Origin of the sequence: Embleya scabrispora DSM 41855, assembly GCF_000372745.1 — a bacterium.
Classification (GTDB): Bacteria; Actinomycetota; Actinomycetes; order Streptomycetales; family Streptomycetaceae; genus Embleya; species Embleya scabrispora.
This window is the reverse complement of record NZ_KB889675.1, coordinates 345,786-403,456: the sequence shown is the minus strand read 5'-3', so window position 1 is coordinate 403,456 and position 57,671 is coordinate 345,786. Positions and strand designations below refer to the sequence as shown.

The following is a 57,671-nucleotide window of genomic DNA, read 5'->3' as shown; positions in this document are numbered from 1 at the left end:
TGGGTATCGGAGCCGTTCGGCGGCGTTAGTGTGAGGGGACACCTTCCGGCCCCGACCAGGCAGGAGACGCCTCGTGGCCCTCGCCGACGTTCCCGCGACCACCGACTCGTTGGCCGATGGCGCCGAGACCTTCGGCGTCGTGCTGGGCGCCGGTGCGCTCGCGTGTCTTGTGCTCGTGGGCGTCGTGGTGGGCCTGATCACGATGATGCGGAGGGCGGTGCGCCGCCGGATCGACCGGCACGCCCCTCGGGTCCGCGGCCTCGTGGAGGACGCCACGTCGAGGGCCCGGGCGTACACCCTGACCGGTGGCGCGGCCGAGGCGGCGCGCATGCGCGGGTCGGTGCGGCGCTCGCTGGACCAGACCCGGCGGGTGCTGGAGGCGGGCTACGCGCACGACGCGCAGCTCTCCGACGCGGTCGCGCTGTTGCGCCGGTTGGACGAGTTCGCCAAGGCGCTGGACACCGACCTCAAGCTGGTCGAGCGCGAGCCCGATCGGGACCGGGTCACCCGCGAGTTGCCCGGCCTCAAGGAGCGCGCGGACCGCATCGAGCACGCTGCGGCCTCGCTGCGGTGGGCCGTCCAGGACCGCGAACGTCACTTGGGCGAAGACGAGTTGGACCGGCTCGGCACGGACGTCGAGCGCGAGGCCGCGGCCCTGCGCGCACACGCTGACGAGAGCCGATCCGAGAGCAAGCGGCTGACCTAGTGCCGCGCCCGGCCATGTTCGCCCCGACGGGGTGAACGTCACCGGGCGGGGCACGCGGCAGCCGCCGGCGGCGGGCCCCGACGACGGGACGCGCCGGCCGCACCACGACGCGCGTCACCCGCGCGTCGGGGCGTGGCATGGTGACCGAATACTGATTGTGGTGCCTCGACTCAGCGACCCGACACGGGGTAGTCGAGACACCGACCCCGCCCCCCTGTCGTCTCACATCCGGGTGGTTGCCCGCTCATGCCGACGATGCCGACCGATCTCGCCGTGGTCACGGACTCCACGGCCTACCTGCCCGAGGAGCTCGTGGAGCGGCACCGCCTCGTGGTGGTCCCGCTCAAGGTCGTCCTGCGCGGACGGCCGCTGGACGACGGCATCGAGGCCACGCCGGCCCAACTCACCGACGCGCTGCGCGGGCGTCGGGTCGTGACCACGTCGCGCCCGGCGCCGGAGACGTTCGCGGAGGTCTATCGCGAACTCGCCGAGAAGGGCGCGACAAGCATCGTCTCGATCCACCTCTCGGGCGAGCTCTCCGGCACGTACGAGGCCGCGCTGCTCGCGGCACGGGACGCCGACGTGCCGGTGCGTGTGGTGGACTCGCGCACGCTGGGCATGGGGATGGGCTTCTCCGTGCTGGCCGCGGCGGAGGCGGCGGCCGACGGCGCGTCCCTGGAGGAGGCGGCGATCGCGGCGGAGAAGCGCGCGCAGACCACGTCGGCGCTGTTCTACGTGGACACGCTGGAATACCTGCGCCGGGGCGGGCGGATCGGGGCGGCGACGGCATTCATGGGTACGGCGCTGGCGGTCAAGCCGCTGTTGCATGTGAGCGACGGGTTGATCGGGCCGCTGGAGAAGGTCCGCACGGCGACGCGCGCGATCAGCCGACTGGAGGAGTTGGCGGTGGAGCGGGCGGGGGCCGGGCCGGTCGACGTCGCGGTGCATCACCTGGCCAGTCCGGAGCGCGCGGAGGCGCTGGCCGGGCGGTTGCGGGAGCGGTTGACCGGGCTGGGGGAACTGTACGTGAGCGAGGTGGGCGCGGTGATCGGGGCGCATGCGGGGCCGGGGCTGTTGGCGGTGGTGGTTTCGCCTCGGTGAGGGGTGCCTGGACCGGGGCGGGCGGGCGGGCCGGGCCGGGCCGGCCCCAGCTGCAGCGGCTCGACCTGAACCCCGCACGAGCGCCGGCCGCAGCGGCCCAACCGCAACCCGACGGAGCCCCGGTTCGAGCCGCGGCCCAACCTCAGCCGCGGCCCAACCGCGACCGGGCCCGGCCTCGACCCAGTCGCTGCCGCCCAACCTCACCCCAGTCCGAGCCGGAGTCCCACGCTCACCCCACCCTGTGGAGTTGGCGAGGCCGGCGTCGGGGTCGGGGCGCTGGGTCACCCACGTGGGTGGGTTCGGTTTCCACAGCCTGCGGGTTGTGCACAGGCGGATCCGGTGAGCGGGGACGGGTGAGCGGGGCGACCTAACTTCGACGCATGTCCGGATCGCCGCCCTGGTCCCCGTCGCCATCATCGTTCCCGCCGTCGCCGTCGCCGTCGCCGTCGCCGTCGCCGTCGCCGTCGCCGCCGCCGCCGTCCTCGTCCTCCGCCGATCTGCCTCCCGGCTATTTGCCTCCCGCCTCCGCGTCTCCCGGCTTTTCGCCCCTCGGCTTTTCGTCTCCGTCCCCTGCCTATTCGTCCTCCGGTCGTGAGTCCCCTGGTCGTGGGTCGCACGGTCGTCGGTCGCCCGGTCAGGAGACCTCGGCGCTGCCGCGGTCGGGCGCCGAGCGGGTTGCCGCGCTGCTCGGGTCGGACGAGTCGGACCCTCGTCGGGGGCCGGACCCCGCGCGGCGGATGGCCGAGGCGGTCGCGGATCGGCTGCCGACCCGCTTTCGGGTGGGTGTGGATCGGCGCGCGGTGGCCGCGGTCGCGGTGCTCGCGCTGGTGGCGGTTGCCCTCGCCGTGGGCGGATGGTGGCGGGCACGTCCGCAGAGCGTGGCGGCGCCGGCGGGGCAGGTGACGGGCGTTCCGGCGTCGGGCTTCGCGATGTCGGCCGGCGCGCCGGCTCCGTCGTCGTCGGCTGCCGGGCCGGCGCCCGCGGGCGGGCCGATCACGGTGCACGTGGCCGGGAAGGTGGCGCGTCCCGGGGTGGTGGTGCTGCCGCCGGGGGCGCGGGTGGCGGACGCGGTGCAGGCCGCCGGAGGTGCGCTGCCGGCGGCGGATCTGGCCACGCTGAACCTGGCCCGCCCACTGGCCGACGGCGAACAGATCCCGGTCGGCGTCCCGGGCGCCCCCGTACAGGCCGCTCCGACCCCGACGGGCGGCCCGACGGCTCCGGGCGCGCTCGTCGACATCAATACGGCCACGGCCGAACAACTGGAGCAACTCCCCGGCGTAGGGCCGGTCCTGGCCCGTCAGATCATCGAAAAGCGCACCCAACTCGGTCGCTTCGCCACGATCGACCAACTCCGCCAGATCCGCGGCATCGGTGACCGCAAGTACAGCGACCTGAAACCAAAGGTCCGAGTATGAGCGTTCCGCTCGCAGGCACGGGCGGCCCGCCCGTCCACCCGACAGCGCACCGCGACGGCTGCGAAGCGCGGTTGCTCCCGGGTGACGCCCACGTCGTGGCCAGGGATTGCCACCGACGACAGGTCGTCTGTGTCCGGCAGCGCGTCGGCGAGCGGCCGGTGGACCACCGCGCTGCCGCCGCCGTAGGGCACGCGGACCAGGGACACGCCGTCGGTGCGTTGCGATGTCCGACTGGGCCCGATGGTGGGATGTGGGTCCGGCCGGGCCCCGTCCGCGTCGGTGAAGCCCTGCCCGCCGTGTCGAAACGCAACGGGGGGTGTGGGGGCGAACGCTCCCGGCCCGGCCAGGACGCGGCTGCGCCTCATGGTCCATAGTCGTCCGACTCCCACCGGCCGGCGCGAGCGTCCGGCGGATGCCCGCCTGATTCCCGGCGCGAGCGCGACCTGGGCGGCGGCATGGGCCGCGCCCCTGGTTCCCCTCTGGGTCACCGCGATCACGAGCGCATGCGCAGTCTTCGGCGCCGCCGCACTCACACGTGTGCCCACCATCCGTCGCCGGGCGACCCTTGCCGTCGTCCTCGTCTGCCTCGCGGCCGGCGGCCTGGTAGCCGGCCTACGCACCGCCGCAGACCACGCCGGCCCCGTCGCCGCCGCGGCCCGCCATCGCACCGAGGCCACCGTCGACCTGACCGTACGCACCGACCCGGAACGCCCGGGCACCCGCGTCCGAGGCAGCGAACTCGGCCAACCACCCACGATTTTCACCGCGCGCATCAACCACCTGAGCACCGCCCCCAACCCATCAACCAAGGCCACCCCGCCCCACTCCACCCGCCCCAACCCCCGCAGCCCAGGCGGCACGAGCGACATCGGCGGTTCGAGCGGCCCGGGCGGTCCTGGTGGTCCGAGCGGCTTCGACGGCCGAAGCAGCCCGAGCGGTACGCGAGTTCGTACCCCCGTCACCGTTCTGGTCAGCGGTCCCGAGGCCGGCTCCTGGCTTGGTCTGTTGCCGAGTACGCATGTCCGCGCCCATGGCCGTCTTGTTCCGGGCCGAGATGGGCAGGCCCTGTTCCTGGTGCGATCCGCTCCGCAGCGAATCGGCGCTCCCGCGGCCCACCAGCGCTTTGCGGGCCGGCTCCGGGCCCGCCTCCGCGCAGCGTGCGCGGACCTGCCGCCCGCCGCCCGCGGCCTGCTTCCGGGGCTGGTCGTCGGCGATACCAGCATGCTTCCCGCCGACCTGGAAGCCGACTTCCGGACCACCGAACTCACCCACCTGACGGCGGTAAGCGGCACCAACGTCACGATCCTGCTGGGCTTCGTCCTCCTGGTACTTCGCCGCGGTGGTCTGCGGGGCCGCGCGCTACCGATCACGGGCGCGGTGGCCGTGGCGTGCTTCGTGGTCGTGGCCCGGCCCGAACCGAGCGTGCTGCGCGCCGCGGCGATGGGCCTGGTCACCGTGGTCGCGCTGTACACCGGCCGGACCCGGCGCGGCCTTCCCGCGCTGGCCGTCGCGGTGCTGGGCCTGGTGCTGTTCGACCCGACCCTGGCCCGCTCGTACGGATTCGCGTTGTCCGTCCTGGCCACGGGTGCGCTGCTGTTGCTCGCGCCGCACTGGGCGGCGCGGCTGTGCGCCCGAGGTTGGCCGAAGTGGGCCGCGGTCGTGGTCGCCGTGCCACTGGCCGCGCAGGCCGTGTGCGGACCGCTCGTGGTGACCTTCGCGGGCCGGGTCGCTCTGATGGCCGTACCGTGCAACCTGCTCGCCGAGTTCGCGGTTGCGCCGGCCACGATCCTCGGCTTCGTCGCCCTCGTGCTCGCGCCCGTATGCCTGCCACTCGCGCAGCTTGCGGCGTGGCTGGGCTCCTGGCCGATTCGGTGGATCGTGGCCGTGGCTCACACCGGCGCCGCGCTGCCCGGCGCGGCCGTCACCTGGCCGACCGGCCTCTTCGGCGGCGTGGCGCTCGCGGCGATCACCGTCGCGGCCGTGCCGACCCTGCGCGTACTCCGCCGTCCGCGGTCCACCCGACCCGGATGGCCGCGCGCCCTGACCGCCGCGTTGCTCGCGACCCTCGCGGTGGTGCTCCTGCTGCGCCCGCCGGTCGTGATCCGCCCGCTGACCGGCTGGCCGCCCCCGGACTGGCACCTGGTGATGTGCGACGTCGGCCAGGGCGATGCCATCGTGCTCAACGCGGGTGCCGGCACCGGTGTCCTGGTCGACGCCGGTCCCGACCCGCACGCGGTCGACCGTTGCCTGCGCGACCTCGGGATCCGTCGCCTGCCGCTGATTCTGCTCAGCCACTTCCACGCCGATCATGTCGAGGGCCTCCCGGGCGCGTTGCGCGGTCGCGCGGTCGGCCTGATCCAGGGCACCTCGGTCCTCGAACCGATGGCCGAGGTCACCCGGGTCCGCCGCTGGGCCGCTGCCGCCGGCATCCCGTTGTCCACTCCCACCGACGGCGAACTCCGCACCCGGGCCGCCCTGACCTGGCAAACCCTCACCCCACTCCCCAACACCACCCGCCCCCGCCCCGCACCCCCACCCGAACTCCCCACCCCGACTCGACCCAACGCCCCACACCCCGCAGGCACCCCGACCGCCACCACCTCGCCACGGGATGTCCCGACCACCCGGGTGGGTGACATCGATACCGGCAGTGCCCGGGGCGGGGGCGATGCACGGGAGTGGGCGGCGACGGGGAGTCTCCCGGTGGGGAGTGCGGTGGGTGGGTCGGTGGCCAACAACGCGAGTCTCGTGATGCTCGCGGAGCGGCACGGCGTTCGGATGTTGCTCACGGGGGATGCCGAGACCGAGGCGCAGGAGGCGTTGCGGGCGCGGCTGGCCGGGCTCCGGGTGGATGTGCTCAAGGTCGCTCATCACGGCTCGGCTCGCCAGGACCCCGGCCTCGTGCTCGGGTTGCGCCCGCGCCTCGCGCTCGTATCGGTGGGCAAGGGCAACCCGTACGGCCATCCGTCCCCCTCCGCCCGCGCCCTGGTCGCGGCCACCGGCGCCCGCCTCCTGCGTACCGACACCGACGGTCCGATCGCGGTGACCGGCACCGCGACCCACCTGAACGCGGTGGCCCGTGGCCCCGACAACCCCACCCGCGCCGACCGCCCACCCGCGTACACCCCCGCAGCCGCGCAGGCCCTCGCCCCTGCCCCGGCACGACCACGCCCACCCGCCGGTACCCGCACCGCGCCCGGCCATCGCTCCCGCAGATCTCGCCCCGATCGACGACGCCCACTCGCCATCGCCCACCCGCGCGCAGCGCACGGCTTGCGCCGCATCCGCGTTGCGCGGGTCCCATCCACATCGCCGGTGGCCGCCCCGCGTCGACCGGCCGCGTATAGCGCACCGCCTGCGTCGCACGCCGCCCCATGCGGGTGCTGCCCCGATGGACGGCGACCGGCCCGGCACCCGCCCGGCGCACGGCCCGCGTCACACCCACTGCCCGATCGACGGTGACCGGCCGCGCACGGCCTGCGGTTGCACACTCCCGATCGCGTAGGTCCCACCCGGATCGTGCCGCCGCCGCCCCGGCCGCTGCCCCCGGCCATCCCGGTCGCCGCCAAGCCACCGCCGCCGCCCCGGCCGCCACTCCGCCCCCGCCGCCGAGCGGCGTCGTGTGGATCGACGCGGCAGCGCCCGCGTCCGTCGTCCCTCGTGGGATGTGTGTCTGTTGGGCGTGGGATGCTTGCTCGGGTGGCCAGGAGAACGCAGGATGACCCGCTCGCGCCTGTGACGCTTGTCGTCGGGCCCGAGGAATTGCTGGTGGATCGGGCGATCGGCGAGGTGGTGCGCGCCGTGCGGGCGCAGGACCCCGATGCCGATGTGCGCGACCTCGCACCGGGCGCGCTGCAGGCGGGGATGTTGTCCGAGTTGGCCAGTCCGTCGTTGTTCGGCGAGCGCAAGGTCATCGTGATCCGGTCCGCGCAGGACCTCGGGGCGGACCTGGCCGGCGAGGTCAAGAAGCTGATCGCCGATCCCGCCGACGAAATCGTGCTCGTGCTCGCCCATCTGGGCGGGCCCAAGGGCAAGAACCTGCTGGACGCGGTCCGCAAGGTCGGTGTGCGAGAGGTCACGTGTCCCAAGGTGACCAAGGTCGGCGACCGGGTCGCGTTCGCCCGGTCCGAGTTCCGGGTCGCGGGCCGCTCGCTCACCGAGGACGCCTGCCGCGCGCTGGTCGAGGCGATCGGCAACGACCTGCGCGAATTGGCGTCCGCGTGCAGCCAGTTGATGGCGGACACCGACGGCGTGGTCGACGAGGAAGTGGTCGCGCGCTACTACAGCGGGGTCGCCGAGGCATCCAGCTTCACCGTCGCCGACAAGACCGTCGAGGGTCGTACCGCAGAGGCGCTGGAGCAGTTGCGCTGGGCGCTGTCGGTCGGCGTCGCGCCGGTCATGGTCACCAGCGCGCTCGCGCAGAGCGTGCGGCAGATCGCCCGGGTCGGGGCGGCGTCGCGCAATGCCCGGCCCAACGACCTGGCCCGCGACCTGGGCATGCCGCCGTGGAAGGTGGACCGGGTGCGGCAACAACTGCGCGGCTGGACCCCGGACGGCATCGTGCGGGCCTTGTGCGCCGTCGCCGACGCCGACGCGGCGGTCAAGGGCGGCGGTACGGACCCGGCCTACGCACTGGAGAAGGCCGTCGTGACGGTCTCCACGGTCCGCAACATCTGACCCGGAGCCCCCGGACGGCCCAATCCCCCCCACACGCGCGCCGCCCACCACAAAGGCGCCGCCCCCGGAATCCCGGGGACGGCGCCTTCGAAGTCACTACGAGCGCAAGCGCTCGGGTGTCACACGGTGCGGATGCGCGAATCAGGCCTTGGCCGTCGCGACACGCTTCTCCAGCGCCGACTTCTTGTTGGCGGCCTGGTTCTTGTGGATGACACCCTTGCTGACGGCCTTGTCGAGCTTGCGGGCCGCGAGGCGGGTGAGCGCCTCGGCCTGCTCGACGTTGCCGGCCTCGGCCGCCTCGCGCGCCTTGCGCACGAAGGTCTTGAGCTCCGACTTGACGGCCTTGTTGCGCTGACGCGCAATCTCGTTCGTCTTGTTGCGCTTGATCTGGGACTTGATGTTCGCCACGAAAGAGCCTTCTGAGTACTAGGTCGGGATCCGATCCAGGGAGAGGGCCCGTCCGGACGTTGACTTGCGTGGCAGAGACACGTACGCCACACGCGATCCATCAGATTACCAGTGATCAACGGGTCCACAAACACCCGGACGGCCCACCACCCCCCGAACCCCCTCGGGACGCGACTCGAACCGCCCTCGCCCGCTCCACCAACGCGGCTCACCCGTGCCGCATGGGACGATGTAGGGAACACCGGCGGTCCCACCCGGATCCCACGTGCCACCTGCGGGATCTTCGCGAGACCGCAGGGCCCCGCGAGACCGCAGGGTCTCCGCGAGACCGCAGGAGCCTCACGAGACCGCAGGACCGCAAAACCGCAAGCCCTTCGCAAGCCCTCGCCAGTCCACCCGATCGAGAATCTGGAAGCCCGCGTGCCCGCGACCCCGCCAGTGAACGTGCCGGAGCCCAGCCGTACCGACCCGGCGCTGATCCGGAACTTCTGCATCATCGCCCACATCGACCACGGCAAGTCGACGCTCGCCGACCGGATGCTTCAGATCACCGGTGTGGTCGATGCGCGACAGATGCGCGCGCAGTACCTCGACCGCATGGACATCGAGCGTGAGCGCGGAATCACCATCAAGTCGCAGGCGGTGCGGCTGCCGTGGACGGCCCCCGATGGCCAAATCCACATCCTCAACATGATCGACACCCCCGGACACGTGGACTTCACGTACGAGGTGTCCCGATCGCTGGCGGCCTGTGAGGGCGCGATCCTCCTGGTCGACGCGGCACAGGGGATCGAGGCGCAGACGCTTGCCAACCTCTATCTGGCCCTGGAGAACGACCTCCAGATCATCCCGGTGCTGAACAAGATCGACCTGCCGGCCGCCCAGCCCGAGAAGTACGCGGCCGAACTCGCGCACATCATCGGCTGCGACCCGGAGGATGTGCTCAGGGTCTCCGGCAAGACCGGCGTGGGTGTGCCGGAGCTGCTGGACGAGTGCGTACGCCTGGTCCCGCCGCCGATCGGCGTCAAGGACGCGCCCGCCCGCGCGATGATCTTCGACTCGGTCTACGACTCGTACCGGGGTGTGGTCACCTACGTCCGCGTGATCGACGGCGACCTGAAGAAGCGCGAGCGGATCCAGATGATGTCCACGGGGGTGACCCACGAGCTCCTGGAGATCGGGGTCATCTCGCCCGAGCCCAAGCCGTCCGACGGTCTGAGCGTCGGCGAGGTCGGCTACATCATCACCGGCGTGAAGGACGTTCGGCAGTCCCGGGTCGGTGACACGATCACCTCCCTGCACCACGGCGCGACCGAGGCGCTCGGGGGTTACAAGGACCCCAAGCCGATGGTGTTCTCCGGCCTGTATCCGCTGGACGGGTCGGACTACCCCGAGCTGCGCGACGCGCTCGACAAGCTCCAGCTCAACGACGCCGCGCTGGTGTACGAGCCGGAGACCTCGGTCGCGCTCGGATTCGGTTTCCGCTGCGGGTTCCTGGGCCTGCTGCACCTGGAGATCGTCCGGGAGCGGCTGGAGCGCGAGTTCAACCTGGAGCTGATCTCCACCGCGCCCAGCGTGGTGTACCGCGTCGTCATGGAGGACGGCACCGAGCACACCGTGACCAACCCGAGCGAATTCCCCGGCGGCAAGGTGGCCGAGGTGCACGAGCCGGTGGTGCGGGCCACGATCCTGGCGCCGAGCGAGTACATCGGCACGATCATGGATCTGTGCCAGACCCGGCGCGGGGTGCAGATCGGGATGGACTACCTCTCCGAGGACCGGGTCGAGCTGCGCTACACGCTGCCGCTCGCGGAGATCGTGTTCGACTTCTTCGACGCGCTCAAGTCCAAGACGCGCGGCTACGCGTCGCTCGACTACGAGACCACCGGCGAGCAGGAATCCGCGCTGGTAAAGGTCGACATCCTGCTCCAGGGCGAGGCCGTCGACGCGTTCAGCGCGATCGTGCACAAGGACAAGGCGTACAACTACGGCGTCGAGATGACCAAGAAGCTGCGCGAGTTGATTCCGCGTCAGCAGTTCGAGGTGCCGATCCAGGCCGCGGTCGGTGCGCGGGTGATCGCCCGCGAGAACATCCGCGCCATCCGTAAGGACGTGCTCGCCAAGTGCTACGGCGGTGACATCAGCCGCAAGCGCAAGCTGCTGGAAAAGCAGAAGGAAGGCAAGAAGCGGATGAAGATGGTCGGCCGCGTGGAGGTGCCGCAGGAGGCGTTCATCGCGGCGCTGTCCACCGACGACAGCGGCGGCAAGAAGTAGCCGGCGAACATGTAGGCGGCAGCGGCAGGCAGCAGCGAAGCAGGAAACAGCACGGCGGGATGTAGGACACGGCCGGCCGGGGCGCGGGTGGGCGCCGGGCCGGCGGCTGGGCACAGCGGGTGTGGCGACGCGATTCGCAGGCGGATCCGGGCGAAGCTACTACCGCGTAGCCCTGCGGCGGCGTACGTTGCGGGTGCATCGGGCACAACCGATGCACCCGCTTTGCTTTTACTCCCGCTATACCGAACGTTCCGCGCTCCGTCCGTCGGCGATATCCGGCCCTCGTCACCGTGGATACGGGTATCGACACGGGTACTCGGCATCGCCGCCACTTCCCGCATCCGCCCGAGCTGTCATTCCCCAGGCGGTGTCATTCCCCAGGCTGTGTCATCCCTCAGGACATGGAGGCCGCAGTGAGTCCAGAGCCCGTCGGCACCGACAATCGCCCGCCGTCCATCGCCGTGGACTTCCTGGAGCGTATTCGCGCGACGCCCGAGCGCGAGGCATACCGGCACCCGGTGCCGGTGGGTGACGGTGACCGTGAGGAATGGCGTTCGCTCACCTGGGGGCAGGCCGGCGACCGGGCGAAGGCGATTGCCGCCGGTCTGGTGATGCTGGGTGTCGAGCCCGAGGACCGGGTCGCGATCGTTGCCGAGACCAGGCTCGAATGGGTGCTCGCGGACCTGGGCATCATGTGCGCCGGCGCGGCCACGACCACCGTCTATCCGACCACCAACGCCGACGAGGCGGCCTTCATCCTGGCCGACTCCGGCAGTGTGGTGGCCTTCGTTGCCGACGACGCCCAACTCGCCAAGCTGCGCGGTGAGCGGGCCGCCCTGGGCGCGGTGCGCAAGGTGATCGTCTTCGACGACGGGTCCGACCGGGACGCCGACGACTGGGTGATCACCCTCGCCGCATTGGAGGAACTCGGCCGAGCCCGGCTGGACACGGAGCCCGACCTGATCGAGACCAGGGTCGCCGCGATCACCCGGGACCAGCTCGCGACGCTGATCTACACCTCCGGTACCACCGGTCGGCCCAAGGGTGTCCGGCTGGCGCACGACACGTGGGCCTATCAGGCCGCCGCGCAGGCGGCGATGAGGCTGACCGACACCGACGAATTGCAGTATCTGTGGCTGCCGCTCGCGCACTGCTACGGCAAGGTGATGATGTCCGGCCAGATCCGGATCGGCTACCCGACCGCGATCGACGGTCGGATACCAAAGTTGATCACCAACCTCCCGATCGTGCGGCCGACCTTCATGGCCGCCGCGCCGCGGGTGTTCGAGAAGGTGTACAACTCCGTGCACGTGCGGATGCGTGCCGAGGGCGGCCTCAAGTACAAGATCTTCCGGTGGGCGATCGGCGTCGGTCGGGAGATGTCGCAGACCCGCCAGGCGGGGCGTACTCCTTCCGCGCTGCTGAACGCCAAGTACCGGCTGGCCGACCGGCTCGTCTTCGCCAAGCTGCGCGACCTGTTCGGCGGCCGGCTCAAGGGTTGTATCTCCGGCAGTGTGGCGCTCTCGCCCGATGTCGCGGAGTTCTTCGACGCGATCGGCATTCCCATCCTGGAGGGCTACGGCCTGACCGAGGCCAGCGCGGGCAGCTCGGTCAACCGCTACGACGCGCACCGCATCGGCACCGTCGGCGTGGTGCTGCCCGGCTCGGAGCTGCGCATCGCCGAGGACGGCGAACTGCTCGTGCGCGGCCCGGCGGTGATGCAGGGCTATCACAACAATCCCGAGGCCACGGCCGAGGTGCTCACCGAGGACGGCTGGCTGCACACCGGCGACATCGCGGTGATCGAGGACGGCTTCCTGCGCATCACCGACCGCAAGAAGGACCTGATCAAGACGTCCGGCGGGAAGTACGTGGCGCCCAGCGAGATCGAGGGCCGGTTCAAGGGCATGTGCCCGTACGTCAGCAACATCCTCGTGCACGGCGAAGGCCGCAACTTCTGCTCCGCGCTGATCACCCTGGACCCGGACGCGATCCGAGGCTGGGCCGCCGAGCGACCGGCGCTGCGGGACAAGTCGTACGAGGAACTGGCCGCCGGCGCCGAGGCCCGTGCGCTCATCGCCGACTGTCTCGACGAGCTCAACGCCGGTCTCCAGCGCTGGCAGACGGTGAAGAAGTTCGCCATCCTGCCGCGCGATCTGAGCGTCGAGCACGGTGAGCTGACGCCCAGTCTGAAGGTCAAGCGGCGGGCGGTGGAGCAGCAGTACGCGGAGCTGCTGGAGGACATGTACAAGGGCACGCTGGTCACCTGAGCCCGGGGCCGGTCCGCGGGCATCGGGCAACCGCCGGGCCGGTCGCCGGCTCGTGGACAATGGGAGGATGCCCTCCGCACCCCCCGACGGTCTGCCCGTGCCCGAAGACGGTTCGCTGCCCGCGTCCGCACTGGCCGAGTTCGCGGGCGCGAGTCGCCCGTTCGGCTTCTACGTGCATGTGCCCTACTGCGCGTCGCGGTGCGGTTACTGCGACTTCAACACCTACACCGCGACCGAGCTGGGCGGATCGGCCTCGCAGGGGTCCTACGCGGACGACGCGATCGCCGAGATCCGGCTGGCCCGGCGGTTGCTGGGCGAGGTGGACCGGCCGGTGGAGACGGTGTTCTTCGGCGGCGGCACGCCCACCCTGCTGCCGGCCGCGGACCTGGCCCGGATCCTGGGTGCGATCCGGGACGAGTTCGGCCTGGCCGCCGGGGCCGAGGTGACCACCGAGGCCAACCCCGAGTCGGTGGATCCGGCCTATCTGGACACGCTGCTCGCGGGTGGCTTCAACCGGCTGTCGTTCGGCATGCAGAGCGCGCGCAGGCACGTGTTGCAGATCCTGGACCGCAGGCACACCCCGGGGCGGCCGGAGCAGTGCGTGGCCGACGCGCGGGCGGCCGGGTTCGAGCACGTCAACCTGGATCTGATCTACGGCACGCCGGGGGAGTCCGACGAGGACTGGCGGGCCTCGCTGGACGCGGTGCTCGGCGCTCGTCCCGACCACGTCTCGGCGTATGCGCTGATCGTCGAGGACGGTACGCGGCTGGCCGGCCGGGTGCGGCGCGGTGAACTGCCGATGCCGGACGACGACGTGCTCGCGGACCGATACCTGATGGCGGACGAGGCGTTCACCGCCGCGGGGCTCGGCTGGTACGAGGTGTCCAACTGGGCGACCGACGTCGCGGCACGCTGCCGGCACAACGAGCTGTACTGGACCGGCGCCGACTGGTGGGGCGCGGGGCCGGGCGCGCACAGCCACGTGGGCGGCGTGCGGTGGTGGAACGTCCGGCATCCGGCCGCGTACGCGCAGCGGCTGGCCGGGGACACCTCTCCCGCCCAGGCGCGTGAGGTGCTCACCGCGGAGGACCGGCGGGTCGAGCGGATCCTGCTCGAACTGCGGCTGTCCGATGGCGTCCCGCGCTCGCTCCTGACGGAGGTGGGGAGGAAGGCGGCGGACCGGGCCGTGGTCGACGGGCTGCTTTTGCCCCTTGCGGGGGATCGGGTTGTGCTTACGCTGCGCGGGCGGTTGTTGGCTGATGCGGTTGTGCGGGATTTGGTCGACTAGCGGGCTTGGCCTCAAGCGCCGGCCGGGCTGCTTCGCCTGCCGGGCCGAGTGGCCTTCGACGCCGGCCGGGCCGGTGTTTGCTCAGCCGGCGTCGGAGGGTGCGGACTGTTCCGGGGTGGAAGCCGGTTACATTGCCACGTCCATGATCAGGTCGGCCAGGGACTCGTCGACTCGGTTGAGTTCTTGGGCGTAGCGGCGCATTTCGGTGCTTTCGCGTTTCGCGTCGGACTCGCCCTGTTCCTTCGTGCGTAGGGCTGCGCCCACCTCGTCGCGGATCGACTTGATTTCCGCGTCCAGGCCCTGGGCGATCGCGTCGCGCATCTTGCGGAGTTGCTTGACCACCTCTTCGCCCAGGTTGGTCACGTCGGTGTCGGCCTGGTTGCGCAGTTCCACCTGGACCTGCTCGGCGACCTGTTCCTTGAGCCGGCGGTTGGCCTTGTTCAACTGCAGCGCGCCCTTGAACACGGTCGAGCCGAGCACCGCGCCGAGGATCACGAACGGGCCCAGGCCGACCAGGAAGGCCGCCGTGCCGACCGCGATCTGCGGCAGCAGGGCGGTGAGCATCGACCTGAGGTTGAACTTGCCGCCGGAGACCGCGGTCGCCGGGTCGAGCACGAAGCTGACCGCGTCCGCGAGCAGCCGCTCGATCGGCGTCGAGGGTTTGCCGTCCTCGTCGGTGCCGACCGGGCCGGCGGTGAGCGATGCGCGGATCTCGTCGATGCGGGTGACGAACTGCTTCACGTCGTCGTCGATCATCCGCTCCATGTCCTCGACGCGACGTGCGACGAGCGGCTTGAGCTCGTTCTCCTGCCACTGCGCGAACTCGACCTGGACCCGTCCGGAGAGGTGGTCGGTGATCTCCTTGACCGCCGCCTCCATCTTCTCCCGGGCGTTGAACGGATTGGCGCCGATGGTGTTGCTCGGGTCGTACTCCTGCGCCCAGTTCGGGATGTTCGCGGCGACCCGCTCCATGAACCGCCGGGTCGCGGCCTCCACCTCGCCGCGGGTCTCGCGCAGGTGCTCCTCCATCTGCGCGACGATCACCCGCCGATTCTGCTCCAGCCGGGTCAGCGGACCCTGGACCCGTTCGTAGGTGGCCCGCAGCTCCTCGACGTCCTGGGTCAGGAGCGCCTCCTTGCGGTCGATCTGCTCGCGCGCCTCGATCAGCAGGTACTTGAGTTCCCGCGCGGGCGACAGGATCTTGGCCCGACCGCGCTCGCGGGTCAGGAAGTCCTCCAGACCACGCTCGAGTTCGGGCATTCCGGAGCCCGCCAGCAGGTCCGGGTCGCCCTTCTGCCGGCCGGTCAGCGCGGCCCGGGCGTTGACGAAGAAGACCCGGTCCGGGCGGGAGAGGTAGGGCGAGAGGCGCTTGCGGATCTCCCGCTGCACGTCCTCGCGCTCCTCCTCCTCGACCAGGTTGATCTTGTTGCCGACGTAGAACACGTCCTCGTGCCCGCGCGCCTTGACGTGCACGTCCAGGAAGAGCTGTTCGCTGCGCGACATCGCGGCCTGGCAGTCCACCACGAACACCAGCACGTCGGCCTGTTCGAGGTAGTTCAGGGTGACCTTCTCACGCTCGGGAGCCTCGTTGAGGCCCGGCGAGTCGACCACCACGACGCCGTTGCGGCACAGTTCGAGCGGCCAGCGCACCACCGCCCGCTCGTACGGGTTCGGGGTGTTGTCGTCGTCCGCGCCGATCGTGACGTAGTCGGCGATCTCGTCCACGCCGACGGTCAGCGGATCGCCCGGCGTGCCGTCCGCTTCCAGCGGATAGATCAGCGCCGAGCGGGTGTCACCCCACGTCACCTCGTTGATGATCGCCGTACACGGACGCGCGAAGGAGGGCAGCACCTTCTCGCCGAGCATCGAGTTGATCACCGTGCTCTTGCCGCGCTTGAACTCGCCGACGATCATCACCTTGAACGCCTCGGACGCGGCCCGCTGCTTCAACGAGTCCAACTTCTTGACGCCCGCACCGATCCGCAGTCCGGCCACGATCGGCGTGAGCCGGTCGATCAGGCCGACCAGGGTCTCCTGCCGTGCGCGCCACGCGCCGTAACCCGCGTAGGCCCCATCGGCCGCCCCGTGACCCCTGTCCACCCTGAACGCTCCCCTCCTCGACGGCTGCTCAGCCTCTGGCGCCCAGCATGGTGTTGAGCTGGACCCCGAGCTGCTCGCTGCGCGAGATGAGATCCTGCCATGCGGGTCCATCGGTGCCGACCTTGGCCAGCGCGGTCTGCCGATCGGTCCGCCACGCCTTCTGGCCGCGCACCGCCTCGTCCATCACCCCGGCGTACAGCGTGTGCAGGCGCTTGGAGACCTCCTCGGAGAAGCCGCCGAGCACCTCCTCGACCATCGGCTCCAAAACCTTCATCGCCTGCGCGCGCTGACCCTCGGTCAGCGATGTCGACTTGACCTCGCCGAGCACCATGCCGCCCGCCGACGCGGCCATGCTCGCGCCCATCGGCAGCGCGGAGACGCCGCCGGTGAGCGGGATCAGCAGCGCGCCGAGCACGGCGAGGCCGGTCGGGCCGATCCGCCAGGCGAGCTTGCGGCTCTTGAGGTCCTTCAGGCCCAGCGACTCCGCCTCGCCGAGTTCGAACTCGGTGGACAACTGCTCGACCTTCTCCAGCCGGTATCCGCTGCCGCGTCCGAAGTGCAGCTTCATCTTCGCGTCCAGCCACTGCACGTCGGCCTGCACGCTGGAGTGCAGCTGGGCCTCGAACTTCTTGGCCAGCGCGGTGAGTTCGCGGCGCAGCCGGAACGGCAGATCGCGCTCCCACCAGGTCCGCGGGTCCGGCGCGCGCTCCATCTCGTAGCGCAGCGTGTCCAACAGGTCGCCGCGCGAGAGCTGGAGGTGCTCGCGGAACTTCTCCGCGGTCTGCGTGCGCCGCTGCTGGAGTTCGACCCGGACCTTGCCCCACTCGGCGGACATCCGGTCGATCTCCACCTCGGACTGCTCGACGGCGCGCCGCCGTTCGGCCGCACCGAGTTCGGCCGCGGCCAGGCCGTCCCGGCCCACCTGGGCCATCTCGTCGAGCAATGAGAGCAGTTGGCCCGCGGTCTGCCGTGAGCGCATGCTGCGCCGACCGCCGGAGGTGGTGTACTCGGTGATGCGCTCGAACACGCCGGCCACCGGCGAGACGTCCTCGCGATGCGGGCCGGCCAGCACCTGCAGGGTCGGCGAGATGCGACGCACCCGGCCGCCGAGGTAGTCGACGATGTCCTCGCGCTCGTCCTCGTCGACGGTGTCCAGCTTGGACACCACCACGGTGATCCGCGGCACGTGCCGGGCGATCACCTCCTCCTCCAGGAACGCGGTCTCGGACAGGCCGAGCGGCGCGCTCGCGGAAACCACCATCAGCACCGCGTCACTGGCCGCGACGGTGCGCCGGACCAGGTCCTCGGTCCTGCGGTCGTGCTCCTCGGCGTCCGTGCCCTTGCCGCGCCCGGCATTGACGCCGGGCGTGTCCACCAACTCGACGTCCAGCCGGGCCAGCTCGGAGTCGGCGACGAGCACGCGAACGCCGACCAACCGGGCCTGGTCCGCATCCTCACGCTCACTCAGCCGGTGTATCTCGTCCCACGACGCGGACACCGCCGGCCTGGGTTCGGCCCGCCCGTCGGCGAACTGCAACTCCAGGCGCGGCTCCGGCCCGGCGGCGATCACCAGGGGCACCGGGGTGTGCCGACCCTCGGGCAGCACCGGGGCGCCGAGCAGCCGGTTGATCAGCGACGACTTGCCGCGGCCGAACTCGCCGACCACCGCGATCCGCAGCCCGGGCCGGCGCATCCGGGCCCGCAACCGGTCCAGTTCGGCGGCGATGGCGTCCAGACCGAAGTCGCCGGCGATCGCCTGCGCGTCGTTGATCCGCCGGCCGAGCGTGGTCGCCGACGGCGCCTGCTTGACCAGGCTGGTCACCGATCCGGGCGGGGTCGGCGCGGACGAGGGGGCGGCCGGCGCGCCGGCGGGGGTGACGGACGGGGTGACAGGCGTACGCGGGGCCGGCGGCGCAGGCGCGGCGACCTGCGCCACCGGCGCGGCCTGCGGCACCCGCGCGGCCGGTGGCGACGCGACCGGCGTCGACCCACCCGACCCGCCGGACCCACCCGGGCCACCCGCGCCGGACGGGCCGCCCGCGAGGCGACCCGCCCAGCCCGGGTTCGGCCCCGGAACAGCCGAAGCGTCGCCCGCCGGGCGCGGACCCGGAGCCGGGGCCTGCCTCCGGTCCGCCGTCTGCCCCGACGGGCCGGGTCGGCCGGTGGGCGAGTCGCCCGAGTCGCGGCGCGCGGCCGCCTCACGCGGCGCACCGGCGCGCAGCCACGACGCCGTGCTCGGCACGAGGTGGTGGTACGCGGCCACCGCACCGCTGGGCATCACCCGCGCGTAGAGGCCGGCCAGGATCTTCGGGCCGCCCTTCGCGTCCGCGTCGGGGTCGGCCAGGAAGCGGCCGAGCGATTGGAAGAAGCGGGCCCGCTCGGCCAGCGCCTCCGGCTGCATGGACAGCGACCAGGCGGCCTCGTCCCCGATCGTGCTCTCGATCGACTTGGCGACCTCGGGCAGCTCGGTCAGCTTCACGTGCCGCAGCACGTCCTCGGACGGCCAGGCCCACTGGACCGCGCCCCACACGGGGTGGATCGGCAGTTCGCGGCGCCCCGGGGTGGCCTTGCCGACCCCGATCAGGCTCCACAGCGTCCAGCCGTTCGCGGTTCGCTCGGGCACCGGCGGCAGCGCCACCGATTCCATGGTGACCCAGCCGCGCAGCTCGTCGCTGCGGTGGATCCCGCTCAACAGGCCCGCGACGCCCGGGCGTCGGCGCGGCTGTACCTGTGCGGCCTGGCGCAGCACGTGTTCACGATCGAACGACATGTGTTCTCCCTACTCCCATCGAATCCGTTGTGATGTCGAACGATCAGGCGTGCGTCGGGTGGGCGACGATCATCGTGGTGTCCCGGTCCTGCCACGCGTTGACGAAGTCCGCCAGCGGAACCGGCTCGGTCTGGCCGAACGGCGCGCCCGGGTCGTTGAGCAGGACGTAGACCGAGCCGTCGGGCTGGGTGTCGATGCCGGTGACCCACACGGCGTGTCCCATCGTGGGGTCCTGCTCCATCGGCGCACCGGTGGCCGGGTCCTGCATCGGGGACCAGATCTCCTGCGCGTCCAGCGCGACGATGACCTGGTCGCCCTTCTCCAGCGCGTCGAGCATCTGCCGCATGTCGGCGCCCGGCACCATGTCGGTGTCCACGCCGTGCATCTCGAGCAGCTTGCCGATGTCGTCGGTTCTGGTGCCGTTCTCGGGGTCGTAGATGCCGGCCTGCTGGGCCTCGGTCATCAGCGCGTTCTCGTCCAGCGGCACGCCGGTGAGCTTCTCCAGGATCATGCCCTGGGAGACCACCGCGCAGCTGGTCGGGCTGACCTGCTGCTGCCAGTACTGCGCGTCGCCGACCGGGTCGCCGAAACCGTCGAACTGCGCCGGCGTCCAGTTGCCCGGCGCGTGGTACTCCCAGTTGCCCTGGTCGTCGGGGACCGCGCCCCACGCGGCCGGGACGCCGGGCTCGGTGTTGCCCGTGCCGGGGTGGCTCGCCGGGTCCGCGTACGGGTCGTTGCCCTGCGGCTCGTACGGGTCGGTGCCGTACGGGTCGCCGTAGGGGTCCGCGTACGGGTCGCCATAGGGATCGCCGTACGGGTCGTTGGCGACCTGGTCGTCGTACCACTGCTGACTGGGCGTGGCGACGGGCTCGTTGTTGTCGTTGGGGTCGAACATGTGCGGGTCGTACGCGTCGATCCGGCCGTCACCGTCGCTGTCCGCGTGGAACGGGTCGTAGTTCGGGTCGTTGAGCGGATCGAAGTTCGGGTCGGTGTACGGCAGAGTGGAGTTGGGGTAGGTACCGCCGTTGCTCTCGCCGCCCGCGTCGGTCTCCCACAGTGGTGCCGCGACAGTGCCCCCGTCGGCGGTGTCCAGCGTGTCGATGGTGTCGTCGGAGACCATCGCGAACAGGTCGTCGTCGTGCGTGTAGTCGCTCATCTGCCGAATTCCCCCCGGCGTGTGAGGCGCTCGCGCTGGTTGTTCACCGTGTCGCGGCGCCGTTCCGTCTGCCTGTCCGCGTCCTGCAACAGGCTTCTGCGAGCCGCGAGAATATCCTCACGGCGGTGATGCTCGGCCACCAGTTCGGCGACCGTCGCCTCGTACCTGGCCCGGTAGCGGTCCACGTGTTGCGAGACGTCCAGCGAATAGTGCGTCGTGGCCGTGCCGACGGCCTCGTCGATCTGTCGGGACAAACCGTCCGCGACGGTTCGCAGTGTCTGATGCATTTCGGCCCGTGCGCGGTTCCGCAGAGCCGTCATGTCAGTGGATGAGAGTGAATCGGCCACTTTGGCCATGAATCCGGCGAAGCCGGCCCGGCCGGAGGACGCCCCCGGGTCGCCGTTTCGGGCGCCGCCGAACCACTGGTCCAGCGCGCCGCCGATCCGCGCGCCGGGGGTGCGCGGGCCGGCCGGGTCGAGTCGGACGGCGCGGATCTGCTGGGTGACCCCGGTGACCGAATCCTGATAGGCGCGCATCGCCGCGTCCGCGAGTTGATGCCCGGTCAGCACGGTGACCCGGTCCGGTCCGGCCGGGCGATGGATCGCGCCGAGCTTGCGATACGCCGCCTCGAACGCGGTGTCCGCGGCCGCCCGTGCGCTCTCGGCGGCGGTGGCCAGCGCGCCGGTGACGGCCTGCTGCACGATGTCGCCGATCCGGGGCAGGCCCTGTCGGATCAGTTCGGGCGCGCGGACCGCGATCACCGCGCGCAGTTCGTCCGGGGTCTCCGCACCGTCCAGCGCGTGGTCGATCTCGGCCTGGGTGTAGCGCCACCACTGGGGGGCCATGCCGCCGACCGCCTGCTGCGCGCGCTGGGCGCCGGCGCCCAGCAGGCGCGCGGTCTCGCCGTGTTGGGCCCGGACGAATGCGGCCATGTCGGCGATCCGGGCGCCTGCGAGTTCGGCGTCCTCGGCGTCCAGCCGCTGCTCGGCGAGAGTCACCTCGCGGCGCAGTTCGTCGAGCAGGTCCTCCAGGAGCCGCAGCAGGTGGTCGGATACCGCGACGATGCGCTGACGCTGCATCAGGTCCCGAAGTCGGGCCAGCGTGCGGGGGAACTCCTCGGCCCAGTGGGCCTGTTCCGGCCCGCGCAGGGGCCGTCCGGAGGCGAGCCGGACCACCGGCTCGGCGGCGACCGGCTCGACCACCGGGTCGGTCACGCCCAACATCCGGGCGAAGCGCTGCCGTACGTGCGCGAGCAGGTCCTCCCGCTCGTCCTCGTCGATGTGGTCCATCTTGGTGACCAGGACGATGCAGCGGCGCAGTTGGCCGGGGTCGAGCGCGTCGGTCAGGAACTCGGCCAACGACACCGGCGAGGGCGACGTGGACGCGGTGAGCACCGCCGCGACGTCGGCGATGTCGCGCATCACCGCGCGGGTGATCTCGGTGTGTCCGACGCGGGCGTTGGTGCCGGGTGTGTCGATGATCACCAACCCGTCGCGCAGCGCGTCGGCGGGATGGCGGACCTCCAGGCTCTGTACGCGCGGCGCGATCGTGTCGTCGGCGGTGAGCAGCCGCAGGATGCCGGCCGTGTCGTCGGGAACGGCCACGTCCGGGGCGAGATGCGCGAGCATCCGGCCGAGCGGACTGGCCGCGCCGGTGTAGCGCCCGGAGGGGTAGACGTAGCGGATCCCGTCGCCGTGGAAGCGCACCTCGACGGCGAACTCGTCACCGTAGGTGATCCTGGTCGCGGCGCCCGTGGTGGGCAGCGCCGAGGTGGGCAACAGGTCCTCGGTCAGGAGCGCGTTGATGAACGTGCTCTTGCCTGCCGAGAATTCGCCGATCACGGCGAGGTAGTACCGGTCGTCGCGCAGTCGCGTCTCGATCTCGCGGATGCGTTCGGTCAGCTGTGTCAGTCGCTCCTGGTCGCCGACGATGCGGCGGACCATGGCGAGTGCGAAGTCGAGGTGGTCGGAGGTCTCGGTGAGTGCCTCGACCACGTCGCGTCGTTTCGAACGATCCCCGGCCATGCCGCGAGAATCCACCACCGCGCCCCCTCCCGACGGTGCCCTCCCCGATGTACGGGCGATCCTGCCACGCGGGCTCGAATCCCGTCTCGGTGCGTGTGCATGCCGGCCGGGCCGTTCGGCGGAACCGCTGTGGCCCTTGTGAGACGGCCGTCCAAATGATGCGATATAGGCGCCGAGGCGATCCCTCGCACCTGATCCACGCCATTGCCTCATTCAGCCCGATCGGCACGAATGGTATGTATTCGGCGCATACTGGTTGCGTGCGGGTTCCTCGGCTCGTTTGGCGAGTCGATTCCGATGCGATCAGGAGATGGCATGTTCGAGGAGGCCCAGTATCTGGCCCCGGTCACCCGTAGGGCCGACGGCGGAGTCGAGGTCGAGCTGTCCCGCAGCCACCCGGGGTTCGCGGACGCGGTGTACCGCGAGCGCCGGAATCGGATCGCGGAGCTGGCCCTGGACCACCGGCGCGGCGACCCGATCCCGGAGGTCGAGTACACCGAGGAGGAGCACGAGGTCTGGCGCCTCGTCTCGCACGAGTTGTCCGTCTCGCACGCGGAGTACGCGGTCGCGGACTACTTGGAGGGCACCGCGCGGCTGAAGCTGCCGACCGACCGGATCCCCCAGTTGGAGGAGGTCAGCGGCGCGCTGGAACCGCTCACCGGATTCCGTTACCTGCCCGCGGCCGGCCTGGTCCCGCTGCGCGACTTCTACGGATCACTGGCCGACTCGTACTTCCACTCCACGCAGTACATCCGCCACCACAGCGTGCCGCTGTACACCCCCGAGCCGGACGTCATCCACGAGGTGATCGGGCACGCCAACATGCTCGCCTCGGACCGGTTCGCCGCGCTGTACCGGGTGGCCGGTGAGGCGGCCCGCCGGGTGGAGAGCCGTGAGGCGCTGGAATTCGTCTCGAAGGTCTTCTGGTTCACCCTGGAATTCGGCGTCATGCACGAGGCTGGCGCACTCAAGGCCTACGGCGCGGGGATCCTGTCGTCCTACGGCGAGATCCGCGAGTTCCGCACCGTCGACATCCGCGACCTGGACCTGGTGGCGATGGGCACGATGCAGTACGACATCACCCACTACCAGGACATCCTGTTCGCGGCCCGCTCGATGACCCACCTGGAGGACCTCGTCGGCGCCTTCTGGGCCACCTGCACCGACGACTCGATCGCCACCTTGACGACCTCGGCGAAGACGCCGTAGGTCCCTCCTCCGTAGTCGTTCACTCGTGCGGGTGATCGGGTGTCGAACGCCCGGTCTCCCGCCCGAGTGGCTCCTTATGCTCGCGTCGACTACGGAAGGGGTTCAGAATGTCAGCTATGACACACGAGATCCCCACGCAGGAAGACGTCCTCCTGGACGGCTTCCTGGCGTTGGACACCCCCCTGGGCTTCCGCGCCGAGCTGATCGAGGGGGAGATCATCGTGACACCGCCGCCGCTGGGGGACCACGAGCACATCATTGCCGAGTTGGTGGATCAGATCGCGGCCGGCACCGCGACCCCGATGCACTTTTCCGGGAACAAGGGCCTCAGGGTCGATAGCGCCGGTGCCCTCCCGAGCAATCACGTCATTCCCGACGGCACGTTCGCGCCCAAGGGGCTGAGCCTGTTTCGCGGGGCCGAATCGTGGATGCCGTGTGCGGGCGTGGCCATGGTTGTCGAGGTCACCTCGCAACGAGCCGAGATCGACCGAGAGGCCAAGCGTCGTAGTTACGCACGCAGTGGTATCCCGCTGTACCTTCTCGTGGATCGAGAGCTGGGCAAGGTGACGCTGTTCTCGGAACTCGAAGGCGATGACTACACGGTGCTCCATACCGGACCATTCGGTAAGGAGGTCGAGCTGCCCGCCCCCTTCTCGACGACGTTGGACACCTCGAACTTCGCGTGAAGTACAGCGTGGGACTGTGTCCGGCGGGTACCTCACACTCGCCGGACGAACACCCGGCCGAAGTCGCCGCCCGTGGCGAGGAGCGTGCCGTCGGTGGAGAAGGCCAGGCGACGCACGCGTTGGTCGTCGTAGCCGGGGAGCCGGCCGGCGGAAGCCTCGCGCAGGTCCGCGTCGTACACATGCAGCGCACCCGTGCGGTGGCCGCCCACCGCGATGCGTCGGCCGTCCGGTGAGTAGGCCCACGCGTAGCACGTGGCCCAGCCGTTGGGGTGGTACGGGTTGGTGAAGTGCCAGGCCGGCTCGCCGGTGTCGATCGACAGCGCGAACGGCCCGTGCACCCGACCCCGGTTGACCAGGAGCAAGGTGTCGCTCGGATCGAAGCCGAGGTTGCCGATCTCCCACTCGAGCGGCACCCGCGCGGCCAAGCGGCCGGTCTCCACGTCCCACACCTCGACCTCGTTGGTCGGATCGTCGGTCGCGTCCCGGTGGCCGTAGACCAGTCCGCGACTGACCCGCCACACCCCCAACAACCGGCCCGAGGGAGACAACGCGGCCCCCCGGCACTCGGTGGTCGGCGACTGCGTCGACACCTCGCACACCTGCGCGCCGGCCGCGTCCAAGACGCGCACCCGGTCGCCGGCGTCGAAGACCACGAGCCGTTCGCGGGCCGCGTCCCAGGACGGCTGCACGGTGTGCGGATTGAACAGCGCGTCCTCGAACTGTCGGTAACAGGCCAGCTGTTCCTCGCGCAGTGTGGTCAGGTCGAGCCGCCGGGTGGTGCCGCCGACGGTGTAGACCACGGCCGACCCGGTGGCGTCGAACAGCGCGCTGTCGATGCCGGTCAGCCGCTCGGCCGCGGGCACCGCGTGCACCGTGCGCCGGGTCCCGCCGGCCACGTCCACGAGGCGGATCGCGCCGTCGTAGGCGATCAGCACCGTGTGCCCGTCCGGATGCAGGTCCATCGCCCGCGACGAGGTCTTGCCCGGCGGCATGAACTCCAGCACCACCGGATCCTCGGTCCCGCCCAGTCGGACGAACCCGGCCCGCAGCGCCTTGCCCGTCTCCCGACGCAGCGCGACCACCGCGGCGGCCGGATCCGCGAATTCCTTGCGCGTCTCCCGCGCCTTTCCGTTCCCGGACCACGAGGCCCGGACGAACTCGGCGCCGGACACGCCGAACATCCGATACTTGGGGCCGGCCGAGTCCGGCAAAACGAGTGTGACCTGTTCCTGTCGCATCGGAGCACGCTAGCGCGGAAGTCCGAGCGGGATTGCGGCCACGCCTCGGGTGGTGACCCCTCCCCGAGCCGGGAACGGTCACCGCGCGGCGGCTACTCGAACGTGGCCGCCGCCTCGCGCAGCGCGCGCACGACCGTCTCCGGGTCGTACGGCGCCGGTGGGCCCGGCGTGTAGGTGACCGCGGTCAGTTCGCCGGTGTAGCGGAAGGAGCCGTGGCGTTCCCAGAGCGGCCAGGACACCGGGGACTTGCGGTCGACGCCGACGCTGATCCCCTGGAGCGGGGCCATCCCGATCAGGATGTGCACGCCCTCCAGCCAGGCCACGTCCTCGCCGTCCACCCCGACCCGGAAGTCCCAGCGAAAGTGCGGGCGCGCGTGTGCGGTCAGCGTCACCACCCGGGCGTCCGGGGCCAGTTCGCCGGCGTCCACCTCGTGCAGTTCGCCGTACTCGTTGTAGGCGAAGTGCAACCGGCCGGCTTCGACATAGACGCTGTAACCGCCGCCCTGATCGCCGTGCGAGACGAGCACGCCCTGATCGGCGGCCCCGCGCCGGCCCAGTTCGATGAGCACCTCGAAGTCCCGGAACGTGATCAGCTTCGCCGAGCGATAGCGCTCCAGTTCCGGTGTGCCCGCGAGCAACCGCACCGGCCGGCGCAGCCGCTCCTCGGCCGGCCCGCGCAGCGCGAGCGCGCCGCCGTCGGCGAGCGGGAACACTCCGTTGCGCCACGCCGCCGCCTCCCACGCGGCGGCCAACTCCTCGACCACGTCCGGGTGCCGGTCGGCCAGGTCGTCGATCTCGGTCGGGTCCGTGGTGATGTCGTACAGCGCCCACTCCGCGTCGTCGTACGCGTCGCCGGCCCGGTGGTGCGTCACCAGCTTGTACGGGTGCCGGTAATAGCTGCGATTGCCGACCATCTCGCTGTACTGCTCGCCGTGCCGCGATGGGGCCGCCGGATCCGCGAGCACGTCGGTGAACGAGGTCCCGTCCAACTCCTGCGTCGGCGCGCCCGCCCGTTCCACCGGAACCGGCACGCCGGCCAGGTCGAGCAGCGTGGGCAGCACGTCGGTGACGTACTGGTACTGCTGCCGCACCCCGTGCTCGCGCAACCCGGCCGGCCACGAGATGACGAACGGCACCCGCACCCCGCCCGCGTAGGTCTGACCCTTGTACAGCCGAAACGGCGTGTTCGAGGCCATGCCCCAGCCGCGCGGGTAGTGGATCAGGCTGCGCGGGCCGCCGATCAGGTCCAGGTCCAGGTCGATGTCGCCGCGCCAGTCGGCGGGCTTGGCCGGGTGCTGATTGAACCGCTTGAAGTAGGCGCGGGTGCCCTCCGCGCCGCCCTCGCCGGTTCCGCCGTTGTCCGAGGTGAACACGATGACGGTGTTGTGCAACTCGCCGAGCGCCTCCAGGGTGTCCACCAGCCGGCCCAGGTTGTGGTCGATGCTGGCGACCATGCCCGCGTAGACCTCCATGTACCGCGCGTACAACCGCCGGGTCTGCGGATCCAGGTCGGCCCAGGCGCCCACCTCCTGCCCGGCCTCGAAGTTGCGCCGGGGCAGCCGGGTGCCCGGCTCGAACAGGCCGGCCGCCTTCTGCCGGGCGAAGCGCTCCTCGCGCAGCACGTCCCAGCCCCGGTCGTAGCGGCCCTGCTGCGCCGCGATGTCCGCGGCCTTCGCCTGCAACGGACCGTGCACCGCGTTGTGCGCGACATAGAGGAAGAACGGCTTGTCCTGGTCGTGTGCGCGCAGGCCCTTGATCATCCCGATCGCCTGATCGGTGATGTCGTCCGTGTAGTAGTAGTCCTTCGGTAGTTCGTCGATGTCCAACGGCGAGTTGTCGCGTACCAGTTGATGCGGATGGAACAGGCTGGTCAGGCCCTCCAGGACGCCGTAGTACTGGTCGAAGCCCTTTTGCAGCGGCCAGTTGCCGCGATGGTCGGCCGCGTTGGACGCCGAGTCGCGCACCAGGTGCCACTTGCCGACCGCGAAGGTCGCGTAGCCCGCGTCGTGCAGGGTCTGCGGCAGGGTCGGGATGTCGTCCGCGATCTCCATGCCGTAGCCCGGGAAGCCGGGATCGGCGTTGGCCACCATCGCGTAGCCGACCCGGTGCGGATTCAGCCCGGTCAACAGCGCCGCGCGGGCGGGCGAGCACAGCGGCATCGTGTGATAGTTCGTCAGCCGCAGGCCCCGCTCGGCGAGTCGGTCCAGGGTCGGGGTGGGGATCTCCGAGCCGAACGGGCCGATGTCGCTGTAGCCCATGTCGTCGATCAGCACCACGACCACGTTCGGCGCGCCCGGGCGGGCCGAACGCGGCTGTGGCCAGGCCGGCTCGGAGGCGGAGAAGGTGCGGCCGACCCGACCCCCGAAGCCCTCGTACGGATCCCGGTGTCGCTCGTCGGGGATGGACATGTGACGCTCCTTCAGGCTGCCTCGGCCGCGCGCATGGCGGCCGGAACGGGGGAGGGGACGGCGGCCAACAGGGCCTTCGTATAGGGGTCCTGCGGATGCGCGACCAGATCGTCGGCCGGGCCGGTCTCCACCACGCGGCCCTCGCGCAGCACCACGATCCGGTGGCTGATCGAGCGCACCACCGCGAGGTCGTGGGCGATGAACAGCAGCGCCAGGCCCAGATCGGCCTGGAGTTCGGCGAGCAGGTTGACCACCTGCGCCTGCACCGAGACGTCCAGCGCGGAGACCGCCTCGTCGCAGATCAGCACCGAGGGCGCCGGTGCCAACGCCCGGGCGATGCCGATCCGTTGCCGCTGCCCGCCGGAGAAGTCGCGGGGAAAGCGGGAGGCGACGGCCGGATCCAGGCCGACGCGCTCCAGCAACTCCAGTACTCGTGCCCGGCGTTCCAGCGGTGTGCCGATGTGTTGGGCGTGCAGCGGGTCGGCGACGATGTCGCCGACCGTCATCCTGGGGTTGAGCGAGGCGTACGGGTCCTGGAAGACCATCTGCACCTCGCGGGCGAGCCGGCCCTTGCCGGCCACCCGGATCACGCCGCGATCGGGTTTGTGGATGCCGACGATCGCCCGGGCCAGGGTGGACTTGCCCGAGCCCGACTCGCCGACGACGCCGAGCGTCTCGCCCGGATACAGCACCAGGTCCACGTCCGTCAGCGCGGAGACCGCCGGCCGCCCCCGGGAGCGGAACGTCTTGGACACGCCGCTCACTTCGAGCACCGGCGAGGTCGGATCCGGCGCCCTGCGCACGATCGGTTCGAGCGGGTGAGCCGATGCCTCGGTCGATGGCACCCAGCACGCGGTCCGCGCGGTGTCGGTGACCGGGGCCAGGTCCGGTTGCTCGGTTCGGCACCGGTCGACGGCCGCGGTGCACCGGTTTGCGAACGCGCAGCCGAGCACCGGCAGCGCCAGGTCCGGCGGTGTGCCGGGGATACCCGCGAGCCGGGTGCCGGCGGGCGTGTCCAGACGCGGCACCGCGCGCAACAGCCCGGCGGTGTACGGGTGTCGGGGCGCGCTGAGCACTTCGGCGACCGGACCCTGTTCGACCACCCGGCCGCCGTACATCACCGCGACCCGGTCGCAGCGCTCGGCGACCACGCCCATGTTGTGCGTGATCAGCAGCACTGCGGTGCCCAGTTCGCGGCGCAGCGTGTCCAGCAACTCCAGGATCTGCGCCTGCACGGTCGGATCCAGCGCGGTGGTCGGCTCGTCCGCGATCAGCACGTCGGGTCGGTTGGCCAGGGCCAGCGCGATCATCACCCGCTGACGCATGCCGCCGGAGAACTGGTGCGGGTAGCCGCGCAGCCGGGCACCCGGGATGCCGACCAGCTCCAACAGCTCGATCGAGCGGGCCCGGCGCGCCCCGCGGTCGCCGAACCCGTGCGCGCGCAGCGCCTCGTCCAGTTGTCGGCGCACTGTCAGCAGCGGGTTCAGCGACGTCATCGGGTCCTGGAAGACCATGCCGATCCGCCGCCCGCGTACCCCGGTGAGCGCCGCCTCGGAGGCCGCGACCAGGTCGGTGTCGCCGTCCAGCAGCACCGATCCGCCCGTGATCCGGCCCGCGGGCGGCAACATGCGGGCCAGTGCGAGCGCGGTCGTGGACTTGCCGGAGCCGGACTCGCCGACGATGCCGAGCATTTCGCCGGCGGCCAGGTCCAGGTCCACGCCGCGCACCGCGTGCACCGGGCCGCGGGCCGAGTCGAACACCACCCGCAGGTCGTGTGCCGCCAGCAGTGGGATGGCGGCGCGGACTTCGGCGGGCTTGTCGATCGTGACGGTCATCGCCGGACCCCCTTGTTGAGTGCTTCCGCGAGCAGGTTCAGACCCAGCACGAACGCGCTGATCGCGACGAGCGGGCCGATGGCGTAGATCGGATGGTCCTGGAGGTGCATCACCGAGCCGCTGACGATCGAGCCGAGCGAGGGCTCCGGCGGGCGCACGCCGATCCCGATGAAGCTCATCGCGCCCTCGACGATCACCGCGATCGACAACGACACCGCGATCTGCACGACCAGGGGGTCGGCCGCGTTGGGCAGGATGTGCCGAACCAGCAGCCGGGCCGGTCCGGCGCCGCCGACCCGGGCCGCCAACGCGTACTCGCGCTCGCGGTGGGACAGGATCGCGCCGCGCAACATGCGGCCGAACGCGGGGGCCTCGACCACCGCGATCACCACGATCACCGTGCTTGTGCCGGCGCCCAGGACGGCGGTCACGGTCAGGCCCAGGATCAGTCCGGGGAAGGCGAGCACCACGTCGAACAGGCGCTGGACGAGCACGTCGGCCCAGCGCGACGCCACCGACACCAGCGCGAGCAGGCAGCCCGCGAGCGCGCCCAGCGGTACCGCGCTCACCACCACGATCAGGTCGGTGCGGATTCCGAACAGCACCCGCGACCACAGGTCGCGGCCGATCTCGTCGGTGCCCAGCGGATGTTCCCCGCTCGGTTGCAGCAGCGCGTTCGAGGTCTGGAAGGTGGGTGCGTACGAGGTCAGCAGCGGCGCGGCCAAGCCGAGCAGGACCACCAGGCCGACCACGATCAGCCCGGTGATCCCGCGCGGCGTGAGCAGGCCCTGTACATAGGGGTTGCGAGCCCGCTTCGCGGGCGCGGCGACCACCGGCGCCTTGGTGACTACCGCGGCGGTCATCCCAGCCTCACCCTCGGGTCGAGCAGCGCGTAGGCGATGTCGGTCAGCAACTGGACGAGCACGTACACCCCGACGAGCAGCAACAACAGCGCCTGCACCACCGGGTAGTCACGGCGGGCGACGCCCTGTTCGGCGAGCTGGCCCAGGCCCGGCCAGGCGAACAGCGCCTCCACCACGACCGCGCCGCCCAGCAGCGCGCCGACCTGCATGCCGAGCACGGTCAGCACCGGTGGCAGGGCGTTGGGCAGCGCGTGTCGCCACAGGATCCGCCGCCGGGACACGCCCAGCGAGCGGGCGGTGCGCACGTAGTCCTCGCCGAGCGCCTGGAGCACTCCGTCCTTGATGTAGCGGGCGATCACCGCGGAGCCGGGCAGTGCCAGGCACAGCGCGGGCAGCACCAGGTACTGCAACCCGATCACCGGGTCGGCCACGATCGACTGGTGTCCACCCGGCGGCAGCAGCCGCCAGGTCACCGCGAACAGCAGCACCAGCAGCACCCCGGTGACGAACACCGGCACGGTCAGCGACACCGAGTTGACCGCGCCCAGCAGTGCCCGCGGGACACGGCCTCGGGCGGTGGCGCAGAGCACGCCCAGGATCGGGCCGAGCACCAGCATCAGCACCAGGGCGCCGATCGCCAGTGCGAGGGTGTTGCCGAACCGATCCCCGATCAGGTCGGTGATCTGCCCGCCGATCAGGTACGACCGGCCCGGATCGCCGGAGAGCAGATCGCCGATCCAGGAGAAGTACTGGGCCAGGAACGGCCGGTCGAGCCCGAGGTCGGCGCGGATCGCGGCGATCGTGTCGGGAGAGGGGTCGGAGCCCGCGAGCGTGGTCGCCGGATCGCCCGGGATCAGCCGCAGGATGGCGAAGATCGCGAACGAGGCGAGCACCAGGACGAGCAGTGCCGAGGGCAGTCGGCGCAGCAGATATCCGGTCATCGCTCAGCCCGCCAGGTACGCGTCGTCGAGGACGGTCGCGTTGTAGCGGTTCTGTCGCACATCGCGCAGATTCGCGGTGGCCGGCTGCACGTTGGTCAGCACCGCGAGGTCGATGATGAACTGCCGGTCCAGCAGTGCCTGACTCAGCTCGGCGTAGGCGGCCTTGGCCGCGGCCGAGCGTGCGTCGGTCTGGTTCCAGGCGCGTTGCACGATCTCGGTGTACTGCGGGTCGGTGAACTTCGAGGTGTTCTTGGCCTCGTTGAACGGGTACGCGCTGACCGCGAGCGTGGCGGGCTGGTTGGACGCGAAGCCGTGGGTGCCGGTCCACAGGGCCGGCATCGTCTGGGCGATCAACTGGGCCTGGAACTTGGCCGGGTCCAGCGGTTCGAGGGTGGTCTTGACGCCGACCTGGGCCAGGTCGAACTGCACCATCTGGGCCACCGCCGGGGCGGTGCTCAAGAACGCCAGCGGCAGGTCCAGGCCGCCGCCGTGGCCGGCCTCGGCCAGCAGCGCCTTGGCCCTGGTCGGGTCGTAGGGGTACCGATTCGCGTCCGCGTCGGTGTACACCGGCGAGGTCTTGGGCCAGGGCGCCGCCGAGGCGAGCCCGTAGCCGCCCAGGGCCTGCTTGACGATCCGATCGCGGTTGACCGCGAAGGACAGCGCCTGGCGCACCCGCTTGTCGTCCAGCGGTGCGACCGAGGTGTTCACGCCGAGGTAGATGTTGCCCGAACCCTGGTCGTACTCACGCAGGTTGAACGCCTTGTCCTCGCGCAGCGGCGCGATGTCGCGTCCGCCGAGGCCGGCGGCGAGGTGGCTCTGGCCGCTGCGCAGCGAGGCGATCAGCGCGTCCGGCTGCGGGACCACCCGGATCTCCACCGCGTCCAGATAGGGCCGCTCGGGCACCCAGTACCTCGGGTTGCGTTCCAGTACCAGCGAGGTGCCAGGGGTCCAGGTCTTCCATACGAACGGGCCGGTGCCGACCACGTTCCTGCCGAGCACCGCGTCCTCGACCGACTCCTTGGCGGAGATCACCATGAACTCGAACAGGTCGAAGATGTTCGTCACGGGATGGGCGAGTCGCAGCGTGATCCGATGCGGCGAGTCGATGTCGAAGCCGGTGACGGCCAGCGCGGTTGCCCGCAACTGGGCGCTGCGCTGCGGGTTCTGCAGGTTGCGCACCGCGAACACCACGTCCTCGGCGGTGAACGGGCGGCCGTTGTGGAAGGTGACGTCCTCGCGCAGGGTCAGTGTGATCGCCTTGCCGTCGGGCGCGATCTGCCACGCGGTGGCCAGTTCGGGTTGTGGATCGAGCCCGCCGGGGGCGTAGCGGGTCAGGGTGTTGAAGACCAGCCGATGGATGCTGAAGATCGGACCCTGGGTGAACAGCAGGGCGGGCGTCAGGTCGGCGAGGGTGGCGACCTTGAGCGTGCCGCCGCGCCTGGGCCCGGCCTGTGCCCCGGCCGGCGCCGCCTTGTCCTGATCCACTGCCGAACGGCATCCGGCGAGGCCGAGCAGGGCGGCGCCCGCGCCGATTCCCTGGACGAGCCGGCGGCGGGTCAACGTGTCGGCGAAGGCGGGTGAAACAGACATTCGTGCTCCTGGAAGGCAGGCGTACGCGCATGCCGAACCGCGGCCGGATCGGACGCGAGCGGCATGAGGGCGTGGCAAGGGAGACCGCCGGCGGACCCGGGCAGGGGTCGGCCGTACCCGGTCGGGTGCGGAAAACGGGGGGTATCGCGCGGCGCGGAGCGGGATCAGGTGCGCGTGGGCGCACCGATCGTGTGGGTCACGCGCGGTTCGGGGGTGGTCCTACCGGGAGTGCGGAACTCCGGTCAGCGGACGGGCCGGACGGCACAGATCGCGCTCGCCTGTCGACGAAGGTCGACGTGGCGGCGCGTCACGAGGCTGACGTCACGGTGGTTCACGAAATGGAGAGTCGCAGCCGGCTGCGGCGGCGGTCAACGAACAATTCGCCCGCGTCTCACATCTCGGACGGTGCTGTCACGAAATCGATCAGTTCCTCCACCTTTCCCAGCAGCGCCGGCTCCAGGTCGCGGTACGAATCCACCGCCGCGAGGATCCGACGCCATGCCCGCGGCGGGTCCACCGGCCAGCCGAGCGCCGCGCAGACCCCCTCCTTCCACGGCACTTCGCGCGGTACGTCCGGCCACGCCGCGATGCCCAGCGACGCCGGCCGCACCGCCTGCCACACGTCGATATAGGGGTGTCCCACCACGAGCACCTGATCGCCGGTGACCCGCGCGGCGATCCGGCTCTCCTTCGAGCCGGGCACCAGGTGGTCCACCAGCACGCCCAGCCGCCGACCCGGGCCCGGCGCGAACTCGCGCACCAGCGCCGGGAGATCGTCGACTCCCTCCAGATACTCCACGACCACGCCCTCGATCCGCAGGTCGTCGCCCCACACCCGCTCGACCAGTTCGGCGTCGTGCCGGCCCTCCACATAGATCCGGCCGGCCCGTGCCACCCTGGCCCGGGCGCCCCGGACCGCCACCGAACCCGACGCGGTGCGCCCGGGAGCGCGCGCGGGTCCCGGCGTACGCGGGCGGATCAGGGTGACGACCTCACCGTCGATCGAGAACCCGCGCGGATCCAGCGGGAAGACCCGGAGCCGGCCGTGCCGATCCTCCAGTGTGACGGTGAAGCCCTCGGGGGTCTTCTCCACCCGAACCACCGCGCCGCAGAAGCCGGTGGACACCTCCTCCACCACCAGATCGCGTTCGGCCTCGACCTCGGGGACGGGTTTGTCCTTCTTCCATCCCGGAATCAGCGACTCGGGTCCATAGCTGCGCATGGAAGTGACGCTAGCCGGGTGACGGTACGTCAGTCCGGTACGACGCGCCCTGCGGCGACCTCGGCCAGCCAGAGGTTCTGCCGGATCACGAACTCCTCGTCCACCACCGCGCCGTGCCCGGGCAGCCAGACGCTCGCGTCCAGTGCCCGCACCCGACCCAGCGAATCGCTCCACTCGGCGGCGAACGCGTCCGAGCCGAACACCGGCGGCCCGCTCTCCTCCACCATGTCGCCGGCGATCAGCACACCGCAGTCGGGCACGTGCACGACCACGTCGTGGTCGGTGTGGCCGCGGCCCGGCGCGTACAGCACCACCTCGCGCCCGCCCAGGTCCATGGTCACCGGCTGCTCTCGGGCCACCGCACGCGTCGGCGGCACGATCCGCGCGGCGTTCATCAGGTCCGGGTCGAAGCCGTGCGAGATGCCGCTCGCGCGACCGGCGTCGGCGTACCGCTCCAGGTAGTCCGGCAGGTCCGCGTGACCCCAGATCTCGGCGTCGGGGAAGGCGCGCAGTACCTCGGCGTTGCCGTAGCAGTGGTCGAAGTGACCGTGCGTGTTCACCACCGCGACCACCCGGTCGGGCAATCCGTGTGTGGGCAGCTCGCGGGCCAGCGAGGCCAACAACTCGGCGGCCTCGTGGTCGTGCGAACCGGTGTCCACGAGCAGGATCCCGTCGCGGCCCGTGACGACCGCCACATTCAGCTCCAAGCCGGGCAGCCGGCGGCGCAGGACGCCCGGTGCGATCGGCTCCCAGGTGGCGTGTTTCGGCTGTTCGGCGCGTAGCATGCGTCAACCTTGGCACGGACGCAGGGGTACGGTCCGGATCGGGTGACCCGTACACTGGCACTCGGCGGGACGGAGTGCCAACCAGCGGGACGAACCGCCGCCGACGGGACACGGCAACGGGTGGAAGAACGGGTCAGGGAGGTGCGCACCATGCTCGACGATCGTAAGCAGGACGTGCTGCGTGCCATCGTGCAGGACTATGTGGCGACCCAGGAACCGGTGGGTTCCAAGGCGCTCGCGGACCGACACAATCTCGGGGTCTCCCCGGCCACCATTCGCAACGACATGGCGGCGCTGGAGGAGGAGGGCTACATCACGCAGCCCCACACCAGCGCCGGTCGGGTGCCCACGGACAAGGGCTACCGGCTGTTCGTCGACCGGCTCGCGGGCGTCAAGCCGCTGTCCGGCGCCGAGCGCCGGGCGATCCAGACGTTCCTGGCCGGCGCGGTGGACCTGGACGACGTGGTGGGCCGGACGGTGCGGCTGCTGGCGCAGCTGACCCATCAGGTCGCGGTCGTGCAGTACCCCTCGCTGACCCGCTCGACGATCCGGCACGTCGAGTTGCTCACCCTCGCGCCCACGCGCGTGATGCTCGTGCTGATCACCAGCACCGGTCGGGTCGAGCAGCGGGTGATGGACACGCCGGGCCCGGTCGGCGAGAACCTGCTCGCCGATGTCCGCGCCCGACTCAACAGCCGGATCACCGGCAAGCGGTTCGCCGATGTGCCGTTGTTGGTCCAGGATCTCGCCGAGCCGTTCACCGCCGAGGAACGGCCGATCGTGGCGGGCATCCTGGCCACCCTGCTCGACACCCTGGTCGAGCACAAGGAAGAGAAGGTCGTCCTGGCCGGGACGGCCAACCTGACCCGTTTCGGCATGGACTTCCCGAACACGATCCGCCCGGTCCTGGAGGCACTCGAGGAACACGTCGTGCTGCTGCGCCTGTTGGGCGAGGCGACCGACCCGGGCATGGTCGTGCGGATCGGACACGAGAACATGCACGAAGGACTGGCCGCGACCTCGGTGGTCGCCGTCGGATACGGCAGTGGGCAGGAAACGCTGGCGAAGCTCGGGGTGCTCGGGCCGACCCGAATGGACTACCCCGGAACGATGGGAGCGGTGCGCGCCGTGGCACGGTACGTCGGACAGATCCTCGCGGAGTCGTAGAGTTGGCTACCGATTACTACGAGGTCCTCGGGGTGCGGCGGGACGCCACCCCGGAGGAAATCAAGAAGGCCTTCCGCCGGCTCGCTCGGGAGTTGCACCCGGACGTCAATCCGGACCCGAAGACGCAGGACCGGTTCAAGGAGATCAACAACGCCTACGAGGTCCTCTCGGACCCGCAGAAGCGACAGATGTACGACCTCGGCGGCGACCCGCTGTCCTCCGGGGGCGGCGCGGGCGGCGGCTTCGGCCAGGCCGGCTTCGGCTTCAGCGACATCATGGACGCGTTCTTCGGCCAGGCCAGCCAGCGCGGACCGCGCTCGCGCACGCGCCGCGGCCAGGACGCGATGATCCGCATCGAGATCACCCTCGAAGAGGCCGCGTTCGGCACCACCCGGGAGATCCAGGTGGACACCGCCGTCACGTGCAACACGTGCAACGGCGAGGGCGCGGCCCCGGGTACCTCGGCGCAGACCTGCGACATGTGTCGCGGGCGCGGCGAGGTCAGCCAGGTCACCAAGTCCTTCCTGGGCCAGGTCATGACGTCGCGGCCGTGTCCGCAGTGTCAGGGCTTCGGCACCGTGGTCCCGCACCCGTGCCCCGAGTGCGCGGGCGACGGTCGGATCCGCGCGCGGCGCACGCTCACCGTCAAGATCCCGGCGGGCGTGGACAGCGGCACCCGGATCCAGCTCGCGGGCGAGGGCGAGGTCGGCCCCGGCGGCGGACCGGCCGGTGACCTGTACGTGGAGATCGTCGAGGTTCCGCACACCACCTTCCAGCGGCGCGGCGACGACCTGCACTGCACGGTCACCATCCCGATGACGGCGGCGTCGCTGGGCACCAAGGTGCCGTTGCAGACGCTGGACGGCACCGAGGAGATCGACATCCGCCCGGGCACCCAGTCGGGCCAGTCGATCCCGCTGCACGGACGCGGCATCACCCACCTGCGCGGCGGCGGCCGAGGCGACCTGGTCGTGCACGTCGAGGTGCAGACGCCGAACAAGCTCGACCCCGAGCAGGAGGAGCTGCTGCGCCGGCTCGCCAAGCTGCGCGGCGAGGAACGGCCCTCCGGCCAGTTCACGCCGGGCCAGCAGGGCCTGTTCTCCCGGCTCAAGGACGCGTTCAACGGTCGCTGACCCATGCGCGGCGCGCGCGGGTGTGTCGGTGGGTGAGCCGTGATGTCCCCAGGCGCCGGACGGGCCGAAATCGGCCCGTCCGGCGCTCTGACGAATGTGACGCGGGTTCGGGCCGAGGACACACCCTAGGCTTGACCGGGTGACGCGAGCCGAGCCGTCTTCGAGCAACCGGGGAGCATGATGCCGACCACCACCGACCCCACCCGGCTGACCGCGCTGCCGATCGTGCAGGCGCCGATGGCCGGTGCGGCCGGCTCCGCCCTCGCGGCGGCGGTCACCCGCGCGGGCGGGCTCGGCTTCCTGGCGGCGGGATACCGCTCGGCCGACGCGCTGGCCGCCGAGATCGACGAACTGCGCGCGCTGATCGGCGACGCGCCGTTCGGGGTCAACGCGTTCATGCCGCACCCCGCGCCCACCCGGGCCCAGGACGAGCTCACCCGGCGCTACGCGACCTCGCTGGCCCGGGCCGCCGCGCACTACGGCGGCACCGTCGGCACGCCCGCCCCCGGCTGCGAACGCGACGACTGGGACGCCAAGCTCGCGCTGCTGCTGGCCCACCCGGTCCCGGTGGTGAGCTTCACCTTCGGCCTGCCCGACCCGGACGCGATCACCGCGCTGCGGGCCGCCGGCACGCTGACCGTGGCCACCGTCACCACGCCCGAGGAGGCCCGCGTCGCCGCCGACGCCGGGGTCGACGCGCTGTGCGTACAGGGCGCCGAGGCCGGCGGCCACCAGGGCGGCTTCGCCAACCCCGACGCCCCCGCCCCGTACGGCCTGCTCACCCTGCTCACCCTGGTCGCCGCCGGAACCGAGCTGCCGCTGATCGCCGCGGGCGGCCTGATGACCGGTCGGCAGATCGAGGCGGTGCGGCTCGCCGGCGCGAGCGCCGCCCAACTGGGCACCGCCTTCCTGCGCTGCCCGGAAGCCATCGCCCCCGCCGCGCACAAGGCCGCACTCGCCGATCCGGCCTTCGACCGCAGCGTGCTCACCCGCGCGTTCTCCGGCCGCTGGGCCAGGGGACTGCACAACGGCTTCGTGGCCCGCCACGAAGCCGAGGCCCCCGGGGTCTACCCCTACGTCCATCACCTGGTCTCGCCGATCCGCAAGGCCGCCGCCGCGCGGGGCCAGGCGCACGGCCTGGCCCTGTGGGCCGGTCAGGGCTGGCGCCTCGCCCGCGAGGAGCCCGCCGCCGAGGTGATCAGCCGGCTCGTCGAGGAGATGGCCGCCACCCGAAAGGCAAGTGCTTGAGCGCCCCCGTCTTCCTCGCCCCCGGCGAGGCCATCCGGCACGGCCGGCAGGTCGTCCTGGACGGCGCGGAGGGCCGACACGCCGTCACGGTGCGCCGCCTCGTCGCCGGTGAGCCGATCGTCCTGGCCGACGGCGCCGGACTGGCCGTGCACGGCACGGTCAACCGCACCGAGGGCAAGGACACGCTCTACGTCGACGTCGACTCGCGCACCGAGGAACCCGCCCCCGCGCCCCGGATCGTGGTGGTCCAGGCGCTGCCCAAGGGCGACCGCGGCGAACTCGCGGTGGAGACGATGACCGAGGTCGGCGTCGATGTGATCGTGCCCTGGGCCGCCGCCCGCTGCATCACCCAGTGGAAGGGCGAGCGCGGTGCCAAGGCGCTGGCCAAGTGGCGCTCGACCGCCCGCGAGGCGGGCAAGCAGGCCCGCCGGCTGCACCTGCCCGAGGTCACCGAGCCGATGAGCACCCGTCAGGTCGCGGCACTGCTGGGTGACGCCGCGTTCGCGGGCGTCCTGCACGAGTCGGCCCACGCGCCGATCGCGACCGCCGCCACGCCGACCGAGGGCGACCTGGTCCTGGTGGTCGGCCCCGAGGGCGGGGTGTCCCCGGAGGAACTGGCCGCCTTCGCCGCCGCCGGCGCGAGCGCGTACCGCCTGGGACCGACCGTGCTGCGCACCTCCACCGCCGGCGTCTCGGCCGCGTCCGTCCTGCTGGCCCGATCCGGCCGCTGGAGCTGACGCGTCGGCCGGTACACCTGACTACGATCGGGGGCGATTGCCCGTGATCGACTCGGACCCGATGGAGGCACCCATGGCTGCGGGGGAACCCCAGGCCGACTGCCTGTTCTGCAAGATCCTCGCCGGCGACGTCCCGGCCACGATCGTCCACGAGACCAAGGACGTGGTGGCCTTTCGGGACATCAACCCGCAGGCGCCCACGCACGTCCTGGTCATTCCGCGCGCGCACTACGCCAACGCGGGCGAGCTGGGCGCCGAGGCACCCGAACTGGCAGGTGTCCTGTTCGCCGAGGCGGCGGTCGTCGCAGCCGCGGAGGACCTCGCCGAGGCCGGCTACCGGATAGTCTTCAACACCGGCGCCGGCGCCGGCCAGACCGTCTTCCACGTGCACGCGCACCTGCTCGGCGGTCGCGGGCTGAGCTGGCCTCCCGGTTAGTCGTCGAGTGTCCACCAGGGAATTCGTCGTCCTCGGCACCGCGAGCCAGGCCCCGACACGGCAGCGCAACCACAACGGCTACCTGCTGCGTTGGGACGGCGAAGGGCTGCTGTTCGACCCCGGGGAGGGCACCCAGCGGCAGATGGCGCACGCCGGGGTGGCCGCGCACGACATCACCAGGATCTGCGTCACGCACTTCCACGGTGACCACTGCCTCGGCCTCCCCGGCGTGATCCAACGCATGTCGCTGGACCGGGTCCCGCACCCGGTGACCGCGCACTACCCGGCGAGCGGACAGCGGTGGTTCGACCGACTGCACCACGCGACCGCCTTCCACGAGACCGCCGTGCTGATCGAGCACCCGCTGGCGGGAGAGCACGTCGAACTGCCCGCCGGGCCGTTCACCCTGCAGGCGCGCCGGCTCTCCCACCCGGTCGAGTCGTACGGTTACCGCGTGGTCGAGCCGGACGGCCGTCGGATGGTGCCCGAGCGGCTCGCCGCACACGGCATATCCGGCCCCGACGTGGGCCGGATCCAGCGCGAGGGCCGCGTCGGCGAGGTCACCCTCGAACAGGTCAGCGCGCCTCGCCCCGGGCAGAAGTTCGCGTTCGTGATGGACACCCGGATGTGTCCGGCCGCGGTCGAGCTCGCGCGCGACGCGGACCTGCTCGTGTGCGAGTCCACGTTCGCCGACGGCGACGCCGCCCTCGCCCGTGAGGTCGGCCACCTCACCGCGCGCGAGGCGGCGGAAATCGCCGCCGAGGCGGGCGCGCGCCGGCTGGTGCTGACCCACTTCTCGCAGCGCTACACCGACGTGGCACCGCTCCTGGAGCAGGCCCGGGAGGTTTTCCCGGACACCGTCGCGGCGCACGACCTGGACCGGATCGAGGTCCCCGGGCGGCGGCAGGTGCCGGAATAATCCCCGGGTCCGCCGGGTCCGGAGAGTTACCATTGAGCAGCATCGAACCGCTTCCCGAGCACGGAAATGAGGCGTGATCAGGCCGCCAAGGCCGCCCATGGCTCCCACGACGAACGCGCGAGGCGCGAGCTCCGAGAACACCGCGCGCGAGAGCACGCGCGACACTCCGACCGCGCAGGCCCAGGCGAAGATCACGATCCCCGCCAAGCACCCCATGGTGGCGCTCCTCGGTTCCGGCGACTCGTTCCTGCGAGTGGTCGAGCAGGGGTTCCCCGACGCCGACATCCACGTCCGCGGCAACGAGGTCACCGTCTCCGGCACCGCCGCCGACGTGGCGCTGGTCCGCAGGCTCTTCGACGAACTCCTGGTCATCGTGCGCACCGGCCAGCCGCTCAACGAGGAGGCGGTCGAGCGCTCGGTGGCGATGGTGCGCTCGGGCGACGGGCACGGCCCCGCCGAGGTGATGACCCTCAACATCCTGTCCAACCGCGGCCGCACGATCCGTCCCAAGACGCTCAACCAGAAGAGCTACGTGGACGCGATCGACGAACACACCATCGTGTTCGGCCTGGGCCCGGCGGGCACCGGCAAGACCTACCTGGCGATGGCCAAGGCGGTCCAGGCCCTGCAGTCCAAGCAGGTCACCCGGATCATCCTGACCCGCCCGGCGGTCGAGGCGGGCGAGCGGCTCGGCTTTTTGCCCGGCACGCTCTACGAGAAGATCGACCCGTACCTGCGCCCGCTCTACGACGCGCTGCACGACATGATCGACCCCGACTCGATCCCGCGCCTGATGGCCGCCGGCACCATCGAGGTGGCCCCGCTCGCCTACATGCGCGGCCGTACGTTGAACGACGCGTTCATCATCCTGGACGAGGCGCAGAACACCTCGGCCGAGCAGATGAAGATGTTCCTGACCCGGCTGGGCTTCGGCTCGCGCATGGTGGTCACCGGCGACACGACCCAGGTCGACCTGCCCGGCGGCACCCAATCGGGGCTGCGCGTGGTGCAGGAGATCCTGCGTGGCGTGAACGACATCGCATTCTGCCGCCTCACCAGCGAGGATGTGGTCCGACACAAGCTCGTCGGCCGGATCGTGGACGCCTACGCGCGCTACGACATCCGGGTCGAGGCCGACGGTCACGCGAACGGCGACTCCGGCAACGGTGGCATGCCCGGGTCGCGTGGTCGGCGGCAGGCCGAGAAGAACGGTCGGGGCAAGCACACCGTGAACATGCAAACAGTGGAACGGGAAGTGAACTGAAGGCCATGTCCATCGACATCGCCAACGAGTCCGGCACGGGGGTGGACGAACACGCGATCGTGGACGTCGCCCGGTGGACGCTGGACCGTATGCGCATCCATCCACTGGCGGAACTGTCCGTGGTCATCGTGGACGAACCCGCGATGGAACAACTGCACATCCAATGGATGGACCTGCCCGGTCCGACCGACGTGATGTCCTTCCCGATGGACGAACTGCGTCCGGGCAAGGCCGACGAGGACCCCCCGCAGGGGTTGCTCGGCGACGTCGTGCTGTGTCCGACCGTCGCGCAGCGCCAGGGCGCGGCGGCCGGCCACTCCATGGACGACGAACTGCACCTGCTCACCGTGCACGGCGTGCTGCACCTGCTCGGCTACGACCACGCCGAGCCGGACGAGGAGCGCGAGATGTTCGCGATCCAGAAGGAGTTGCTGGAATCCTGGCGGGAGGCCCGTCGCGCCGCGGGAGACCGCGGATGATCCCGCCACCGGATACATCCGCCCCGAGCCGGAACCGGCACTGGGGCGGCAGTGCCCGCTGACAGCGTGCTGCAACTCGTGGTCGGCGCGGTCGTGCTGGTCGTCGTGGCCGGCCTCTTCGCCTGTCTGGAGACCGCCCTCTCGCGGATCTCGCGAGTCCGCGCCGAGGAACTGGTCCGCGAGCAACGCCGGGGCGCCAAGCGCCTGTTGACGGTGGTTCAGGACCCCGCCCGATATCTCAACCTGGCCCTGCTGGTGCGGGTCGCGTGCGAGGTGTCGGCGGCCGTCCTGGTCACCGTCGTGTGCGTGGACGACTTCGCCGAGACCTGGCAGGCGGTGCTGGTCACCATCGGCATCATGGTCGTGGTGTCCTACGTCGCGGTCGGGGTGTCCCCGCGCACCGTCGGCCGCCAACACCCGGTCAGCGTGGCCACCATCGGCGCGCCCGTGCTGTTCGGACTCGCCCGCGTGCTCGGGCCGCTGCCGAAACTGCTGATCCTGCTGGGCAACGCGCTCACGCCCGGCAAGGGCTTTCGGGAGGGGCCGTTCGCCTCCGAGGCCGAACTGCGCGCGTTCGTCGACCTGGCCGAGAAGGACTCGCTGATCGAGGACGACGAGCGCGAGATGTTGCACTCGGTGCTGCAACTGGGCGACACCATCGTGCGCGAGGTGATGGTGCCCCGACCGGACATGGTCTTCATCGAACGGCACAAGACGCTGCGCCAAGCGATGTCGCTGGCGCTGCGCAGCGGTTACTCGCGGATCCCGGTGATCGGCGAGAACGAGGACGACGTGGTGGGCATCGTCTTCCTCAAGGACCTGGCCCGGCGCAGCACGACGGGCGATCCCGGCTGGGCCAAGGAGCGAGTCGACTCGATCATGCGCGCCGCGACCTTCGTGCCGGACAGCAAGCCGGCCGACGACCTGTTGCGCGAGATGCAGGCCGACCGCACGCACATGGTCGTGGTGGTCGACGAGTACGGCGGCACCGCCGGGCTGGTCACCATCGAGGACATCCTCGAGGAGATCGTCGGCGAGATCACCGACGAGTACGACACCGAGACCGCGCCGGTGGAGCAATTGCCCGACGGCACCTTCCGGGTCACCGCCCGGCTGCCCGTGGACGAGCTGGGCGAGCTGTTCGGCCTGGAACTCGACGACGAGGACGTGGAGACCGTCGGCGGTCTGCTCGCCAAGGCGCTCGGCCGGGTGCCCATCCCGGGCGCGACGGCCGTGGTCGAGGGCCTGCGGCTGATCGCGGAGAGCCCGTCGGGCCGGCGCAACCGGGTCGGCACGATCGTGGTCGGCCGGGCCGAGGCGGGCCGGGACGACCCGTCGACCGCCGACGCACGTGCCGAGGCCGATCGCCACCGATGACGGGCCCTCGTGTGGGCCGCCGCCTCGGGTGCGGCCCCGGCACGTCGGCGAGTTAGGGTGTGCCGGCACCCGTACCGCGCCGAACAGGAGAGCCCCCGTGAGCGCCGAGACGCCCGAGTTCGCCGTCGACCCCGAGGACGCCAAGCTGGTCACCCTGGCCCGGGCCACCAGGGCCCGCAACGGGGCGAGCGAGGGCGCGGCCGTGCGCGACGAGACCGGACGCACCTACACGGCGTCCACGGTCGCGCTGCCCTCGCTGGAGCTGTCGGCGCTGCGCACGGCCGTCGCGATGGCGGTCGCGGGCGGCGCGCGTGGTCTGGAGGCGGCGGCGATCGTCGGGGCCGCGACCACCGGGGCCGCGGTGACCGAGGCCGACCGGGCCGCGGTGCGCGATCTCGGCGGCGCCGGTACGCCGATCCTGTCGGCCGGCCCGGACGCGGCCGTGCGCGCCGTCACGACCGTTTGAGGTCCGGTCCACCACCGCCCGAGGCCGGTTTCGGACGACGGCCACACCCGCGACGCAAGGAACGCTCGCGTCTTGAGCGACAATGTCACCCATGAGTGATCGCCCTAACCCCTCCGCGCCCGTCCACCGCTCGGGCTTCGCGTGCTTCGTGGGCCGCCCCAACGCCGGCAAGTCCACCCTGACGAACGCGCTGGTGGGCACGAAGGTGGCGATCACGTCGGGCCGCCCCCAGACCACCCGCCACACGGTGCGCGGCATCGTGCACCGGCCCGACGGCCAGCTCGTCCTGGTGGACACCCCCGGCCTGCACAAGCCGCGCACGCTGCTCGGTCAGCGGCTGAACGACCTGGTCCGGGCCACCTGGGCGGAGGTCGACGTGATCGGCTTCTGTATCCCGGCCGACCAGAAGGTCGGCCCCGGCGACCGGTTCATCGCGGCCGAACTGGCCGAGGCAAAGCGCACGCCCAAGGTCGCGATCGTGACCAAGACCGACCTGGTGGATCAGCAGACGCTGGTCCAGCAATTGCTCGCGGTGCAGAAGATGGGCGAGGACGTCGGCATCGAGTGGGCCGAGATCATCCCGGTCTCCGCCGTCGGCGACAGCCAGGTGACCCTGGTCGCCGACCTGCTGGTGCCGCTGCTGCCGGCGGGCCCGCCGCTGTACCCGGACGGCGAGCTCACCGACGAGCCGGAGATGGTGATGGCCGCGGAGCTGATCCGCGAGGCGGCCCTGGAGGGCGTGCGGGACGAGCTTCCGCACTCCCTCGCGGTGGTCATCGAGGAGATGATCCCGCGCGAGGACCGCCCCGCGGACAAGCCGTTGCTCGACGTGCACGCGAATCTCTACGTCGAACGGCCGAGCCAGAAGGCGATCGTGATCGGGCACAAGGGCGCGCGGCTCAAGGATGTGGGCACGCGCGCCCGCAAACACATCGAGGCGCTGCTTGGGACGCCCGTTTACCTGGACCTTCACGTGAAGGTGGCCAAGGACTGGCAGCGCGACCCCAAGCAGCTGCGCAAGCTCGGGTTCTGAGCGGAGCGGGTGGGTCAGCGGCCGTAGGGGCTCGGCTGGTTCCGCTTCGCCGTGAGCAGCACGAAGGCGGCTGCGGCCAGTGCGATCACGGCACCGGCGAGGACCATCCACAGGCCGAATCCGGTGCTGCCGAACTGTTCGACCACCTTCTCCACCTGGTCCTTGCGGCTGCTCGCAACGTCCTCCTTGTCCATGATCACTCGGGTTTTGTCGGCCACGTTCCAGATGGCGAAGCCCAACGCCACCAGCGCGGGCACTCCGGCGACAGCGGCCAACGGCGCCTTACGGAGCAGGACGCCCGCGGCGAACAAGGCGACCACGAGGATGCCCGCGATCAGCGTGAAGACACCGTCTCCGTCGAGCCCCTTGTAGGTCTCCGACTCGCCCCGGTTTTCCAGCTTGACCCAAACCAGGCACGACCCGATGACGACCAGCAGCGCACCGATCGCCCCGGCGATCGCCCCCGGCGCGAACGGCGCCAACCCGCCGCCCATGCCGCCTCCGCTCGGCGTGGGCGGCGGATATCCGCCCGGCTGCTGCCCGTATCCGGGCTGCGGGCCGTAGGGGTTGGGCTGCTGCCCGTACCCGGGCGGCGGCTGCTGGCCGTACTGCGGGGGCTGCTGTCCGTACTGCTGCGGCGGCTGCTGTCCGTAGCCCGGCCCGCCCTGCTGGGGGTATCCGCCGGGCTGGCCCTGACCCGGCTGTGGTCCGTATGGGCCCTGATTGTCGTAGCTCATGGTCAGTGAGCGTAGGAGGATCCCGGCCGGCGGGCGAGGGGCTTGGCCGAAAAGATCGTATGTGTTCGCATGCCGGATGCCGACCCGATCGGTGCGACCGGTCGGGTATGGTTGCCAAATCATGCGTCAGTGGCTGCTTCTCCTTAGCCGCCGCGCCGGGGGCTCATCCCTCTGACAGAGGTCAGACCGGCTCCCCCGTCGCGGGGATAGAGGCATGTCCGCACGTCGGAGCCTCCGGGATGTCGTTTCCTCCCGTCGCCGGCCTACCTGCCGTTGCAGCCCGTTCCTCGCATACAGGAGACCAGCCGCATGCCTTCCGTGAATCGCCCCACGCCGATCACCGCCTCGTCCGTGACGCAGCAGCCGTCCGGGATGCCGATCCACAAGTACAAGCCGTTCCGGGGCGTCGACCTGCCGGACCGCACCTGGCCGTCGAAGACGATCACGGTCGCACCGCGCTGGCTGTCCACCGACCTGCGGGACGGCAACCAGGCGCTGATCGACCCGATGAGCCCGGCTCGCAAGCGGACCATGTTCGATCTGCTGGTGCGGATGGGCTACAAGGAGATCGAGGTCGGCTTCCCGGCCGCGTCGCAGACCGACTTCGACTTCATCCGTTCGATCATCGAAGAGGGCGCGGTACCGGAGGACGTCACCATCTCGGTGCTGACCCAGGCCCGCGAGGAACTGATCGAGCGCACCGTCGAGTCGCTGATCGGCGCGCCCAAGGCCACGGTCCATCTGTACAACGCGACCGCGCCCGCCTTCCGTCGGGTCGTCTTCAACGTCGACCGTGACCAGTGCAAGGCGATCGCGGTGTCCGGCACCGAGCACGTGATGCGCTTCGCGGACAAGCACCTGGGCACGGAGACGGCGTTCGGCTACGAGTACTCGCCCGAGATCTTCATCGACACCGAGCTGGACTTCGCTCTGGAGGTCTGCGAGGCGGTCATGGACGTGTGGCAGCCCGAGGCCGGGCGTGAGATCACCCTGAACCTGCCCGCGACCATCGAGCGCTCGACGCCGAACGTGTACGCGGACCAGATCGAGTGGATGAGCCGCAACCTGACCCGCCGCGAGTTCATCGCGCTGTCGGTGCACCCGCACAACGACCGCGGCGCCGCGGTGGCCGCGTCCGAGCTGGCCGTGATGGCCGGCGCCGACCGGGTCGAGGGCTGCCTGTTCGGCCACGGCGAGCGCACCGGCAACGTGGACCTGGTCACGCTGGGGATGAACCTGTTCAGCCAGGGCGTCGACCCGATGATCGACTTCTCCGAGATCGACGAGATCCGGCGCACGGTCGAATACTGCACTCAGCTGCCCGTGCACCCGCGCCACCCGTACGCGGGCGACCTGGTCTACACCGCGTTCTCCGGCTCGCACCAGGACGCGATCAAGAAGGGCCTGGAGGTCCTGGAGCGGGACGCGGCCGAGGCCGGCAAGCCGGTCGAGGAGCTGGACTGGGCGGTGCCGTACCTGCCGATCGATCCCAAGGACGTGGGCCGCACCTACGAAGCGGTGATCCGGGTCAACAGCCAGTCCGGCAAGGGCGGCGTCGCGTACGTGCTCAAGGCCGACCACAGGATGGACCTGCCGCGCCGCGCGCAGATCGAGTTCTCCCGGATCATTCAGACCAAGACCGACGCCGAGGGCGGCGAGGTGACGCCGGCTCAGATCTGGGCCACCTTCCAGGACGAGTACCTGCCCACCCCGGACGCCCCGTGGGGGCGGCTGGAGCTGCGCGGTCACCGCACGGTCTCCGGCGAGGACGGCAAGGACGTGCTGACCGTCGAGATGAGCGTGGACGGCGCGGTGCAGACGCTGGAGGCGATCGGCAACGGCCCGATCGACGCGTTCGTCCGGGCCCTGGGCGACCTGGGCTTCGACGCGCGGGTGCTGGACTACAGCGAGCACGCGATGAGCGGTGGCGAGGACGCGCGTGCCGCGGCCTACGTCGAGTGCGCGGTCGACGGCCGGGTGCTGTGGGGTGTGGGCGTGGACGAGAACATCGTGCGCGCGTCGCTCAAGGCGATCGTGAGCGCGGTCAACCGCGCCGCGCGCGGGTGACCGAGAAGGTTTCACGAACGGCGGTTCCCGGCTCGGCCGGGGACCGCCGTTCCGCTTTTCGGCGTTCCTCGTCCGTCGAACGTGACTTCGCCGTACCCGACTTGGCCGGCCGACTCGGCCGACCCGACTCCGTTCCATATTTAACTCAGCTGAGTTAAAGTGCCGCTCTACTCTAGGGGGCGCTGCACATGACACAGTCCACGGCATCGACTCGCAGCCGGATCGCGGACCGTCGCCTGATGCCGGGGCCGCGTGTGCTCCGGCGATTGCCCGAAGGCGTCGAGTCGGCGCCGTACGCCTTGTTCGACCTCGTCCCGCAGGGCGACCTGATCGGGGCCGAGATCCGCGGCGTCTCGCTCGCCGAGCCGGTCGGTCCCGAACTGTTCGCCGAGCTCGACCGCGCGCTGCTGGAATGGAAGGTGCTCGTCTTCCGGGACCAGCCGATCACGCCCGCGCAGCACTGCGCGTTCGCCCGGCTGTGGGGCGAACTGGAGGTGCACCCGTTCCTGTCCCACGGGGATGTGCCCGAGGTGGTGCGCTTCGCCAAGGACGCCGCGTCCGTGGGTGTGGAGAACATCTGGCACACCGACGTCACCTGGCGCGAGCGGCCCGCGCTCGGTTCGGTGCTGCGCGCGGTCGAGGTGCCCGAGCGCGGCGGTGACACGGTGTGGGCGGACATGGCCGCCGCCCACGATGCGCTGCCGGCCGACCTGCGCGAGCGGGTGGCCGGGCTGACCGCCGTACACGACTTCACCCTGGCCTTCGGGCACGGCCTCGACGCCGAGCAACTCGCGGCCAAGCGGCGCGAGTTCCCGCCGGTCGAGCACCCCGTGGTACGCACCCACCCGGTCACCGGGCGACACACGCTGTTCGTCAACGGCATCTTCACCGACCACATCGTCGGGTTGCCTGACCCGGAGAGCGAGGAGTTGCTCGGACTGCTGTTCCGGCAGGCGATGACGCCCGAGTACCAGTTCCGGCTGCGCTGGACGCCGGACACCGTCGCGTTCTGGGACAACCGGGCGACCCAGCACTACGCGGTCAACGACTACCACCCGCACGTGCGAGTGATGGAGCGCGCGTCGATCCTGGGCGACCGTCCGTACTGATCGCGCGCGGACCCGCAGTCCCCGACGGATGTGTCCCGGCTGTCCCGCGAGAACAAAAGTGACCATCTGTCCGCTTTCGATGACGCTTGGTGAAAACCGTGGCAGCATCGGAGCAGGCGGAAATACTGCATTCCGCCGCGCGGGACGCAGGGGGCTGCACCATGTTCTTCGTCGTGGGCATCCGGACCATCCGATCGGCGATCGGGGACGGTGAGTTCCACTGTCCGGCGTGCGGTGGCGATCGGCGCTTTCGCAAGGGGGGCGGGCGACGCCGACTCGTGGTGTTCGGCGTCGCGCTGATCCCGCTCGGGCGGGCCGGCTCCGGCATCGAGTGCGCGGTGTGCTGCACGCGGCACGACGTCTCGGCGCTGGAGACACCGACCGCCCGGGCGCTGACGCTGCTGCTGCGCGAGGCGGTGCGCGCCTTGGTGGTGGCCGTCGTGGCGGCCGTGGAGGACGAGCCGCAGGCCGCGGAGGCGGTGCGCGAGGCGGCGGTGCAGGCGGTCCGGGCCGCGGGCATGCCCAGCTACGACGCGTGCACGCTCGCCGCCGATGTGGGGGCCCACGCGGCGCAGGACACCGCGTGGGCGCTCGCCCGGATCGCGCCCCACCTCGCGGTCGCCGGGCGTGAGCACCTGGTCGGTGTCGCGGCCCGGGTCGCCCTGGCCGGCGGGGCGTACGACCCGGCGCACCGGGTGATCCTCTACCACGCCGGCGACCGACTCGGGCTGGGCCGGGCCCGCGTCGACCACGTGCTCGCAGGTCCGTGAGCCGCGAGTGGTGAGCACGGACCCGGCGCGTCGGCCGAGCGCGGCACAATGGGAGCATGAGCCTCCTCCGTGACGAGGGTGTCGTCCTGCGCGCCCAGAAGTTGGGTGAGGCCGACCGGATCATCACCCTCCTGACCCGCGACCACGGGATCGTGCGCGCCGTCGCGCGCGGGGTGCGCAAGACGAAGTCGAAGTTCGGCGCCCGGGTCGAGCCGTTCGCGCACGTCGACGTCCAGTTCTTCACCCGGGGCAGCGAATTCCCCGGCCGGGGTCTGCCGATCATCACGCAGGCGGAGACCCTGGGCGCGTACGGCGGTCGACTCGCGCTGGACTACGCCGCGTACACCTCCGGGACGGCGATCCTGGAGACCGCCGAGCGGCTCACCGACCACGAGCGCGGCCAACCGGCGCTCCAGCAGTACCTCCTGCTGATCGGCGCGCTGCGTACCCTCGCGATGGGCGCCCACGAGCCCGGCCTGGTGCTGGACGCGTTCCTGCTCCGCTCGCTCGCGGTGGCGGGCTACGCGCCCAGTTTCGTCGACTGCGCCCGCTGCGGTCTGGACGGACCGAACCGGTTCTTCTCCGTCCAGGGCGGTGGGACGGTATGCGGCGACTGCCGCCCGGCCGGATCCGTCGTACCCTCACCCGAGACCCTTTCCCTGCTCGGTGCGTTGTTGACCGGCGACTGGGGCCGAGCCGACGCGAGCGAGCCGCGGCACCGGCGCGAGGGCAGTGGCCTGGTGGCCGCGTATCTGCAATGGCACCTGGAGCGGGGTATCCGCTCGTTGAGATTGGTGGAGAGATCGTGAGTCAGTCGCGTGGCCGCTTCGGCCTGTTCCCCCGCCGTCGGCGGGCCGAGTCGGCGCCCGCCCGGGCCGCTCGGGAGCAGCGGCACTACCGCGACCCCAAGCCGCACGCCGAGGGCGCGCTGCCGCCGGAGATCCCGGCCGACCTGGTGCCCCGGCACGTGGCGCTGGTGATGGACGGCAACGGCCGCTGGGCCAAGGAGCGCGGTCTGGCCCGCACCGACGGGCACACCGCGGGCGAGGCGTCGTTGTTCGACGTGGTCGAGGGCGCCGCGCAGATCGGCGTCAAGTACGTCTCCGCGTACGCCTTCTCCACCGAGAACTGGAAGCGGTCACCGGAGGAGGTGCGCTTCCTGATGGGCTTCAACATCGACACGATCCACCGGCGGATCGACGAGATGGACGAACTCGGCGTGCGGATCCGCTGGTGCGGTCGGCGACCCCGGTTGTGGGCGAGCGTGATCAAGGAGTTGGAGATCGCCGAGGAGCGGACCAGGAACAACACCAATCTCACCCTGGCGATGTGCATCAACTACGGCGGCCGAGCCGAGATCGCGGACGCCGCGGCGCTGATCGCCGAGGAGGTCAAGGCGGGCCGGCTCGACCCGAAGAAGGTCGACGAGAAGCTGTTCGCCAAGTACCTCGACGAGCCGGACATGCCCGACGTCGACCTGTTCATCCGCTCTTCCGGTGAGCAGCGCACCTCCAACTTCCTGCTGTGGCAGTCCGCGTACGCCGAGATGGTCTTCCTCGACGTGTTGTGGCCGGACTTCGACCGGCGGCACATGTGGCAGGCGTGCCAGACGTACGCCTCGCGCGATCGCCGCTACGGCGGCGCGCTGCCGAACGCCGTCGCGACGCCGGAGCCGGTGTCCTCGGGCTCGTCGCCCGCGTCGGGAGCCTGATCGGCCCCGGCGGGCCGGTGCCCGCCGGTGGTCGCCGGGGCCTGTCCGGCGCCGGTCGGTGGGTGCTCGCTCGCCCGAGTGGGCGAGGGTCGGCGGGTGAAAGCTTTGCAAAACGGGGTGTGCGCCCGGCGGCAGCCGCACGATCAATGCGAACATGACCATCATGTTCGAAAAGAGCGCGCCGCCGCGCCCCGCTGCCGCCGCACGGACGGCGCCACCGCCACCGCTCGGCGCCGAGTCGTCCGCGACCGTCGGACCCGTTTCGCACGGTCGCCCACCCGCCGAGCGGTGGCGGCCGGGTCAACTCGAATTCTTCGTCCTCGCGTTGGTCGGGCTGCTGTTCGCGCAGCCGTGGATCGTGGATCGGCTCGGCACGCCCGCGGTGCAGACCTGGGCCACCGTGTTCGTCGCGATCTCCGTGCAGGCGCTGCCGTTCCTGGTGCTCGGCACCCTGCTGTCCGCAGCGATCACCGCGTTCGTGCCGCCGTCGGTGTTCACCAAGGTGCTGCCCAAGCGGCAGTCCCTGGCGGTGCCGGTCGCGGGTGCGGCCGGGGCGATCCTGCCGGGCTGCGAGTGCGCGTCGGTGCCGGTGGCCAGTGGGTTGATGGCACGCGGGGTCGCACCCGCCGCGGCGCTGGCGTTCCTGTTGTCCTCGCCCGCGATCAACCCGATCGTGCTGACCGCGACCGCGGTGGCCTTCCCCAGGCAGCCCGAGATGGTGCTCGCCCGGTTCGTCGCCTCGCTCGGCACGGCGGTGCTGATGGGCTGGCTGTGGGCACGATTCGGTCGGCCCGAGTGGATCAAGGTGATGCGCCGCCCGCACGACCACGGCGGCAGCGGCAAGTGGGAGAACTTCCGGCTCGCGCTCCAGCACGACTTCCTGCACGCGGGCGGCTTCCTGGTGATCGGCGCGCTCACCGCCGCGACGCTGAACGTCACGGTGCCCAAGCACGTGATCGACGCGGTCTCCGGTTCGCCGTGGTTCGCGGTGCTCGCGCTGGCCTTCCTCGCGGTGGTGCTCGCGGTCTGTTCCGAGGCGGACGCGTTCGTGGCGGCGAGCCTGCTCGGCTTCTCGCCGACCGCGAAGCTGGCCTTCATGGTGGTCGGCCCGATGGTGGACGTGAAGCTGATCGCGCTCCAGTCGGGCACCTTCGGGCGCGGCTTCGCGGCCCGGTTCTCCTCGGCCACGTTCGTGGTCGCGATCGTGGCGAGCTACGGCGTCGGATGGTGGTTGTTGTGAGGCGGGACGTCCAGGCGGTGTTGTTGATCCTGATCGGTGGCGCGCTGCTGCGGATCTCGCTGACCGACATGTACCTGCGCTACGTCAAGGACGGGTTGCGTCCCGCGCTGGTCGCGGCGGGCGCGATCCTGCTCGCGGTCGGGCTGATCTCCGCGGTGCGCGACGGTATCCAGCGGCGCGCGGAGGAGCCGGCCGCGGCACACACGCACGCCCCCGCGACCGGGTCGGCCGACGAGCGGGCCGCCGAACCGGCGGACGAGGGCGGTCACGGGCACGACCACTCGGCCGGCCCGCGTGCGGCCTGGCTGCTGTGCCTGCCGGTGCTCGCGCTGTTCCTGATCGCGCCGCCCGCGCTCGGTTCGTACACCGCCTCGCGCTCGGACAACGTGGTGGCCAAGCCGGCCGCCGCCTCGAACGACGCGGGCTTTCCGGCACTGCCGCCGGGGGATCCGCTGCCGATGACCCTGGCGGACTTCTTGATCCGCTCGGTCTGGGACACCACCGCGCCGCTCAAGGACCGCAATGTCCGGCTCACCGGCTTCGTCACGCCCGGCAAGACACCCGGCACGTGGTACATCACCCGGATGGTGATCAGCTGCTGTGCCGCCGACGCCTTCGCCCGCAAGATCGAGGTTCACGGCGCCGAGGCGCCCGCGACCGACTCGTGGGTGACGGTCACCGGCCGCTGGCTGCCCAACGGCCAGATTCAGGCGGACGACGCGATGCCGGCCCTGACCGCGACCGGGGTCGAGCACATCCCGACCCCGCGTGAGCCGTACGAATAGCACGCTGTGACGATGTCACGGTCGCGTCACCGCCGCGTTCGCGTCCTGCGAGCGCGGCGGTGACGCGGCATCCCTTCTCCTACCGTGGGCTCGCGGACGGATCGCCTGGGGAGGACGATCCGCCGGTCGACCGGGGGGAATCACCATGGGGTGGGGAATGCGTCGTGCCGTCGTCGCGGCGGCTGTCGTGGCCGTATTGGGGTCGGGCGTGACCGCGTGTCAAAAGGACAAGGGCGGCACGGACACCGACCGGAAGCAGGGCACGAGCACCGAGCCGGCGAAGAGCTCGGGCCAGGACGGCAAGGCCGGCGACGGCGATCTCGAGGTCAAGGGAGTGTTCCTGACCGTCACGCCGGGCACGCTGGCCGGTGTCCGGTGCAAGACCGCGTTCATGGAGACCTTCATCGCCACGATCACCTTCGCCGACGGACACAAGGGTGGCCGGATCACCGTCAGCTACGGCGGATCCTCCGGCAGCATGAAGCAGGAGGAGATCGACGTGCCCGCGGGCAAGAAGTCGATCACCAAGACGTTCGCCTACTCGGAGTTCCTCTATGGCGGATCGATCGCGGCCGGGCAGCTCAACGTGCTGAAGCCGAATCGGGTCGGCTCGGCCACGGTCCGGCCCACCGGCTCGTGCACCGAGGGCGGGACGTGGGGCGGCAGCACGACCGGTACGACCGGCGGGGGTGGCTGGTAGTCGACCGGGCCCGGCTCAGTCGGCCGCGTTCGCGCACTGCGCGCAGGTGCCGAAGATCTCCAACTCGTGCGACACGTCGCCGAAACCGTGCTCGGCGGCGATCCGGTTCGCCCACCGCTCGACCGCCGGGCCCTCGACCTCGACGGTGCGGCCACAGGAGCGGCAGACGAGGTGGTGGTGGTGCCCACGGCTGCACCGACGGTAGACCGACTCGCCGTCCTGGGTGCGCAGCACGTCCACCTCGTCCGCGTCCGCCAGGGCCTGGAGCGTGCGGTAGACGGTGGTCAGCCCGACCGCCTCACCGCGCTGCTTGAGCAGGTCGTGCAGATCCTGCGCGCTACGAAAGTCCTCGATCTCGTCGAGGAGGGCGGAGACGGCGGCACGCTGCCGGGTGGACCGACCCCGAACCGGGCTCGCGCCGTGGGCGGTGGTCACCTGGGTGCCTCCTCGATCGCTACGGGCCGGACGGCGCGGTGTCCTCGTGCCGGCGCGATGTGTCCATGTCTAGGTCGCCATTGTGCCGGCGCCGGGTACCTCCGCGTCCACATGTACGTCGTCCACCCGAGTCGGACCCGCCTCGGCCGCGGCGGCCTCCGCGCGCCGGGCCCGGCGCCGGTTCAGCGGTGTCGCGAGCACACCCACCAGGACGAACAGCGCGATGGCGAGCAGCACGATGGTGGCCCCGGGCGGCGCGTCGACGTAGTACGTCAGCGCCGTGCCGGAGACCGAGACCAGCACGCCGACCACGATCGAGAGCGCGGCGGTCATCGAGAACGTGCGCGAGAGCTGCTGGGCGACCGCGACCGGGACCACCATCAGCGCGCTGACCAGGAGCAGTCCCACCACCCGCATGGCGACCGTCACGGTGACCGCGGCGGTGACCGCGAGCAGCAGGTTCAGCGCGCGCACCGGCAGCCCGGTCACCCGGGCGAAGTCCTCGTCCTGGCACACCGTGAACAGTGCGCGGCGCAGTCCGAGGGTCACCGCGAGCACCGCGACGGCCAGGACCGTGATGATCCTGATGTCCTCCGGCGAGACCGAGGTCAGCGAACCGAACAGGTACGACTGGAGATTGGCGTTGGAGCCCTCCGGGGCGAGGTTGATCAGCATCACGCCGCCCGCGATGCCGCCGTAGAAGAGCACCGACAGCGCGACGTCGCCGCTGACCCTGTTGCGCTCGCGGATCAGCTCGATCAGCACCGCGCCCACGGACGCGGTGAGCACGGCGGTCCATACGGGGGAGGTGCTGAGCAAAAAGCCCAGGCCCACGCCGGTCAGCGCGACGTGTCCGATGCCGTCGCCCATGAACGCCTGCCGGCGCTGCACCAGGTAGACGCCGACGGCGGGCGCGGCCATGCCCACGAGCAGGGCGGCGAGCAGCGCGCGCTGCATGAAGGGGAAGTCCAGGATCGTCACGAGAGCAGTCCCATTCCGGCGCGGTGCGCGGTGTGATCGTCGTGCGGGTGTACGTGGTCGTGGCCCGGCAGCGCGTGCTGGCCGACCGCCCTGGGCGGCGGGCCGTCGTGACACACGCAGCCCTCGCGCAGGACCACCGCGCGGTCGATCAGCGGCTCCAGCGGGCCGAGTTCGTGCAGGACGAGCAGGACCGCCCGGCCCTGCTCCTGCTGGGTGCGCAGGGTGCCCGCGAGCACCTCCTGGCTGCGCAGGTCCACGCCCGCCATCGGCTCGTCCATGATCAGCAGGTCGGGGCGGCGGGCCAGGGCGCGGGCGATCAGCACCCGCTGCTGCTGGCCGCCGGACAGGTGTGCGATGCCGTCGCTGGCGCGATCCAGCATGCCGACCGCGGCCAGCGCCTCGTCCACGGCGGCCCGGCCGCGCCGACCCGGGCCCAGCACACGGCGGCCGTCGAGCAGGCCCGAGGTGACCACTTCGCGCACGCTGGCCGGCACTCCCGCGGCGGCGGTGGTGCGCTGCGGCACGTAGCCGATCCGGGACCAGTCGCGGAATCGGGCGAACGGCGTGTCGAACAGTTCGATCGTGCCGCCGGTCAACGGGACCAGCCCGACCAGGGTGCGGACCAGCGTGGACTTGCCCGACCCGTTGGCGCCGAGCAGGGCGACCACCTCGCCGGGGTGCACACTCAGGTCCACTCCGCGCAGTACCGGCCGGCCGCCCAGGGACGCGGTGCCGCCGATCAGCCGGGCGACCGGTGCCTGAAGTCGTGTCATGAGCAGCCGAGTCCCTTCCGCAGCGCGCCCAGATTGGCGCGCATCACCGAGAAGTAATCGTTCTCGGCCTCGTCTTTTATGCCCTCCAGAGGATCCAGGACGGCGGTCTGTACGTTCAGGTCCTGGGCGAGCGTCCGGGCGGTCTTGGGCTCGGCCAGGGTCTCGAAGAAGATCGTGGTCACCCCGCGTTCGCGGGCGAGCTTTTGGATGTCGGCCCGGCGGGCGGGGGAGGGCTCCGATTCCGGGTTGACGCCGTTCACCGAGATCTGGTTCAGGTGGTAACGCTCCGCGAGATAGCCGAAGGCGGCGTGCGCGGTCACGAAGTCCCTGCGGGCGCACGTGGTCAGGCCGGCGGTGAACTCGCCGTCGAGGGTGTTCAGGCGGGCGGTCAGGTCGGCGGCGCGGGCGCGGTAGTCCTGCGCGTTGGCCGGGTCCGCGGCGGCGAGCGACTCGCCGACCCCGCCGGCGATCGCGGCGAGCCGGGTCGGGTCCAGCCACACGTGCGGGTCGCCGTGCTCGGCGTCCGCGTGATCGTGGCCCTCGTGCCCGTCCTCCTCGGCGCCGTGCACCTCGGTGCCGTGCTCCTCCAGCGGCGCGAATTTGCCCGCCTCCACCGTGTGCTTGGGCTTGTTCTGCGAGATCGCCTTGTCCACCGCGGGCTGCAGGCCCTTGAGGTAGACCACCAGATCGGCCTGCGAGACCGCGCCGACCTGCCTGGGGGTCAGCTCCAGATCGTGCGGCTCGGCGCCGGCCTTGGTCAGGTTCGTCACCCGCACATGCGGCCCGCCGACCTGCTGGGCAATGAATTTCATCGGGTAGAAGGCCGCGATCACCCGCAGCTTCGCGCCCGCCCCGGTATCCGCCTTCGCGTCGTCGGTGCCGGCGCATCCGGAGAGCAGCAGGGCGGATGCGGCGGCGGCCGCGAGCAGGGCAGCCGGGGCGGTGCGGCGTATCTTCATGACAATCATTCTCAACTAGAATGACAATCGTTGTCAATAATAGCGAGTTGGGCCAACCGTGGCACCATCGGGTGCGGGCATAAGGATTTACGGGGGTGACCGGCTCGCCGGTAGCCTGTGCCGACACTGTCACTGCCCGCATCGTCGCACCGAAGAGAGCATTGTGGCCGCCGACAAGA

General features: G+C 71.2%; 49 protein-coding genes (1 of these 49 only partly in view). 30 read left to right on the top strand and 19 right to left on the bottom strand.

From position 1 onward, the window contains the following. Positions 1-73: 73 nt before the first annotated feature. From A3IC_RS56790 to holA, 5 genes are all read left to right on the top strand, one after another. Entirely contained in the window at positions 74-706 is a 633-nt protein-coding gene (locus tag A3IC_RS56790; RefSeq protein WP_020553201.1) for a hypothetical protein, read from the top strand. A 255-nt stretch (positions 707-961) separates the two neighbouring features. Beyond that, on the top strand, positions 962-1,807 hold the full coding sequence (locus tag A3IC_RS0127040; protein WP_026218796.1) for a DegV family protein: 846 nt from the start codon (positions 962-964) through the stop codon (positions 1,805-1,807). A 737-nt stretch (positions 1,808-2,544) separates the two neighbouring features. Then, on the top strand, positions 2,545-3,222 hold the full coding sequence (locus A3IC_RS0127035) for a ComEA family DNA-binding protein (protein ID WP_020553199.1): 678 nt from the start codon (positions 2,545-2,547) through the stop codon (positions 3,220-3,222). A gap of 363 nt (positions 3,223-3,585) precedes the next feature. Further along, positions 3,586-6,684 (top strand): ComEC/Rec2 family competence protein, encoded by a 3,099-nt coding sequence (locus A3IC_RS56785; protein ID WP_052173803.1) that lies wholly within the window; start codon positions 3,586-3,588, stop codon positions 6,682-6,684. A gap of 237 nt (positions 6,685-6,921) precedes the next feature. Next, positions 6,922-7,899 (top strand): DNA polymerase III subunit delta, encoded by a 978-nt coding sequence (gene holA / locus A3IC_RS0127025; protein ID WP_158696114.1) that lies wholly within the window; start codon positions 6,922-6,924, stop codon positions 7,897-7,899. Between the two features lie 141 nt (positions 7,900-8,040). Here the strand turns inward: holA and rpsT are convergent, their stop codons facing one another. Further along, positions 8,041-8,307: a 30S ribosomal protein S20 gene (gene rpsT / locus A3IC_RS0127020; protein ID WP_020553196.1), complete on the bottom strand. Its 267-nt coding sequence runs from the start codon at positions 8,305-8,307 to the stop codon at positions 8,041-8,043. A 420-nt stretch (positions 8,308-8,727) separates the two neighbouring features. Between rpsT and lepA the strand changes: the two genes are divergently transcribed. The 3 genes from lepA (at position 8,728) to hemW (ending at position 14,139) form a co-directional block, all read left to right on the top strand. After that, positions 8,728-10,581: a translation elongation factor 4 gene (gene lepA, locus A3IC_RS0127015; protein ID WP_026218795.1), complete on the top strand. Its 1,854-nt coding sequence runs from the start codon at positions 8,728-8,730 to the stop codon at positions 10,579-10,581. 401 nt (positions 10,582-10,982) lie between these two features. Next, positions 10,983-12,851: an AMP-dependent synthetase/ligase gene (locus A3IC_RS0127010; RefSeq protein ID WP_052173802.1), complete on the top strand. Its 1,869-nt coding sequence runs from the start codon at positions 10,983-10,985 to the stop codon at positions 12,849-12,851. A gap of 67 nt (positions 12,852-12,918) precedes the next feature. Continuing rightward, positions 12,919-14,139, top strand: coding sequence for a radical SAM family heme chaperone HemW (gene hemW, locus A3IC_RS0127005; protein ID WP_020553193.1), 1,221 nt, complete (start codon positions 12,919-12,921; stop codon positions 14,137-14,139). Positions 14,140-14,265: 126 nt separating this feature from the next. On the opposite strand, the gene A3IC_RS0127000 is transcribed toward hemW, so the two are convergent. Genes A3IC_RS0127000 through A3IC_RS0126985 form a run of 4 tightly spaced genes read right to left on the bottom strand, consistent with a single transcriptional unit; the run spans position 14,266 to position 22,189 of the window. Continuing rightward, positions 14,266-16,239, bottom strand: a complete 1,974-nt coding sequence (locus A3IC_RS0127000; protein WP_020553192.1) for a dynamin family protein — start codon at positions 16,237-16,239, stop codon at positions 14,266-14,268. A gap of 28 nt (positions 16,240-16,267) precedes the next feature. Then, on the bottom strand, positions 16,268-19,009 hold the full coding sequence (locus tag A3IC_RS0126995) for a dynamin family protein (protein ID WP_020553191.1): 2,742 nt from the start codon (positions 19,007-19,009) through the stop codon (positions 16,268-16,270). A 43-nt stretch (positions 19,010-19,052) separates the two neighbouring features. Beyond that, on the bottom strand, positions 19,053-20,165 hold the full coding sequence (locus A3IC_RS62720) for a hypothetical protein (protein WP_020553190.1): 1,113 nt from the start codon (positions 20,163-20,165) through the stop codon (positions 19,053-19,055). Beyond that, complete coding sequence (locus A3IC_RS0126985; RefSeq protein WP_026218793.1) at positions 20,162-22,189, bottom strand: dynamin family protein; 2,028 nt, start codon at positions 22,187-22,189, stop codon at positions 20,162-20,164. The genes A3IC_RS62720 and A3IC_RS0126985 overlap by 4 nt, the downstream gene beginning before the upstream one ends. A 315-nt stretch (positions 22,190-22,504) precedes the next feature. Here A3IC_RS0126985 and A3IC_RS0126980 point away from each other — a divergent pair, with 315 nt between their 5' ends. Further along, complete coding sequence (locus A3IC_RS0126980; RefSeq protein WP_020553188.1) at positions 22,505-23,398, top strand: phenylalanine 4-monooxygenase; 894 nt, start codon at positions 22,505-22,507, stop codon at positions 23,396-23,398. Positions 23,399-23,514: 116 nt separating this feature from the next. Further along, on the top strand, positions 23,515-24,084 hold the full coding sequence (locus A3IC_RS0126975; protein WP_020553187.1) for a Uma2 family endonuclease: 570 nt from the start codon (positions 23,515-23,517) through the stop codon (positions 24,082-24,084). Positions 24,085-24,116: 32 nt separating this feature from the next. Here A3IC_RS0126975 and A3IC_RS56775 read toward each other — a convergent pair whose 3' ends face one another. The 9 genes from A3IC_RS56775 to A3IC_RS0126935 form a co-directional block, all read right to left on the bottom strand. After that, positions 24,117-25,322: a WD40 repeat domain-containing protein gene (locus A3IC_RS56775; RefSeq protein WP_052173801.1), complete on the bottom strand. Its 1,206-nt coding sequence runs from the start codon at positions 25,320-25,322 to the stop codon at positions 24,117-24,119. A gap of 92 nt (positions 25,323-25,414) precedes the next feature. Beyond that, entirely contained in the window at positions 25,415-27,730 is a 2,316-nt protein-coding gene (locus A3IC_RS0126965) for an arylsulfatase (RefSeq protein ID WP_020553186.1), read from the bottom strand. Positions 27,731-27,741: 11 nt separating this feature from the next. Continuing rightward, positions 27,742-29,565, bottom strand: a complete 1,824-nt coding sequence (locus tag A3IC_RS0126960) for a dipeptide ABC transporter ATP-binding protein (RefSeq protein WP_020553185.1) — start codon at positions 29,563-29,565, stop codon at positions 27,742-27,744. Further along, positions 29,562-30,428, bottom strand: coding sequence for an ABC transporter permease (locus A3IC_RS0126955; protein WP_020553184.1), 867 nt, complete (start codon positions 30,426-30,428; stop codon positions 29,562-29,564). Before A3IC_RS0126955 ends, A3IC_RS0126960 begins: the two co-directional genes overlap by 4 nt. Further along, on the bottom strand, positions 30,425-31,369 hold the full coding sequence (locus tag A3IC_RS0126950) for an ABC transporter permease (protein WP_020553183.1): 945 nt from the start codon (positions 31,367-31,369) through the stop codon (positions 30,425-30,427). Before A3IC_RS0126950 ends, A3IC_RS0126955 begins: the two co-directional genes overlap by 4 nt. A 3-nt stretch (positions 31,370-31,372) precedes the next feature. After that, on the bottom strand, positions 31,373-32,959 hold the full coding sequence (locus A3IC_RS0126945) for an ABC transporter substrate-binding protein (protein ID WP_020553182.1): 1,587 nt from the start codon (positions 32,957-32,959) through the stop codon (positions 31,373-31,375). Positions 32,960-33,201: 242 nt separating this feature from the next. Further along, on the bottom strand, positions 33,202-33,294 hold the full coding sequence (locus A3IC_RS73665) for a putative leader peptide (RefSeq protein ID WP_355531453.1): 93 nt from the start codon (positions 33,292-33,294) through the stop codon (positions 33,202-33,204). A 56-nt stretch (positions 33,295-33,350) separates the two neighbouring features. Next, positions 33,351-34,181 (bottom strand): DUF3097 domain-containing protein, encoded by an 831-nt coding sequence (locus A3IC_RS0126940; protein WP_020553181.1) that lies wholly within the window; start codon positions 34,179-34,181, stop codon positions 33,351-33,353. A gap of 29 nt (positions 34,182-34,210) precedes the next feature. Next, the gene (locus A3IC_RS0126935; RefSeq protein WP_020553180.1) at positions 34,211-34,966 is read right to left on the bottom strand and encodes an MBL fold metallo-hydrolase; all 756 of its coding nucleotides are present in this window, start codon (positions 34,964-34,966) and stop codon (positions 34,211-34,213) included. 150 nt (positions 34,967-35,116) lie between these two features. On the opposite strand from A3IC_RS0126935, the gene hrcA reads away from it, so the two are divergent. The 11 genes from hrcA to era all read left to right on the top strand — a co-directional run bounded on the left by hrcA (position 35,117) and on the right by era (position 45,225). Next, positions 35,117-36,133, top strand: a complete 1,017-nt coding sequence (gene hrcA, locus A3IC_RS0126930) for a heat-inducible transcriptional repressor HrcA (RefSeq protein WP_026218791.1) — start codon at positions 35,117-35,119, stop codon at positions 36,131-36,133. Between the two features lie 2 nt (positions 36,134-36,135). Then, the gene (gene dnaJ, locus A3IC_RS0126925) at positions 36,136-37,266 is read left to right on the top strand and encodes a molecular chaperone DnaJ (protein WP_026218790.1); all 1,131 of its coding nucleotides are present in this window, start codon (positions 36,136-36,138) and stop codon (positions 37,264-37,266) included. A 180-nt stretch (positions 37,267-37,446) separates the two neighbouring features. Next, a complete protein-coding gene (locus A3IC_RS0126920) occupies positions 37,447-38,514 on the top strand; it encodes an NAD(P)H-dependent flavin oxidoreductase (RefSeq protein WP_086018486.1) in 1,068 nt (355 codons plus the stop codon). Continuing rightward, complete coding sequence (locus A3IC_RS0126915) at positions 38,511-39,251, top strand: 16S rRNA (uracil(1498)-N(3))-methyltransferase (protein ID WP_020553176.1); 741 nt, start codon at positions 38,511-38,513, stop codon at positions 39,249-39,251. Before A3IC_RS0126920 ends, A3IC_RS0126915 begins: the two co-directional genes overlap by 4 nt. Positions 39,252-39,324: 73 nt before the next feature. After that, positions 39,325-39,687, top strand: coding sequence for a histidine triad nucleotide-binding protein (locus tag A3IC_RS0126910; protein WP_040877240.1), 363 nt, complete (start codon positions 39,325-39,327; stop codon positions 39,685-39,687). A 7-nt stretch (positions 39,688-39,694) separates the two neighbouring features. Beyond that, positions 39,695-40,606 (top strand): ribonuclease Z, encoded by a 912-nt coding sequence (locus A3IC_RS0126905; protein ID WP_020553174.1) that lies wholly within the window; start codon positions 39,695-39,697, stop codon positions 40,604-40,606. 97 nt (positions 40,607-40,703) lie between these two features. Further along, the gene (locus A3IC_RS0126900; RefSeq protein ID WP_020553173.1) at positions 40,704-41,870 is read left to right on the top strand and encodes a PhoH family protein; all 1,167 of its coding nucleotides are present in this window, start codon (positions 40,704-40,706) and stop codon (positions 41,868-41,870) included. Between the two features lie 5 nt (positions 41,871-41,875). Continuing rightward, entirely contained in the window at positions 41,876-42,349 is a 474-nt protein-coding gene (gene ybeY / locus A3IC_RS0126895) for an rRNA maturation RNase YbeY (RefSeq protein WP_020553172.1), read from the top strand. A 51-nt stretch (positions 42,350-42,400) separates the two neighbouring features. Then, positions 42,401-43,726, top strand: coding sequence for a hemolysin family protein (locus tag A3IC_RS0126890; RefSeq protein ID WP_245599511.1), 1,326 nt, complete (start codon positions 42,401-42,403; stop codon positions 43,724-43,726). A gap of 97 nt (positions 43,727-43,823) precedes the next feature. Continuing rightward, the gene (locus A3IC_RS0126885; RefSeq protein ID WP_020553170.1) at positions 43,824-44,192 is read left to right on the top strand and encodes a hypothetical protein; all 369 of its coding nucleotides are present in this window, start codon (positions 43,824-43,826) and stop codon (positions 44,190-44,192) included. Between the two features lie 82 nt (positions 44,193-44,274). Then, entirely contained in the window at positions 44,275-45,225 is a 951-nt protein-coding gene (gene era / locus A3IC_RS0126880; RefSeq protein WP_079026692.1) for a GTPase Era, read from the top strand. A 14-nt stretch (positions 45,226-45,239) separates the two neighbouring features. On the opposite strand, the gene A3IC_RS62715 is transcribed toward era, so the two are convergent. Next, entirely contained in the window at positions 45,240-45,962 is a 723-nt protein-coding gene (locus A3IC_RS62715) for a Trp biosynthesis-associated membrane protein (RefSeq protein WP_079026708.1), read from the bottom strand. Positions 45,963-46,271: 309 nt separating this feature from the next. On the opposite strand from A3IC_RS62715, the gene leuA reads away from it, so the two are divergent. The 8 genes from leuA to A3IC_RS0126835 all read left to right on the top strand — a co-directional run bounded on the left by leuA (position 46,272) and on the right by A3IC_RS0126835 (position 54,344). Next, positions 46,272-48,029 carry a 2-isopropylmalate synthase gene (leuA, locus tag A3IC_RS0126870; RefSeq protein ID WP_040877177.1) on the top strand — a complete coding sequence of 586 codons (1,758 nt, stop codon included), beginning with the start codon at positions 46,272-46,274 and terminating at the stop codon, positions 48,027-48,029. A 188-nt stretch (positions 48,030-48,217) separates the two neighbouring features. Then, complete coding sequence (locus A3IC_RS0126865) at positions 48,218-49,138, top strand: TauD/TfdA dioxygenase family protein (protein WP_026218786.1); 921 nt, start codon at positions 48,218-48,220, stop codon at positions 49,136-49,138. 98 nt (positions 49,139-49,236) lie between these two features. Continuing rightward, on the top strand, positions 49,237-49,908 hold the full coding sequence (locus tag A3IC_RS68965) for a hypothetical protein (RefSeq protein WP_020553165.1): 672 nt from the start codon (positions 49,237-49,239) through the stop codon (positions 49,906-49,908). Positions 49,909-49,964: 56 nt separating this feature from the next. Next, positions 49,965-50,717: a DNA repair protein RecO gene (gene recO / locus A3IC_RS0126855; RefSeq protein ID WP_020553164.1), complete on the top strand. Its 753-nt coding sequence runs from the start codon at positions 49,965-49,967 to the stop codon at positions 50,715-50,717. A 23-nt stretch (positions 50,718-50,740) separates the two neighbouring features. Then, the gene (locus tag A3IC_RS0126850) at positions 50,741-51,619 is read left to right on the top strand and encodes an isoprenyl transferase (RefSeq protein ID WP_052173819.1); all 879 of its coding nucleotides are present in this window, start codon (positions 50,741-50,743) and stop codon (positions 51,617-51,619) included. 154 nt (positions 51,620-51,773) lie between these two features. Continuing rightward, on the top strand, positions 51,774-52,859 hold the full coding sequence (locus A3IC_RS0126845; protein ID WP_020553162.1) for a permease: 1,086 nt from the start codon (positions 51,774-51,776) through the stop codon (positions 52,857-52,859). Further along, the gene (locus A3IC_RS0126840) at positions 52,856-53,644 is read left to right on the top strand and encodes a TIGR03943 family putative permease subunit (RefSeq protein ID WP_020553161.1); all 789 of its coding nucleotides are present in this window, start codon (positions 52,856-52,858) and stop codon (positions 53,642-53,644) included. The genes A3IC_RS0126845 and A3IC_RS0126840 overlap by 4 nt, the downstream gene beginning before the upstream one ends. Positions 53,645-53,801: 157 nt before the next feature. Next, positions 53,802-54,344, top strand: a complete 543-nt coding sequence (locus A3IC_RS0126835) for a hypothetical protein (RefSeq protein ID WP_020553160.1) — start codon at positions 53,802-53,804, stop codon at positions 54,342-54,344. Positions 54,345-54,359: 15 nt separating this feature from the next. On the opposite strand, the gene A3IC_RS0126830 is transcribed toward A3IC_RS0126835, so the two are convergent. The 4 genes from A3IC_RS0126830 to A3IC_RS0126815 form a co-directional block, all read right to left on the bottom strand. Next, positions 54,360-54,779 carry a Fur family transcriptional regulator gene (locus A3IC_RS0126830; RefSeq protein ID WP_020553159.1) on the bottom strand — a complete coding sequence of 140 codons (420 nt, stop codon included), beginning with the start codon at positions 54,777-54,779 and terminating at the stop codon, positions 54,360-54,362. A gap of 69 nt (positions 54,780-54,848) precedes the next feature. After that, on the bottom strand, positions 54,849-55,760 hold the full coding sequence (locus A3IC_RS56765) for a metal ABC transporter permease (protein ID WP_020553158.1): 912 nt from the start codon (positions 55,758-55,760) through the stop codon (positions 54,849-54,851). After that, entirely contained in the window at positions 55,757-56,533 is a 777-nt protein-coding gene (locus A3IC_RS0126820; protein ID WP_020553157.1) for a metal ABC transporter ATP-binding protein, read from the bottom strand. The genes A3IC_RS56765 and A3IC_RS0126820 overlap by 4 nt, the downstream gene beginning before the upstream one ends. Next, on the bottom strand, positions 56,530-57,492 hold the full coding sequence (locus tag A3IC_RS0126815; protein ID WP_020553156.1) for a metal ABC transporter substrate-binding protein: 963 nt from the start codon (positions 57,490-57,492) through the stop codon (positions 56,530-56,532). The genes A3IC_RS0126820 and A3IC_RS0126815 overlap by 4 nt, the downstream gene beginning before the upstream one ends. 163 nt (positions 57,493-57,655) lie before the next feature. Here A3IC_RS0126815 and A3IC_RS0126810 point away from each other — a divergent pair, with 163 nt between their 5' ends. Beyond that, positions 57,656-57,671: the 5' portion of a glycine--tRNA ligase gene (locus tag A3IC_RS0126810; RefSeq protein ID WP_020553155.1), read on the top strand. 1,367 nt of this gene lie beyond the right edge of the window; 16 of the gene's 1,383 nt are visible here — the first part of the coding sequence; it begins with the start codon at positions 57,656-57,658; its stop codon lies off the right edge, out of view.

Excerpts from the sequence above, each read along its gene's own strand:
- A3IC_RS56785 (WP_052173803.1), top strand. The coding sequence starts at position 3,586 with ATGGTCCATAGTCGTCCGACTCCCACCGGCCGGCGCGAGCGTCCGGCG.
- A3IC_RS0126835 (WP_020553160.1), top strand. The coding sequence starts at position 53,802 with ATGCGTCGTGCCGTCGTCGCGGCGGCTGTCGTGGCCGTATTGGGGTCG.
- hrcA (WP_026218791.1), top strand. The coding sequence starts at position 35,117 with ATGCTCGACGATCGTAAGCAGGACGTGCTGCGTGCCATCGTGCAGGAC.
- A3IC_RS0126955 (WP_020553184.1), bottom strand. The coding sequence starts at position 30,428 with ATGACCGCCGCGGTAGTCACCAAGGCGCCGGTGGTCGCCGCGCCCGCG.
- era (WP_079026692.1), top strand. The coding sequence starts at position 44,275 with ATGTCACCCATGAGTGATCGCCCTAACCCCTCCGCGCCCGTCCACCGC.
- A3IC_RS0126935 (WP_020553180.1), bottom strand. The coding sequence starts at position 34,966 with ATGCTACGCGCCGAACAGCCGAAACACGCCACCTGGGAGCCGATCGCA.
- A3IC_RS0126985 (WP_026218793.1), bottom strand. The coding sequence starts at position 22,189 with ATGGCCGGGGATCGTTCGAAACGACGCGACGTGGTCGAGGCACTCACC.
- A3IC_RS0127040 (WP_026218796.1), top strand. The coding sequence starts at position 962 with ATGCCGACCGATCTCGCCGTGGTCACGGACTCCACGGCCTACCTGCCC.
- A3IC_RS56775 (WP_052173801.1), bottom strand. The coding sequence starts at position 25,322 with ATGCGACAGGAACAGGTCACACTCGTTTTGCCGGACTCGGCCGGCCCC.
- A3IC_RS0126965 (WP_020553186.1), bottom strand. The coding sequence starts at position 27,730 with ATGTCCATCCCCGACGAGCGACACCGGGATCCGTACGAGGGCTTCGGG.
- A3IC_RS0126945 (WP_020553182.1), bottom strand. The coding sequence starts at position 32,959 with ATGTCTGTTTCACCCGCCTTCGCCGACACGTTGACCCGCCGCCGGCTC.
- ybeY (WP_020553172.1), top strand. The coding sequence starts at position 41,876 with ATGTCCATCGACATCGCCAACGAGTCCGGCACGGGGGTGGACGAACAC.
- A3IC_RS0127035 (WP_020553199.1), top strand. The coding sequence starts at position 2,545 with ATGGCCGAGGCGGTCGCGGATCGGCTGCCGACCCGCTTTCGGGTGGGT.
- A3IC_RS0126820 (WP_020553157.1), bottom strand. The coding sequence starts at position 56,533 with ATGACACGACTTCAGGCACCGGTCGCCCGGCTGATCGGCGGCACCGCG.
- A3IC_RS0126920 (WP_086018486.1), top strand. The coding sequence starts at position 37,447 with ATGCCGACCACCACCGACCCCACCCGGCTGACCGCGCTGCCGATCGTG.
- A3IC_RS0126815 (WP_020553156.1), bottom strand. The coding sequence starts at position 57,492 with ATGAAGATACGCCGCACCGCCCCGGCTGCCCTGCTCGCGGCCGCCGCC.
- A3IC_RS0126995 (WP_020553191.1), bottom strand. The coding sequence starts at position 19,009 with ATGTCGTTCGATCGTGAACACGTGCTGCGCCAGGCCGCACAGGTACAG.
- A3IC_RS62720 (WP_020553190.1), bottom strand. The coding sequence starts at position 20,165 with ATGAGCGACTACACGCACGACGACGACCTGTTCGCGATGGTCTCCGAC.
- A3IC_RS0126910 (WP_040877240.1), top strand. The coding sequence starts at position 39,325 with ATGGCTGCGGGGGAACCCCAGGCCGACTGCCTGTTCTGCAAGATCCTC.
- A3IC_RS62715 (WP_079026708.1), bottom strand. The coding sequence starts at position 45,962 with ATGAGCTACGACAATCAGGGCCCATACGGACCACAGCCGGGTCAGGGC.
- A3IC_RS0126975 (WP_020553187.1), top strand. The coding sequence starts at position 23,515 with ATGACACACGAGATCCCCACGCAGGAAGACGTCCTCCTGGACGGCTTC.
- A3IC_RS0126900 (WP_020553173.1), top strand. The coding sequence starts at position 40,704 with ATGGCTCCCACGACGAACGCGCGAGGCGCGAGCTCCGAGAACACCGCG.
- recO (WP_020553164.1), top strand. The coding sequence starts at position 49,965 with ATGAGCCTCCTCCGTGACGAGGGTGTCGTCCTGCGCGCCCAGAAGTTG.
- leuA (WP_040877177.1), top strand. The coding sequence starts at position 46,272 with ATGCCTTCCGTGAATCGCCCCACGCCGATCACCGCCTCGTCCGTGACG.
- A3IC_RS0126865 (WP_026218786.1), top strand. The coding sequence starts at position 48,218 with ATGACACAGTCCACGGCATCGACTCGCAGCCGGATCGCGGACCGTCGC.
- A3IC_RS0126960 (WP_020553185.1), bottom strand. The coding sequence starts at position 29,565 with ATGACCGTCACGATCGACAAGCCCGCCGAAGTCCGCGCCGCCATCCCA.
- A3IC_RS0127010 (WP_052173802.1), top strand. The coding sequence starts at position 10,983 with ATGGAGGCCGCAGTGAGTCCAGAGCCCGTCGGCACCGACAATCGCCCG.
- A3IC_RS0126940 (WP_020553181.1), bottom strand. The coding sequence starts at position 34,181 with ATGCGCAGCTATGGACCCGAGTCGCTGATTCCGGGATGGAAGAAGGAC.
- A3IC_RS0126980 (WP_020553188.1), top strand. The coding sequence starts at position 22,505 with ATGTTCGAGGAGGCCCAGTATCTGGCCCCGGTCACCCGTAGGGCCGAC.
- A3IC_RS0126845 (WP_020553162.1), top strand. The coding sequence starts at position 51,774 with ATGACCATCATGTTCGAAAAGAGCGCGCCGCCGCGCCCCGCTGCCGCC.
- hemW (WP_020553193.1), top strand. The coding sequence starts at position 12,919 with ATGCCCTCCGCACCCCCCGACGGTCTGCCCGTGCCCGAAGACGGTTCG.
- A3IC_RS0126950 (WP_020553183.1), bottom strand. The coding sequence starts at position 31,369 with ATGACCGGATATCTGCTGCGCCGACTGCCCTCGGCACTGCTCGTCCTG.